This is a genomic window from Arsenicicoccus sp. UBA6765, assembly GCF_002453335.1.
GTDB classification, from domain to species: domain Bacteria; phylum Actinomycetota; class Actinomycetes; order Actinomycetales; family Dermatophilaceae; genus Arsenicicoccus; species Arsenicicoccus bolidensis.
The window spans coordinates 225,345-283,015 of sequence record NZ_DKGR01000017.1; the positions used below are offsets into that span (position 1 = coordinate 225,345).

At 71.7% G+C, this 57,671-nt stretch carries 46 protein-coding genes, 4 tRNA genes and 1 pseudogene (1 of these 51 only partly in view); 8 read left to right on the forward strand and 43 right to left on the reverse strand.

Annotated features, from left to right (window positions below):
- Positions 1-45: 45 nt before the first annotated feature.
- The 11 genes from B4K29_RS04055 to B4K29_RS04105 form a co-directional block, all read right to left on the reverse strand.
- The gene (locus B4K29_RS04055) at positions 46-3,930 is read right to left on the reverse strand and encodes a DNA-directed RNA polymerase subunit beta' (protein WP_286966449.1); all 3,885 of its coding nucleotides are present in this window, start codon (positions 3,928-3,930) and stop codon (positions 46-48) included.
- Between the two features lie 174 nt (positions 3,931-4,104).
- Complete coding sequence (gene rpoB, locus B4K29_RS04060) at positions 4,105-7,590, reverse strand: DNA-directed RNA polymerase subunit beta (protein ID WP_019286364.1); 3,486 nt, start codon at positions 7,588-7,590, stop codon at positions 4,105-4,107.
- Positions 7,591-8,033: 443 nt separating this feature from the next.
- Positions 8,034-8,426 (reverse strand): 50S ribosomal protein L7/L12, encoded by a 393-nt coding sequence (rplL, locus tag B4K29_RS04065; protein ID WP_019286365.1) that lies wholly within the window; start codon positions 8,424-8,426, stop codon positions 8,034-8,036.
- Positions 8,427-8,489: 63 nt separating this feature from the next.
- Positions 8,490-9,098 (reverse strand): 50S ribosomal protein L10, encoded by a 609-nt coding sequence (rplJ, locus tag B4K29_RS04070; protein WP_019286366.1) that lies wholly within the window; start codon positions 9,096-9,098, stop codon positions 8,490-8,492.
- Positions 9,099-9,338: 240 nt separating this feature from the next.
- A complete protein-coding gene (locus tag B4K29_RS04075; RefSeq protein ID WP_286966450.1) occupies positions 9,339-10,373 on the reverse strand; it encodes a hypothetical protein in 1,035 nt (344 codons plus the stop codon).
- Between the two features lie 109 nt (positions 10,374-10,482).
- Entirely contained in the window at positions 10,483-11,202 is a 720-nt protein-coding gene (gene rplA, locus B4K29_RS04080) for a 50S ribosomal protein L1 (RefSeq protein WP_286961524.1), read from the reverse strand.
- A 116-nt stretch (positions 11,203-11,318) separates the two neighbouring features.
- The gene (gene rplK, locus B4K29_RS04085) at positions 11,319-11,759 is read right to left on the reverse strand and encodes a 50S ribosomal protein L11 (RefSeq protein WP_029211252.1); all 441 of its coding nucleotides are present in this window, start codon (positions 11,757-11,759) and stop codon (positions 11,319-11,321) included.
- A 93-nt stretch (positions 11,760-11,852) separates the two neighbouring features.
- Positions 11,853-12,728, reverse strand: a complete 876-nt coding sequence (nusG, locus tag B4K29_RS04090; RefSeq protein WP_286966452.1) for a transcription termination/antitermination protein NusG — start codon at positions 12,726-12,728, stop codon at positions 11,853-11,855.
- A 78-nt stretch (positions 12,729-12,806) separates the two neighbouring features.
- Positions 12,807-13,055, reverse strand: coding sequence for a preprotein translocase subunit SecE (secE, locus tag B4K29_RS04095; protein WP_029211254.1), 249 nt, complete (start codon positions 13,053-13,055; stop codon positions 12,807-12,809).
- Positions 13,056-13,089: 34 nt separating this feature from the next.
- Positions 13,090-13,162, reverse strand: a tRNA-Trp gene (locus B4K29_RS04100).
- 146 nt (positions 13,163-13,308) lie between these two features.
- Positions 13,309-14,514 (reverse strand): CapA family protein, encoded by a 1,206-nt coding sequence (locus tag B4K29_RS04105; RefSeq protein ID WP_286966453.1) that lies wholly within the window; start codon positions 14,512-14,514, stop codon positions 13,309-13,311.
- 175 nt (positions 14,515-14,689) lie between these two features.
- On the opposite strand from B4K29_RS04105, the gene B4K29_RS04110 reads away from it, so the two are divergent.
- Positions 14,690-15,721, forward strand: coding sequence for an adenosine deaminase (locus B4K29_RS04110; RefSeq protein ID WP_037214661.1), 1,032 nt, complete (start codon positions 14,690-14,692; stop codon positions 15,719-15,721).
- 122 nt (positions 15,722-15,843) lie between these two features.
- On the opposite strand, the gene B4K29_RS04115 is transcribed toward B4K29_RS04110, so the two are convergent.
- The 6 genes from B4K29_RS04115 to B4K29_RS04140 form a co-directional block, all read right to left on the reverse strand.
- The gene (locus B4K29_RS04115) at positions 15,844-16,932 is read right to left on the reverse strand and encodes a UDP-N-acetylmuramate dehydrogenase (protein WP_286966454.1); all 1,089 of its coding nucleotides are present in this window, start codon (positions 16,930-16,932) and stop codon (positions 15,844-15,846) included.
- A gap of 115 nt (positions 16,933-17,047) precedes the next feature.
- Positions 17,048-17,497, reverse strand: a complete 450-nt coding sequence (locus B4K29_RS04120; protein WP_029211258.1) for a MaoC family dehydratase — start codon at positions 17,495-17,497, stop codon at positions 17,048-17,050.
- Position 17,498: 1 nt separating this feature from the next.
- A complete protein-coding gene (locus tag B4K29_RS04125; RefSeq protein ID WP_029211259.1) occupies positions 17,499-17,945 on the reverse strand; it encodes an FAS1-like dehydratase domain-containing protein in 447 nt (148 codons plus the stop codon).
- Positions 17,946-18,141: 196 nt separating this feature from the next.
- The gene (gene rpmG, locus B4K29_RS04130; RefSeq protein WP_029211260.1) at positions 18,142-18,312 is read right to left on the reverse strand and encodes a 50S ribosomal protein L33; all 171 of its coding nucleotides are present in this window, start codon (positions 18,310-18,312) and stop codon (positions 18,142-18,144) included.
- A 58-nt stretch (positions 18,313-18,370) separates the two neighbouring features.
- Positions 18,371-18,447: transfer RNA gene (locus tag B4K29_RS04135), tRNA-Met, on the reverse strand.
- A 38-nt stretch (positions 18,448-18,485) separates the two neighbouring features.
- Positions 18,486-18,558: transfer RNA gene (locus B4K29_RS04140), tRNA-Thr, on the reverse strand.
- 255 nt (positions 18,559-18,813) lie between these two features.
- Between B4K29_RS04140 and B4K29_RS04145 the strand changes: the two genes are divergently transcribed.
- The 3 genes from B4K29_RS04145 to B4K29_RS04155 all read left to right on the forward strand — a co-directional run bounded on the left by B4K29_RS04145 (position 18,814) and on the right by B4K29_RS04155 (position 23,887).
- Positions 18,814-20,724: a 2-oxoacid:acceptor oxidoreductase subunit alpha gene (locus B4K29_RS04145; protein ID WP_286966455.1), complete on the forward strand. Its 1,911-nt coding sequence runs from the start codon at positions 18,814-18,816 to the stop codon at positions 20,722-20,724.
- Positions 20,721-21,803, forward strand: a complete 1,083-nt coding sequence (locus B4K29_RS04150) for a 2-oxoacid:ferredoxin oxidoreductase subunit beta (protein ID WP_019286379.1) — start codon at positions 20,721-20,723, stop codon at positions 21,801-21,803. The genes B4K29_RS04145 and B4K29_RS04150 overlap by 4 nt, the downstream gene beginning before the upstream one ends.
- 122 nt (positions 21,804-21,925) lie before the next feature.
- Positions 21,926-23,887 (forward strand): glycoside hydrolase family 2 protein, encoded by a 1,962-nt coding sequence (locus B4K29_RS04155; RefSeq protein WP_286966477.1) that lies wholly within the window; start codon positions 21,926-21,928, stop codon positions 23,885-23,887.
- 60 nt (positions 23,888-23,947) lie between these two features.
- On the opposite strand, the gene B4K29_RS04160 is transcribed toward B4K29_RS04155, so the two are convergent.
- The 10 genes and pseudogenes from B4K29_RS04160 to B4K29_RS04205 form a co-directional block, all read right to left on the reverse strand.
- Positions 23,948-25,129: an aminotransferase class I/II-fold pyridoxal phosphate-dependent enzyme gene (locus B4K29_RS04160; protein ID WP_034252435.1), complete on the reverse strand. Its 1,182-nt coding sequence runs from the start codon at positions 25,127-25,129 to the stop codon at positions 23,948-23,950.
- Positions 25,130-25,149: 20 nt separating this feature from the next.
- Positions 25,150-26,154: pseudogene (locus B4K29_RS04165) on the reverse strand (NAD(P)/FAD-dependent oxidoreductase).
- A complete protein-coding gene (locus B4K29_RS04170) occupies positions 26,136-26,867 on the reverse strand; it encodes a hypothetical protein (protein WP_286966456.1) in 732 nt (243 codons plus the stop codon). Before B4K29_RS04170 ends, B4K29_RS04165 begins: the two are co-directional and overlap by 19 nt.
- 90 nt (positions 26,868-26,957) lie before the next feature.
- On the reverse strand, positions 26,958-27,698 hold the full coding sequence (locus tag B4K29_RS04175) for a hypothetical protein (protein ID WP_286966457.1): 741 nt from the start codon (positions 27,696-27,698) through the stop codon (positions 26,958-26,960).
- Positions 27,698-28,036, reverse strand: coding sequence for a PadR family transcriptional regulator (locus B4K29_RS04180; RefSeq protein ID WP_286966458.1), 339 nt, complete (start codon positions 28,034-28,036; stop codon positions 27,698-27,700). The genes B4K29_RS04175 and B4K29_RS04180 overlap by 1 nt, the downstream gene beginning before the upstream one ends.
- A 172-nt stretch (positions 28,037-28,208) precedes the next feature.
- Entirely contained in the window at positions 28,209-28,622 is a 414-nt protein-coding gene (locus B4K29_RS04185) for a hypothetical protein (RefSeq protein WP_286966459.1), read from the reverse strand.
- Positions 28,623-28,964: 342 nt separating this feature from the next.
- Positions 28,965-30,164: a pyrophosphate--fructose-6-phosphate 1-phosphotransferase gene (locus B4K29_RS04190; protein ID WP_286966460.1), complete on the reverse strand. Its 1,200-nt coding sequence runs from the start codon at positions 30,162-30,164 to the stop codon at positions 28,965-28,967.
- A gap of 114 nt (positions 30,165-30,278) precedes the next feature.
- Positions 30,279-30,878: an energy-coupling factor transporter transmembrane component T family protein gene (locus tag B4K29_RS04195; RefSeq protein WP_239264113.1), complete on the reverse strand. Its 600-nt coding sequence runs from the start codon at positions 30,876-30,878 to the stop codon at positions 30,279-30,281.
- 1 nt (position 30,879) lies between these two features.
- On the reverse strand, positions 30,880-31,566 hold the full coding sequence (locus tag B4K29_RS04200) for an energy-coupling factor ABC transporter ATP-binding protein (protein ID WP_019286389.1): 687 nt from the start codon (positions 31,564-31,566) through the stop codon (positions 30,880-30,882).
- A 40-nt stretch (positions 31,567-31,606) separates the two neighbouring features.
- The gene (locus tag B4K29_RS04205; protein ID WP_029211270.1) at positions 31,607-32,278 is read right to left on the reverse strand and encodes a biotin transporter BioY; all 672 of its coding nucleotides are present in this window, start codon (positions 32,276-32,278) and stop codon (positions 31,607-31,609) included.
- Positions 32,279-32,387: 109 nt separating this feature from the next.
- Here B4K29_RS04205 and B4K29_RS04210 point away from each other — a divergent pair, with 109 nt between their 5' ends.
- Positions 32,388-33,461, forward strand: coding sequence for an AbrB family transcriptional regulator (locus tag B4K29_RS04210; RefSeq protein WP_286966462.1), 1,074 nt, complete (start codon positions 32,388-32,390; stop codon positions 33,459-33,461).
- A gap of 37 nt (positions 33,462-33,498) precedes the next feature.
- Here B4K29_RS04210 and B4K29_RS04215 read toward each other — a convergent pair whose 3' ends face one another.
- Positions 33,499-34,134 carry a YigZ family protein gene (locus tag B4K29_RS04215; RefSeq protein ID WP_029211272.1) on the reverse strand — a complete coding sequence of 212 codons (636 nt, stop codon included), beginning with the start codon at positions 34,132-34,134 and terminating at the stop codon, positions 33,499-33,501.
- Between the two features lie 25 nt (positions 34,135-34,159).
- Here B4K29_RS04215 and B4K29_RS04220 point away from each other — a divergent pair, with 25 nt between their 5' ends.
- Positions 34,160-35,212 carry a Gfo/Idh/MocA family protein gene (locus B4K29_RS04220; protein WP_286966463.1) on the forward strand — a complete coding sequence of 351 codons (1,053 nt, stop codon included), beginning with the start codon at positions 34,160-34,162 and terminating at the stop codon, positions 35,210-35,212.
- A gap of 16 nt (positions 35,213-35,228) precedes the next feature.
- Here the strand turns inward: B4K29_RS04220 and B4K29_RS04225 are convergent, their stop codons facing one another.
- From B4K29_RS04225 to B4K29_RS04245, 5 genes are all read right to left on the reverse strand, one after another.
- Positions 35,229-36,620 carry an MFS transporter gene (locus tag B4K29_RS04225; RefSeq protein WP_286966465.1) on the reverse strand — a complete coding sequence of 464 codons (1,392 nt, stop codon included), beginning with the start codon at positions 36,618-36,620 and terminating at the stop codon, positions 35,229-35,231.
- 223 nt (positions 36,621-36,843) lie between these two features.
- Positions 36,844-38,559, reverse strand: a complete 1,716-nt coding sequence (locus tag B4K29_RS04230; RefSeq protein ID WP_029211275.1) for an NAD-dependent malic enzyme — start codon at positions 38,557-38,559, stop codon at positions 36,844-36,846.
- 29 nt (positions 38,560-38,588) lie between these two features.
- Positions 38,589-39,353 (reverse strand): helical backbone metal receptor, encoded by a 765-nt coding sequence (locus B4K29_RS04235; protein WP_019286397.1) that lies wholly within the window; start codon positions 39,351-39,353, stop codon positions 38,589-38,591.
- Entirely contained in the window at positions 39,350-40,225 is an 876-nt protein-coding gene (locus B4K29_RS04240; protein ID WP_286961539.1) for a CoA transferase, read from the reverse strand. The genes B4K29_RS04235 and B4K29_RS04240 overlap by 4 nt, the downstream gene beginning before the upstream one ends.
- 133 nt (positions 40,226-40,358) lie before the next feature.
- Positions 40,359-40,442, reverse strand: a tRNA-Tyr gene (locus B4K29_RS04245).
- 147 nt (positions 40,443-40,589) lie between these two features.
- Between B4K29_RS04245 and B4K29_RS04250 the strand changes: the two genes are divergently transcribed.
- Positions 40,590-41,087, forward strand: coding sequence for a YajQ family cyclic di-GMP-binding protein (locus B4K29_RS04250; protein ID WP_019286399.1), 498 nt, complete (start codon positions 40,590-40,592; stop codon positions 41,085-41,087).
- 54 nt (positions 41,088-41,141) lie between these two features.
- A complete protein-coding gene (locus B4K29_RS04255; protein ID WP_029211277.1) occupies positions 41,142-42,041 on the forward strand; it encodes an AEC family transporter in 900 nt (299 codons plus the stop codon).
- Positions 42,042-42,157: 116 nt separating this feature from the next.
- Here B4K29_RS04255 and pepN read toward each other — a convergent pair whose 3' ends face one another.
- The 10 genes from pepN to nuoL all read right to left on the reverse strand — a co-directional run.
- The gene (gene pepN / locus B4K29_RS04260) at positions 42,158-44,647 is read right to left on the reverse strand and encodes an aminopeptidase N (RefSeq protein WP_286966466.1); all 2,490 of its coding nucleotides are present in this window, start codon (positions 44,645-44,647) and stop codon (positions 42,158-42,160) included.
- 128 nt (positions 44,648-44,775) lie between these two features.
- A complete protein-coding gene (htpX, locus tag B4K29_RS04265; RefSeq protein ID WP_019286402.1) occupies positions 44,776-45,636 on the reverse strand; it encodes a zinc metalloprotease HtpX in 861 nt (286 codons plus the stop codon).
- A gap of 62 nt (positions 45,637-45,698) precedes the next feature.
- Positions 45,699-47,783: a GGDEF domain-containing protein gene (locus tag B4K29_RS04270; RefSeq protein WP_286966468.1), complete on the reverse strand. Its 2,085-nt coding sequence runs from the start codon at positions 47,781-47,783 to the stop codon at positions 45,699-45,701.
- Between the two features lie 94 nt (positions 47,784-47,877).
- Positions 47,878-49,701 (reverse strand): hypothetical protein, encoded by a 1,824-nt coding sequence (locus B4K29_RS04275; protein WP_286966469.1) that lies wholly within the window; start codon positions 49,699-49,701, stop codon positions 47,878-47,880.
- 96 nt (positions 49,702-49,797) lie between these two features.
- Entirely contained in the window at positions 49,798-50,685 is an 888-nt protein-coding gene (locus B4K29_RS04280; protein ID WP_019286403.1) for a D-arabinono-1,4-lactone oxidase, read from the reverse strand.
- Positions 50,682-52,286 (reverse strand): FAD-binding protein, encoded by a 1,605-nt coding sequence (locus tag B4K29_RS04285; RefSeq protein WP_313666821.1) that lies wholly within the window; start codon positions 52,284-52,286, stop codon positions 50,682-50,684. Before B4K29_RS04285 ends, B4K29_RS04280 begins: the two co-directional genes overlap by 4 nt.
- Before the next feature lie 70 nt (positions 52,287-52,356).
- Positions 52,357-53,382, reverse strand: coding sequence for a polyprenyl synthetase family protein (locus tag B4K29_RS04290; RefSeq protein ID WP_051274069.1), 1,026 nt, complete (start codon positions 53,380-53,382; stop codon positions 52,357-52,359).
- Positions 53,383-53,387: 5 nt separating this feature from the next.
- Entirely contained in the window at positions 53,388-54,956 is a 1,569-nt protein-coding gene (nuoN, locus tag B4K29_RS04295) for an NADH-quinone oxidoreductase subunit NuoN (RefSeq protein WP_286961488.1), read from the reverse strand.
- A 44-nt stretch (positions 54,957-55,000) separates the two neighbouring features.
- Positions 55,001-56,539 carry an NADH-quinone oxidoreductase subunit M gene (locus B4K29_RS04300; protein ID WP_019286407.1) on the reverse strand — a complete coding sequence of 513 codons (1,539 nt, stop codon included), beginning with the start codon at positions 56,537-56,539 and terminating at the stop codon, positions 55,001-55,003.
- Positions 56,539-57,671 carry the 3' portion of an NADH-quinone oxidoreductase subunit L gene (gene nuoL, locus B4K29_RS04305; RefSeq protein ID WP_029211284.1) on the reverse strand. The gene runs 811 nt beyond the window's last position, so only the last 1,133 of its 1,944 coding nucleotides appear in the window; its start codon lies off the right edge, out of view — the gene reads right to left on this strand; its stop codon occupies positions 56,539-56,541. The genes B4K29_RS04300 and nuoL overlap by 1 nt, the downstream gene beginning before the upstream one ends.

Sequence of the window (57,671 nt, forward strand, 5' to 3'; positions counted from 1 at the left end):
CGGCTCCCAGAAGGAGCCGGCCCGCGCCGTGGACGTCAGCGACGATCAGTGGGTGTCGAAGCCCAGCGTGATGTCGTCGAGACGGATCGCCTCGCCCGACCCCGGCCCGAAGGCCGTGTAGTCGAACTGGTCGTAGCCCGGCATGGAGTACATCGCCGCCTTGGCCTCCTCGGTGGGGTTGACCTTGACGTTGCGGTACCGCGGCAGGCCCGTCCCGGCGGGGATGAGCTTTCCGAGGATGACGTTCTCCTTGAGGCCCAGCAGCGGGTCGCTCTTGGCGTGCATCGCGGCCTCGGTGAGGACGCGCGTCGTCTCCTGGAAGGACGCCGCCGAGAGCCAGGACTCCGTGGCCAGCGAGGCCTTGGTGATGCCCATGAGCTCGGGACGACCGGAGGCGGGCTTGCCGCCCTCGGACACGACGCGACGGTTCTCGGACTCGAACCGGCCACGCTCGGCGAGCTCGCCCGGCAGCAGGTCGGCGTCGCCGGCCTCGATGATCGTCACGCGGCGCAGCATCTGCCGCACGATGACCTCGATGTGCTTGTCGTGGATCGACACACCCTGCTGGCGGTAGACCGCCTGGACCTGGTCCACGAGGTGCATCTGCACCGCGCGGGGCCCGAGGATGCGCAGCACCTGCTTGGGGTCGATGGCGCCCTGGACGAGCTGGGTGCCGACGGCCACGTGGTCGCCGTCGCCGACGAGCAGGCGCGAGCGCTTGCTGACCGGGTAGGCGTGCTCGTCGGTGCCGTCGTCGGGCACGAGCACCACGCGACGGGCCTTGTCGGTGTCCTCGATCTGCACGCGGCCGGTGGCCTCGGCGATCGGGGCGACACCGCGCGGGGTGCGAGCCTCGAAGAGCTCGACCACACGGGGCAGACCCTGGGTGATGTCGTCACCGGCCACACCACCGGTGTGGAAGGTACGCATCGTCAGCTGCGTGCCGGGCTCACCGATCGACTGGGCCGCGATGATGCCGACGGCCTCGCCGATGTCGACGAGCTTGCCGGTGGCCAGCGAGCGGCCGTAGCACTTGGCGCAGGTGCCGACGCGGGACTCGCAGGTGAGGACCGAGCGGACCCGGACCTCCTCCACGCCGGCCGCGACGAGCGCGTCGATGACCACGTCACCGAGGTCGATGCCGGCCTCGGCCAGCGTCTCGCCCTCGTGGACGACGTCCTCGGCCAGGGTGCGGGCGTAGACGCTGGACTCGACGTCCTCGTGCTCGCGCAGCGAGCCGTCGGCGCCACGGACGGCGATCGGCATCATCAGGCCGCGGTCGGTGCCGCAGTCGTCCTCACGGATGATGACGTCCTGCGACACGTCGACCAGACGACGGGTGAGGTAGCCCGAGTCCGCGGTACGCAGAGCGGTGTCGGCCAGACCCTTGCGGGCACCGTGGGTGGAGATGAAGAACTCCAGCACGGACAGACCCTCGCGGAAGTTCGACTTGATCGGCCGCGGGATGATCTCGCCCTTGGGGTTGGCCATCAGGCCACGCATGCCGGCGATCTGGCGGAGCTGGAACCAGTTACCACGAGCACCCGAGTTGACCATGCGGAAGATCGGGTTGTCCCGCGGGAAGTTGGCCTCCATCTCCTTGGAGACCTCGTTGGTCGCCTGCTGCCAGATCTCGATGAGCTCCTGGCGGCGCTCGTCGTCGGTCGTCAGACCGCGCTCGAACTGGAGCTGGACCTTGGCGGCCTTGGCCTCGTAGCCCTCGAGGATCGCCTCCTTGTTGGAGGGGGTGACCACGTCGGAGATGGCGACCGTCGTGCCCGAGCGCGTGGCCCAGTGGAAGCCGGTCTCCTTGAGCGCGTCCAGCGAGTTGGCGACGAGCACCTTGGGGTAACGCTCCGCGAGGTCGTTGACGATCGCGGACAGGCGCTTCTTGTCGACCGGCTCGTTGACGAAGGGGTAGTCCACGGGCAGCGTCAGGTTGAAGATCGCGCGACCCAGCGTCGTGTCGAGGACGAAGTCCCCACGACCCTCGGCGCCGAGCTCCACGCCCTCCGGCAGCTCCTGGCCCATCGGCGGGACGGTGTCCTGCAGCCGGACCTTGATGGGCGAGCCCAGCTCGATCTCGCCGGCGTCGAAGGCCATGCGGGCCTCGTCCGCCGTGCGGAAGGCACGGCCGGCACCCTTGCCGTTCTCGACCTCGGAGGTGAGGTGGAACAGCCCGATGATCATGTCCTGGGTGGGCATGGTCACGGGACGGCCGTCGGCCGGCTTCAGGATGTTGTTGGAGGACAGCATCAGGATGCGGGCCTCGGCCTGGGCCTCGGCCGACAGCGGCACGTGCACGGCCATCTGGTCACCGTCGAAGTCGGCGTTGAACGCGCCGCAGACGAGCGGGTGCAGCTGGATGGCCTTGCCCTCGACGAGCTGCGGCTCGAAGGCCTGGATGCCGAGGCGGTGCAGCGTGGGCGCACGGTTGAGCAGCACGGGGTGCTCGGTGATGACCTCTTCGAGGACGTCCCACACGACCGGGCGGGCGCGCTCGACCATGCGCTTGGCCGACTTGATGTTCTGCGCGTGGTCGAGGTCGACCAGACGCTTCATCACGAACGGCTTGAACAGCTCGAGCGCCATCTGCTTGGGCAGACCGCACTGGTGCAGCTTGAGCTGCGGGCCGACGACGATGACCGAACGGCCGGAGTAGTCGACGCGCTTGCCGAGGAGGTTCTGACGGAAGCGGCCCTGCTTGCCCTTGAGCATGTCGGACAGCGACTTCAGCGGACGGTTGCCAGGACCCGTGACCGGGCGACCACGGCGACCGTTGTCGAACAGCGCGTCCACGGCCTCCTGGAGCATGCGCTTCTCGTTGTTGACGATGATCTCGGGCGCACCGAGGTCGAGGAGGCGCTTCAGGCGGTTGTTGCGGTTGATGACGCGGCGGTAGAGGTCGTTGAGGTCCGACGTCGCGAAGCGGCCACCGTCGAGCTGCACCATCGGGCGCAGGTCCGGCGGGATGACCGGGACGCAGTCCAGCACCATGCCCGTGGGGCTGTTGCTGGTCGTCTGGAAGGCCGTGACGACCTTGAGGCGCTTGAGGGCGCGGGTCTTCTTCTGCCCCTTGCCGGTGGCGATGATCTCGCGCAGCAACTCGGACTCGGCGTCCAGGTCGAAGGTCTCCAGGCGCTTCTGGATCGCCGCGGCGCCCATGCCACCCTCGAAGTACAGACCGAAGCGGTCACGCATCTCGCGGTAGAGCATCTCGTCGCCCTCGAGGTCCTGGACCTTGAGGTTCTTGAAGCGGTCCCAGACCTGCTCGAGGCGCTCGATCTGCACGTCCGCACGCTTGCGGATGGCGTTCATCTCGCGCTCGGCGGAGTCCTTGAGCTTGCGCTTGACGTCGGACTTGGCACCCTCGGCCTCCAGGGCCGCGAGGTCGGTCTCGAGCTTCTTGGCGCGGGTCTCCACGTCGGCGTCACGACGGTTGACGTGCTCCTTCTTCTCGACCTCGATCTGCGCCTCGAGCGACGGCAGGTCGCGGTGACGCGACTCCTCGTCGACGGAGGTGATCATGTAGGCCGCGAAGTAGATGACCTTCTCGAGGTCCTTCGGAGCCAGGTCGAGCAGGTAGCCCAGGCGGCTCGGCACGCCCTTGAAGTACCAGATGTGGGTGACCGGGGCGGCGAGCTCGATGTGGCCCATCCGCTCGCGGCGCACCTTGGCGCGGGTCACCTCGACGCCGCAGCGCTCGCAGATGATGCCCTTGAAGCGCACGCGCTTGTACTTGCCGCAGTAGCACTCCCAGTCACGGGTGGGGCCGAAGATCTTCTCGCAGAAGAGCCCGTCCTTCTCCGGCTTCAGGGTGCGGTAGTTGATGGTCTCGGGCTTCTTGACCTCGCCGTGGGACCACTGGCGGATGGAGTCCGCCGTGGCGAGGCCGATACGCAGCTCGTCAAAGAAGTTGACGTCGAGCACGTGTGTCCTTCTCTCGTCTTGCGACTGATTCAAAGTCTGTGGGTCTGAACGGTGTTCGTGGCCGACCCCGGGTCGGGGCGGCGATCGATGTCGTGCGGGTCTCGGCCGTATGGCGGGCGCGGCTGCTCGGCCGTGCGGCTGGGCAGCCGCGCCTCGTCATACGTCACGAAACCGTCAGACCTCCTCGACGCTGCTCGGCTCGCGCCGGCTCAGGTCGATGCCGAGCTCCTCCGCCGCGCGGAAGACCTCCTCGTCGGCGTCGCGCATCTCGATGGTGTTGCCGTCGCTGGACAGGACCTCGACGTTGAGACACAGGGACTGCATCTCCTTGAGGAGGACCTTGAACGACTCCGGGATGCCCGAGTCGGGGATGTTCTCGCCCTTGACGATCGCCTCGTAGACCTTGACGCGGCCGGGGACGTCGTCGGACTTGATGGTGAGCAGCTCCTGCAGCGTGTAGGCGGCGCCGTAGGCCTCCAGGGCCCACACCTCCATCTCGCCGAAGCGCTGGCCACCGAACTGGGCCTTACCACCGAGCGGCTGCTGGGTGATCATCGAGTACGGGCCGGTCGAGCGGGCGTGGATCTTGTCGTCGACCAGGTGGTGGAGCTTGAGGATGTACATGTAGCCCACCGAGACCGGCTCGGGGAACGGCTCGCCGGAGCGGCCGTCGAACATGCGGGACTTGCCGGACTCGCCGACCAGGCGCTGCCCGTCGCGGGTCACGTTGGTCGACTCGAGCAGACCCTTGATCTCCTCCTCCTTGGCGCCGTCGAACACCGGCGTGGCCACGCGGGACCCGGCGGGGGCCTCGTGGGCGTCGGCCGGGATGCGGACGGCCCACTCGGCGCCCTCGGGGACGTTCCAGCCGCGGCTGGCCGCCCACCCGAGGTGGATCTCCAGGATCTGACCGACGTTCATGCGGCCCGGCACACCCAGGGGGTTTAGCACGACGTCGACCGGCGTGCCGTCCTCCAGGAAGGGCATGTCCTCGATCGGCAAGATCTTGGAGATGACGCCCTTGTTGCCGTGACGACCGGCGAGCTTGTCGCCGTCGGTGATCTTGCGCTTGTTGGCGACGTAGACGCGCACCAGCTGGTTGACGCCCGGGGGAAGCTCGTCGCCCTCCTCGCGGTCGAAGACCTTGACGCCGATGACCGTGCCGGTCTCGCCGTGCGGGACCTTCAGCGACGTGTCGCGGACCTCGCGGGCCTTCTCGCCGAAGATCGCGCGCAGCAGCCGCTCCTCCGGGGTCAGCTCGGTCTCACCCTTGGGCGTGACCTTGCCGACCAGCAGGTCGCCGTCGCGGACCTCGGCACCGATGCGGATGATCCCGCGCTCGTCCAGGTCCGCCAGGACCTCCTCGGAGACGTTGGGGATGTCCCGCGTGATCTCCTCGGCGCCCAGCTTGGTGTCGCGGGCGTCGACCTCGTGCTCCTCGATGTGGATCGAGGACAGGGTGTCGTCCTGCACCAGGCGCTGGGAGAGGATGATCGCGTCCTCATAGTTGTGGCCCTCCCACGGCATGAACGCCACGAGGAGGTTCTTGCCCAGGGCCATCTCGCCGCCGTCGGTCGCGGGACCGTCGGCGATCACCGAGCCGACCTCGAGCCGGTCGCCGGCGCTGACGATGACGCGCTGGTTGTAGCAGTTGCCCTGGTTGGACCGGGAGAACTTCATGATCCGGTAGGTCTGGTAGGACCCGTCGTCGTTGGCGACGCTGACCAGGTCGGCCGAGACCTCCTGGACCACGCCGGGCTTGGTCGCCAGGACCACGTCGCCGGAGTCGAGCGCCGTGCGGTGCTCCATGCCGGTCCCGACCAGTGGGGACTCCGAGCGCACCAGCGGCACGGCCTGACGCATCATGTTGGAGCCCATGAGCGCGCGGTTGGCGTCGTCGTGCTCCAGGAACGGGATCAGCGCCGTGGCGGCCGACACCATCTGGCGCGGGGACACGTCCATGTAGTCGACGTCCGCGGCCGGCACGAAGTCGACCTCGCCGCCCTTGGTGCGGACCAGGACGCGCTCCTCGGAGAAGCGACCGTCCGCCTCCATCGGGGCGTTGGCCTGCGCGATGACGAGCTCGTCCTCCTCGTCGGCCGACAGGTAGTGCACCTCGTCGGACACGACGCCCTCGTTGACCTTGCGGTAGGGGGACTCCACGAAGCCGAACGGGTTGATCCGCCCGTAGGACGCCAGCGAGCCGATCAGACCGATGTTGGGACCCTCAGGGGTCTCGATCGGGCACATGCGGCCGTAGTGCGACGGGTGGACGTCACGAACCTCCATGCCGGCACGGTCACGGGACAGACCACCCGGGCCCAGCGCGGACAGACGACGCTTGTGCGTCAGGCCGGACAGGGGGTTGTTCTGGTCCATGAACTGCGACAGCTGCGAGGTGCCGAAGAACTCCTTGATCGAGGCCACCACGGGGCGGATGTTGATCAGGGTCTGCGGGGTGATCGCTTCGACGTCCTGCGTGGTCATGCGCTCGCGGACGACGCGCTCCATGCGGGACAGGCCGGTGCGGACCTGGTTCTGGATGAGCTCGCCGACGTTGCGCAGACGGCGGTTGCCGAAGTGGTCGATGTCGTCGACCTCGACGCGCACGTCCACGGCCTCGCCGCCACGCGAGCCCGGCAGGGTCGCGTCACCGTTGTGCAGGGCCACGAGGTACTTGATCGTCGCGACGACGTCATCGATGCGCAGGACGGACTCGTCCAGACCCGCCTCGATGCCGAGCTTCTTGTCGATCTTGTAGCGACCGACCTTGGCCAGGTCGTAGCGCTTGGGGTTGAAGTAAAGGTTGTCCAAGAGAGCCTGGGCGGCCTCCTTGGTCGGCGGCTCGCCCGGGCGCAGCTTGCGGTAGATGTCCAGCAGCGCGTCGTCCTGGCCGGCCGTGTGGTCCTTCTCCAGGGTCTGGCGCATCGACTCGTACTCGCCGAACTCCTCGAGGATCTGCGCCTCGGTCCAGCCCAGCGCCTTGAGCAGCACCGTGACCGACTGCTTGCGCTTGCGGTCGACGCGCACGCCCACCATGTCGCGCTTGTCGATCTCGAACTCCAGCCACGCGCCACGGCTCGGGATCACCTTGGCGGAGTAGATGTCCTTGTCGGAGGTCTTGTCCGGGGTCCGCTCGAAGTAGACGCCCGGGGAACGCACCAGCTGGGACACCACGACACGCTCGGTGCCGTTGATGATGAACGTGCCGCGCTCGGTCATGAGCGGGAAGTCACCCATGAACACCGTCTGGGACTTGATCTCACCGGTGTTGGTGTTCATGAACTCCGCCGTCACGAACAACGGGGCGGAGTAGGTCATGTCCCGCTCCTTGCACTCCTCGATCGAGTGCTTCTCCTCCTCGAACCGGTGGTTGCGGAACGAGAGGGACATGGAGCCGGAGAAGTCCTCGATCGGAGAGATCTCCTCGAAGATCTCCTCCAGACCGGAACGGTTGGGGACGTCGTTGCGACCGGCGTCCTTCGCGGCGGCCACACGGGCCTGCCAGCGCTCGTTGCCGAGCAGCCAGTCGAAGCTCTCCGTCTGGAGCGCCAGGAGGTCCGGGACCTCCAGCGGCTCCTTGATCTTTGCGAAGGACAGACGACCGGAAGCCGTCTGAGCAGTGGACACAGTCTGGGTCGCGGGTCGCGAGGCAGCCAAGGATGGTCCTTCCACGGGCCTGGAGCTATGGAGTCGAAGCGAGCACGTGCCGCACGTCCACCAGGACGCGGGGCTATGAGGCAGCGCAAAGCGACAGCATAGTACAAGACGCCACCCTGCGTCCAGCCCGACTCCCCCGGGCCCAGGACCACGGACCTCACCGCCGGGGACACGGGCCTCACCGCCGGGGAGGCGGATGCCCCATCACTATGGGCGTGGCCTGGGACGGCGTCAAGGGCAACGCCCCGCGACGCGCCGATCGTTACCCCGATCGCCGCAGGCTGGCACACCCCGTGGGGATGGCGGACCGCCCGCGTGCGTGGCCGCCGTGAGCAGCGGCAGCACCGCCACCGCGCGCGCACCACGACGAGGCGGGTCGCATCCCGGGGGATGCGACCCGCCTCGTGAGGTGGATCAGTGGCCGGACGTCATCCGGCCCGAGATCACTTGAGCTCGACGGAAGCGCCGGCGCCCTCGAGGGCAGCCTTGGCCTTCTCCGCGGTCTCCTTGTTGACACCCTCGACGACCGGCTTCGGGGCGCCGTCGACCAGGTCCTTGGCCTCCTTGAGACCGAGGGACGTGAGCGCGCGCACCTCCTTGATGACCTGGATCTTCTTGTCACCGGCGGCGGTGAGGATGACGTCGAACTCGTCCTTCTCCTCCGCAGCGGCGGCGTCGCCGGCACCGCCGGCGGGGGCGCCGGCGGCCGCGACGGCAACCGGGGCGGCAGCGGTGACACCGAAGGTGTCCTCGAACTGCTTGACGAACTCGGAGAGCTCGATCAGGGTCATCTCCTTGAAGGCCTCAAGGAGCTCGTCGTTGCTGAGCTTAGCCATGGTGGCTTCCTTCCTGTCTGTGCCGTGAGTGGCGCGTGCTGGGTACGAGCGGATCCGAACGGATCAGCTCTCGTCGCCACCCGCGGCGACGTCGTCGGTAGCCTCGGCCGTGGCCTCGGCGGTGTCGTCGGCAGCCGGAGCAGCCTCGACGGGGCCCTCCGCCTCGACCTTTGCGCGCAGGGCGTCGACCACGCGGGCCGTCTGCGACAGAGGAGCGGCGAAGAGGTAAACAGCCTTGCTGAGCGAGGCGTTCATGGCGCCCGCCAGCTTGGAGAGGAGCACCTCGCGGGACTCGAGGTCCGCGAGCTTGGTGATGTCCTCGGGGCTCAACGGCTTGCCGTCGAGCACACCGGCCTTGATCACAAGGGCCGGGTTGGCCTTGGCGAAGTCACGCAGGCCCTTGGCCGTCTCCACCGCGTCACCGGTGATGAAGACGATGGCGCTCGGACCACTCAGGTGCCCGTCGAAGGCCGTGATACCGGCCTCCTCGGCGGCACGCTGGGTCAGCGTGTTCTTGACCACGGCGTAGGTTGCGTGCTCACGGATCGAGCCGCGCAGCTCCGAGAGCTGCTTCACGGTCAGACCGCGGTACTCCGTCAGCACGGCCGCACCCGAGTTGCGGAACTTGTCCGCGATCTCGGCGATGGCAGCGTGCTTCTCAGCGGTTGCCATGTGGCCTCCTTCCGTAGCGTGAAGCCGGTGGCCACATGAAAAAGAGCCCCGGCGCAGGCGCACGGAGCTCGAGGTCTCGCCAGGGGCGAGCACGATCGTCGTAGCCTGCGCTGGACGCCCCGTCACGGGACCTTCGTGCCGCTATCGGACCCGAGCAGGACTCGGGGTGATCACGGCAGACCGGCGGTCATTGGTCTCGCCCAGCGTACGGGGCGCCCGGCCCACCACCAAATCGGCTGGTCAGCGCGCTGCGCTGGCGCTGGCGCTGGCGCTGGCGCTGCCGCTGGCGCTGGCGCTGGCGCTGGCGCTGGCGCTGGGCGAGGATGTCGCCGCCGTGCGCTGGGAACCCGGCGCCGGAGCCACGTCGTCGGCAGCCGGCGCCTCGATCGACACCGGCGCGCCCCAGCGGGAGTACTCCGTGCGGTCCACGAGGTCGGACTTCTTGGTGGGGATGGTCGCCGTCACCGACGTGGGCGCACCGGACGCGTCGAGCACCACCACGAGCTTGACCGGCTTGGTGACGGCACCGCGCAGGGCTGCGGGCGCCGACACGGCGTCGAGGTACTGGGTGGCGGGCACCGTGAACGCCACCTGCGCCCCGTCCCCGCGCGGGGTCCGGTCCCCCAGCAGGCCGCCCAGCATGGCGGTGAAGCGAGCGGGGTCGAGGGTCTCGGCCACCCGCGCCTGAGTGCCGAGCTTCTGGCTGATGGCGTCGGTGCCGCTCGGGTCGAGGAGCAGCCACCGACGGACGTCCTGCTTGGGCCTGGCGCCGGGCGTCGCCGCGGGCACGGGGACCTGGACGGTGCCCGCCCCCTTGACCCAGGTGCGGTCGCCGAGGTGGACCAGGGTGACGACGCGTCCGGACGCGTCGACCTCGACCCGCATGGCCTTGGTCCGGGTGTCGACCTGGGCCTTGGCGGCGCCCGCCGGGGTGGTCATCGCCATGCGGACCGAACCCTTGGCTGCGATCAGGTCCTTCATCGTCTGCGCGAACTGGTCACCGGGCACCCCCTCGCCGGACGGCACCGGCTGGGCGTTGGGATCCGGTGTCGTGCCTGCGAGGGACGCGCCGTCGCTGGGGAGGGTGGCCGTGGCGGTCGTCGTCGGCGCCGAGGTCGCCGCCCCCAGCGTGGAGGTCGTCGTGTGGGAGCCCGCGACGCACCCCGACAGCAGCAGCGCCGTGCCGAGAGCAAGGACACCGCCACCGGCGCCCCGCGAGACCCGGACGGGGCCCGCAGGAGGCGTCGGCCGGAGGTCGGGACGGGCAGCGCGCATGATCACCGATCCTAGAGGCCGGGCGGACGGCATACCGGAAGGCTCACCCGGGAAGCGCGAAGCCCGGGCCGACGAGGTCGGTCCGGGCATCGCGGGCTGGAGGTCAGGCTCAGGCCTGGACCTCCTCCTCGGAGGTGAGGTTGCGGGTGCGGTTGGCGTCCAGGGGGATGCCGGGGCCCGTCGTCGTCGCCATGGTCGCCTTGGTGATGTAGCGACCCTTGGAGGCGGACGGCTTGAGGCGCAGGATCTCCTCGAGCGCCGCCGCGTAGTTCTCCACCAGGTTCTTCTCGTCGAAGGAGACCTTGCCGATGATGAAGTGGAGGTTGGCGTGCTTGTCGACGCGGAACTCGATCTTGCCGCCCTTGATGTCGTTGACGGCCTTGGTCACGTCCATCGTCACGGTGCCGGTCTTGGGGTTGGGCATGAGGCCACGGGGGCCCAGCACCTTGCCCAGACGACCGACCTTGCCCATGAGGTCCGGGGTCGCGACGACGGCGTCGAAGTCGAGCCAGCCGCCCTGGACCTTCTCGAGCAGGTCGTCGGAACCGACGAAGTCGGCGCCGGCGGCGCGGGCGGCCTCGGCCTTGTCGCCGTTGGCGAAGACCAGGACGCGAGCGGTCTTGCCCGTGCCGTGCGGCAGGTTGACGGTGCCGCGCACCATCTGGTCCGCCTTGCGCGGGTCGACGCCGAGGCGGAAGGCCACCTCGACGGTCGCGTCGTACGTGTTGGACGCCGTCTCCTTGGCGAGACGGACGGCCTCCAGCGGGGCGTAGAGCTTGGCGTCGTCGATCCTGTCGGCGGCGGCGCGGTAGGCCTTGCTGCGCTTCATGTGCTTCTCCTTCGGGGATGTCGGGTGGCCCGGAGGCTCACCCTGCGGGAGTCGTGGTCGATCGGACCAGCGCTGGTCCTGCCACAGCGGACCCGGTGGGCCCGCAGGTCACGAGCTCAGGACTCGTAGCCGGGGGTGTTGATGCCCATCGAGCGGGCGGTGCCGGCGATGATGCGGGCGGCCATCTCGATGTCGTTGGCGTTGAGGTCGTCCATCTTCTGCTGGGCGATCTCGCGGACCTGGTCGGCGGACAGCGTCGCGACCTTGGTCTTGTTGGGGACGCCGGAGCCCTTGGGGACGCCCGCGGCCTTCTTGATCAGCTCGGCGGCCGGCGGGGTCTTGGTGATGAAGGTGAACGAGCGGTCCTCGTAGACCGTGATCTCGACCGGGATGACGTTGCCACGCTGGGCCTCCGTCGCGGCGTTGTAGGCCTTGACGAACTCCATGATGTTGACACCGTGCTGACCCAGGGCGGGACCGACGGGCGGGGCCGGCGTCGCGGCACCGGCCTGGATCTGCAGCTTGATGAAGCCGGAGACCTTCTTCTTGGGAGGCATGTAGAACTTCCTTGCTGTGTGATGGGCCGACGCCGTGGGCGATGACCCGGTTGCAGGACCGCCGCGGGGTGCCGCGGGGCCGGAGGGCTGCGATCAGATCTTGGCGACCTGGTTGAAGCCCAGCTCGACCGGGGTCTCCCGGCCGAAGATCGACACCAGAACCTTGAGCTTCTGGGTCTCGACGTTGATCTCGGAGACCGTGGCGTCGAGGGTCTCGAAGGGGCCCTCCATGACCGTGACCGACTCGCCGACCTCGAACTCCACGTCCACCGTGGGGCGCGGGGAGGCCGCCTGGCCGGAGCCGGTCTGACCGGCGGTGCCGGACGCGGCCGGGGCCGCGGGCTCCTCGAACTTGGGGGCCAGCATGGTGACGACCTCGTCGAGGCTCAGCGGCACCGGCTGGTGGGTGTGACCCACGAAGCCCGTCACGCCGGGGGTGTGCCGCACGGCTCCCCAGCTCTCGTCGGTGAGGTCCATGCGCACCAGGACGTACCCGGGCATCCGCACGCGGCGGACGACCTTGCGCTGGCCGTTCTTGATCTCGGTGACCTCCTCCATAGGGACCTCCACCTGGAAGATGTAAGGCTCCATGTTGAGGCTGGTCACGCGGGTCTCGAGGTTGGTCTTGACGCGGTTCTCGTAGCCCGCGTAGGAGTGCACGACGTACCAGTCGCCCTCGAGCATGCGCAGGTCGCGCTTGAACTCCTCAAGGGGGTTGACCGCGGGGGCGTCCGGTACGGAGGGCTGCTCCTCCGTGTCGATCGGCTCGACAGGCTCGGCGTCGTCGGCCTCGGCGCCGGCGTCCACGGGGGGCGCGTCCACGTCGGCGGCCTCGACGTCGAGGGCCTCGGTCTCGGTGGGTGCGTTGACGTCGGCCTCGTCCGTCAGGACCTCGGTCGTCTCGACGGGAGCGTCGACGTCGGCCTCGTCGCGGGTGGCGAACGGGTCGTTCGAGGGCTGGTCGGACACGGTGCGGGCCTACTTCCTTGCTGGTGATCGGGCGGGTGCCGCCACGGGGCGATGCTGACCGGAGGGCCGGTCGGGCCGTCAGCTGCCGGCGAACGCCCAGAAGACGAGCTTGCCGATCCCGTAGTCGAGGGCCGCGACGAACAGCATGACCGCGATCACGAAGACCATGACGACCGTGGTGTAGGTGATCAGCTCCTCGCGGGTGGGACGGACGACCTTGCGGAGCTCGTCCAGCACCTGGGCGACGAACAACGCGATGCGCCCGAAGAAGCCACGACGGGACGCGGTGTCGTGCCCAGCACCACCACGGGTGTTGACCTCGCTCACGGCCCCTCGTTTCGTCAGACAATCACGTGATCCGCAGGGCAGGAGGGACTCGAACCCCCAACCGCCGGTTTTGGAGACCGGTGCTCTACCAATTGAGCTACTACCCTTCAGGACGGTTCGAGCCGGCCGGCGCAGCACAGCGACGATCGACGCGGGATCCATCCAAGAGACGAGCATACGTCAGAGGGACGGCCCGAGGCGAACCGACGCGTGAGCCGGCGACCGGCTGTGACGCCGGGCGGACGGCATACGGTCAGGAGCAGCCCTCGCCGCGCGCCCGCCAGGTCTGGAGCGCCCGCTCGCGCTCGGCCCCCTCGAGCAGGACGGGCAGGCCCTGGGTCACCCGGGCGGGGTCGAAGGCCATGGTCGGAGCGCCGGCGTCGCCCGGGACGGTCACCGTCAGGACGCCGGACGCGCGGGTCTCGGCGCTGCTGCCGCTGCCGAAGACGAAGTTGCCGATGCCGTAGGCCACCGCCGTGTCCCCGACGGTCGTCGTCGTCTGCAGCACGTGCGCGTGCGCCCCTACCACGACGGTCGCGCCCGCCTCGGCGAGCGCGGAGTCCGTGAGGACCTGACGAGGCGTCGGGCAGCGCTGCTTCTCGATCCCGGAGTGAAGGTAGACGACGATGACGTCGGTCGGACCGGCGGCGCGGGCCCGACGGACGCCGTCCAGCAGCTTGTCGAAGCCCTCCTTGTCCTTGACCTTGGCCAGACCGGGCTTGCCGGGCCCGGCCTTCCAGTCCAGGTGCGAGTCGAGGACGTCCGTCGCCCCGAACACCACCACCCTGCGACCCTTGACGTCCGTCGACCAGGGCGCCCAGGCCTCGGTGTCGTCCTTGCCCAGCCCCACCATCGGCACCGGGGAGGACGCCTTGGCAGCGAGCATCTGCGTCATGCCGCGGTCGCCGAAGTCCATCGTGTGGTTGTTGGCCGCCGTGACCACGTCGACGCCCTCCTTGCGCAGCGCGCCCAGGATCGAGGGGCCGGTGACGAAGGTGAACGGCTTGGGCTGAGGTCGCAGCCCCGTGCGGTCGGCAGCGACGACCGTCTCGAGGTTGACCATGGCCAGGTCGGCGCGGGCGAGCAGCCGACCGGTGGCGCCGAGGCCCTCGTCGACGATGCGGCCGGCGGACCCGTGGGCCTGGGTGTCGCCCCCGAACGCGAGGGTGATGGGCTGGGCCCCCGGCACGCCCTGGCGCCTGGCACCGGTCGTCGGCGAGGCAGTGGGGGTCGGCGCGACGGTCGAGCCGGCTCCGCCCGCGGCCGAGGTGGCGATGGCGGACGACCGGGCCGCGGGGGTGGCGCCTTCGCGCGCGAGCGTGGCCGGCGTGGGGTCGGGCGGGCCGAAGGCGTCCACGACGGCGAGCCCACCTGCGGTGACGGCGGTCGCGACCACGGCCAGCAGCCCGACCTTGGTGCTGCGGCGGGCACGGCTGAGCAGGGGGTCTGGGCTGGGCATCGGTGACCTCGGTGAGCTCGACGACGGGCGGCGACAGGGTGTGCTGCGCGGCTGGGTGTGGCGGACGCTCCGGGTGGAGCGACCCCACCGTAGGCACAGCCCCCTGCGTCGGCGGCCGCGGCGCGCGGGCGGCCACCGTGGCCGAGCGTTCGCCACCGTCTGTGAGGATGACGACATGCCCCGCCCCCTCGACCAGCTCCCCAAGGCGCACCTGCACCTGCACTTCACCGGGTCGATGCGGCTGTCCACGCTCGCCGAGCTCGCGGCCACCGAGGGCCTGCGGCTCCCCCACGCCCTCGTCGACGAGTGGCCGCCGCGGCTCACCTCGGTCGAGTCGCGCGGGTGGTTCCGGTTCCAGCGGTTGTACGACGCCGCCCGGGCCTGCGTCCGGTCGCCGGAGGCCATGCGCCGGATCGTGCGGGAGGCGGCGCTCGACGACGCCAGCGAGGGGTCGCGGTGGCTCGAGATCCAGGTGGACCCGACGTCCTACGCGCCCTTCTGCGGGGGGCTGACACCAGCGCTCGAGCTGGTCCTGGAGTCGGCGACCGCCGCGGCGGCGGAGTCCGGCATCGGGGTGGGCGTGGTGGTGGCCGCCAGCCGGATCCGCCACCCCATGGATGCCCGGACGCTGGCCCGCCTGGCGGCGCGGTACGCCGGCGAGGGCACGGGTGCGGTGGTGGGCTTCGGGCTGTCGAACGACGAGCACCGAGGCGCGGTCGAGGACTTCGCGCCGGCGTTCGGGATCGCCCGCGGTGCGGGTCTGGCCCTCGTGCCCCACGGCGGCGAGCTGGTGGGGCCGGAGGCCGTCATACGGACCCTCGACGCGCTCCTGCCCGACCGGATCGGCCACGGGGTGCGCGCCGCCGAGGACCCCCGGGTGTTGGAGCGGCTGGCCCGCGAGGGGGTCGCGCTGGAGGTGTGCCCCGGGAGCAACGTCGCCCTCGGGGTGTATGACGCCGCGCCCGCCGTGCCGCTGCGGACCCTGCTGGGCGCGGGGATCCAGGTGGCGCTGGGCGCGGACGACCCGCTGCTGTTCGGGACGCGGCTGGTGGACCAGTATCGCGCGGCGAGAGAGGTGCACGGGCTCGACGACGAGGCGCTGGCGGGGCTGGCGCGCATGTCGCTGCGGGCGTCGACAGCACCGCGCGACGTCGTGGCGCGGGCCGAGGAGGACATCGACGTGTGGCTGGCCCAGCCCGACGGCTGACTCGGTGCTGGTCGGTGCTGGTCGGTGCTGGTCGGTGCGGCGCTGCGTCTGGACGGGGCCTCGCGCGCGGATCTACCTGAGGTAGTCACATCCGCCTGGCGTGCGAAGGCGGGCCGATGTGACTACCTGAGGTAGGTCGGGAGGGAGAGGTTGACGAGGACCGGCTCGTTGACCAGCGTCACGCCGAATGCCTCGTGGACGCCGTCGCGGACCGTGCCGGCCAGGGCCAGGACGTCCTCGGCCGTGGCCCCGCCCCGGTTGGTGACGGCGAGGGTGTGCTTGGTGGACAGCGAGGCCTCGCCCGGCAGCCCGAAGCCCTTGGTGAAGCCCGCCTTGTCGATGAGCCAGGCGGCGCTGGTCTTGACCATGCCCTCCCCCGCGTCGAAGCGCGGCGGCTCCGGGCCGTCCGCCCCGAGGTGGGCGCGAGCCCGCTCCTGCAGGTCCGCGAACTCGCGCGCGAGCAGGATCGGGTTGGTGAAGAAGGAGCCGCAGGACCACGTGTCGTGGTCGTCCGCGTCGAGCACCATCCCCCGCCGGCGCCGCTGCACCAGCACGGCCTCGCGGGCGTCCTGCAGCGGCACGCGCGTGCCCAGCGGCACGTCCAGACCGGCCGCGAGGGCGGCATACGCCACCGGGCGGGAGAGGTCGGCGGCCTCGAGCTGGAAGGCGACGTCGAGGACGACATAGCGGTCGGCGCCCTTGAACACGCTGTGGCGGTAGGTGAAGGCGCAGTCGTCGGGGAAGAACGTGCGGACGCGCTGCTCACGCCGGTCGTAGACGCGGACCTGCGCGATGGTCTGGGCGACCTCCTGGCCGTAGGCGCCGACGTTCTGCACCGGGGTGGCGCCGGTGAGGCCCGGGATCCCGGACATGGCCTCGATGCCCGCCCAGCCCTCGGTCACGGCCCGCTCGACCAGGCCGTCCCAGGACTCCCCCGCCGCCACCCGGACGAACGCGCCGCCGCAGTAGTCCTGCGACTGCACGTCGACGCCCTGCGTGGCGACCCGGACGACCGTGCCCTCGAAGCCCTCGTCGCTGATCACGAGGTTGGACCCGCCCGACACGAGCAGCAGCGGCTCGTCGGCGTCGTCGACCTCGCGCACCGCGTCGACGAGCTCGTCGGTCGTCTCCACGGTCACCAGCCGGGCGGCGGGGCCGCCGACGCGCATCGTGGTGAGCGGTGCGAGGGGCGCGTCGTGCTCGACCTGCATGGATGTCCTTCGGGGGATCGGAGGTATGACGGGTCCACCGGCGCTGAGGCCTGGTGACCCTGAGGCCTGGTAACGCTGAGGCCCAGTGACGCTGAGGCCAGGTGGCGCGGCGCCGTCAGAGGCGGACGACCGCGAGCGCGCGCCCGAGGACCTTCTTGCCCTCGCACGTGGCGCTGATCTCGACCGTAGCCCGTCCGTCCTCGACCTTCTTGACGACACCACCGAGGACGACCTCAGCTCCGGTGTCGTGAGGGACGACGACGGGGGCCACGAACTTGGTGGAGTACTCCACGACGCGGCCCGCGTCACCGCACCAGTCGACGACGACCTGGACGGCCGAGCCCATCGTGAGCATCCCGTGGGCGATGACGTCGGGCAGGCCCACGCCCGTGGCGAAGCGCTCGTCCCAGTGGATCGGGTTGCGGTCCAGGCTCGCGCCGGCATAGGCCACCAGCATCGCGCGGGTGATGGGCAGGGTCCGCTCGGGCAGGGTCTGGCCCACCTCGACCGCACCGAGATCGGTGCTGCTGGCGCTGCCGGTGCTGCTGGTGCTGCTGGTGGTCATGTCAGTCCTCTCCCCGGATGACGAGGGTGCTCGTCGCCGTGCAGCGGGCCTCGCCGCCGACGGTCGCGAGCTCGCTGCGGGTGGTCACCATCGCGTGGCCGCCGACGAGGCGGACGGTGTCGACGGTCATCGTCGCCACGACCTCGTCCCCGGCGGTCAGGGGGTGGTGGTGCACGAACTTCTGCTCGCCGTGGACGACGCGGCTGAAGTCGACGCCCGCCTCCGGGTCCTCCATCAGCTGTCGGTCGGCCTGCTGGGCGATCAGCACGGCGAAGGTCGGCGGGGCGATGACGTCGGCGTAGCCGCGGGCGCGGGCGACCTCGACGTCGGTGTGGACCTCGTCGACGGCTCCGACGGCCCCGGCGAACTCCGCGATCTTGGCCCGGCCCACCTGGTAGGGCGCCGTCGGCGGGTAGGTCCGCCCGGCGAACTGCTCGTTGACTGGCATGGGCGTCACCCTAACGGCGTCGCGCGGTTACCCGCCGGTCGTGGGCGGCCCGTCTAGAACTGACCAGTCGACGAAGACGGCGCGTCGGGAGCTGACCGGTCGACGAGGGGGGGGCGGTGCGGCATACGAGCCGGTATGACGCACGAGCGCCGCCCCTCCGGGTGGAGGGACGGCGCTCGGGATGCGCAGGACGCGCTCAGCGGGTCTCGCGGTGCGCGGTGTGCTTCTTGCAGCGAGGGCAGTACTTCGCCAGCTCGAGCCGGTCGGGGTGGTTCCGACGGTTCTTCTTGGTGATGTAGTTGCGCTCCTTGCAGTCAGTGCACGCCATGGTGATCTTGGGGCGAACGTCTGCGGACTTGCTAGCCACGGGGCAACCTGCTCTCGGAGTGGGTGCCGGAGGATCCGGCCTTGCGAAACGATGAACTTGGTAGCGGGAGCGGGGCTCGATCCCGCGACCTCACGATTATGAGTCGTGCGCTCTAACCAGCTGAGCTACCCCGCCTTGGGACAAGCCCCACCGCGGTGGACGGGGCTTGCGAGAGCCCCCTGTCGGAATCGAACCGACGACCTTTTCCTTACCATGGAAACGCTCTGCCGACTGAGCTAAGGGGGCCCGAGTGCCTAGGCGCTCGGAAGTGCACTCGTTGGGAGTGCGTCGACCAAAATACACGGGTTGGGCCGAGAGATGAAATCGGGGTGACGCCCCCAGGGCCTGCTCCGGCGCCAGCCCCCGCCGCCGCAGCACGTCGGCGCCCAGCATGTGAGCCCTACCATGGACGAAGGTGCCCGACGGCGCCAGCCATGCATAACATGGCGTTTGGTTGATCCAAAGATGTCGTGTCGATGAAAGCGAAGTGAGTTCGCCCTTATGGCCACCAAGGCAGTCCACCGGCTCGAGCGTGTCGTCATCCGGTTCGCAGGAGACTCCGGTGACGGCATGCAGCTGACCGGCGACCGGTTCACCTCGCAGACCGCCGTGCTCGGCAACGACCTGTCGACCCTGCCGAACTTCCCGGCCGAGATCCGGGCACCGCAGGGCACCCTCCCCGGCGTCTCGAGCTTCCAGCTGCACTTCGCCGACCACGACGTGCTCACGCCGGGCGACAACCCCGACGTCCTCGTGGCGATGAACCCGGCGGCGCTCAAGGCCAACCTGCCGGACGTGCCCCGCGGCGCCACCGTCATCGCCGACCAGGACGAGTTCACCAAGCGCAACCTCGGCAAGGTCGGCTACGACAGCAACCCGCTCGAGGACGGCTCGCTAGACAGCTATCACCTGCACGCCCTGCCGCTGACCTCGATCACCGTCGAGGCCCTGGCCGACTTCCCGCTGTCCCGCAAGGACAAGGAGCGGGCCAAGAACATGTTCGCCCTCGGGCTGCTGTCCTGGCTCTACACCCGGCCGCTGGACTCGACCGAGAGCTTCCTGTCCGCCAAGTTCGGCAGCAAGCCGGACATCCTCGCCGCCAACGTCGCCGCGCTGCACGCCGGCCACGCCTACGGCGAGACCACCGAGGACTTCGCGGTGGCCTACGAGATCGGCCCCGCGCCGATGCGGCCCGGGCTCTACCGCAACATCACCGGCAACACCGCCCTCGCCTACGGCCTCGCGACCGCCGCGTACAAGGCCGGCCTGCCGCTCGTGCTCGGCGCCTACCCGATCACCCCGGCCAGCGACATCCTGCACGCCCTGTCCGGCTTCAAGAGGTACGGCGTCACCACGATCCAGGCGGAGGACGAGATCGCGGGCATCGGCGCGGCGCTCGGCGCATCCTTCGGCGGCGCCCTCGGCGTCACGACCACCTCGGGCCCCGGCCTCGCCCTCAAGACCGAGACCATCGGCCTCGCCGTCTCGCTCGAGCTGCCACTCGTGATTGTCGACGTCCAGCGCGGCGGCCCCTCCACCGGCCTGCCCACCAAGACCGAGCAGGCCGACCTGCTGCAGGCGATGTACGGCCGCAACGGCGAGGCACCGGTCCCGATCGTCGCCGCGCAGTCCCCCAGCGACTGCTTCGACGCGGCGCTGGAGGCCGTGCGCATCGCGGTGACCTACCGCACGCCGGTGTTCCTGCTCTCGGACGGCTACCTCGCCAACGGGTCCGAGCCGTGGCAGGTCCCCTCCGTGTCCGAGATCGCCTCGATCGACCCGGGCATCGCGACCGAGCCCAACGCCACCGCCGCCGACGGCACCCCCGTCTTCCACCCCTACCTGCGGGACCCCGACACCCTGGCCCGCCCGTGGGCGATCCCCGGGACGCCCGGCCTCGAGCACCGCGTCGGCGGGATCGAGAAGAAGGACGTCACCGGCGAGATCTCCTACGACCCCGACAACCACGACCGGATGACCCGGCTGCGGGCGGCCAAGGTCGCGGGCGTGGCCGGCATACCCGACGTCGAGGTCGACGACCCCACCGGCGAGGCCAAGGTGCTCATGCTCGGGTGGGGCTCGACCTACGGTCCGATCAGCGCGGGCGTGCGCTACGCCCGCTCCACCGGCGCCGAGGTGGCGCAGGCCCACATCCGGCACCTCAACCCCTTCCCCGCCAACCTCGGCGAGGTCCTGCGCGCCTACGACCGCGTGATCGTCCCGGAGATGAACATGGGCCAGCTCACCACGATGCTGCGCGCGGAATACCTGGTGGACGTGCGGGCGCTCACCCAGGTGCGGGGCCTGCCGTTCACGGCGAGCACGCTGTCCGACGCCATCCACGAGGCGCTGCACGAGCTGGACCCCCGTCATACCCCCGCTCCCGCGACCCCCAAGGAGGAGCGCGCATGACCACCATCGACCTCGGCATCCCCACCCACGGGCTCAGCGGCGTGCCGCGCCTCGCAGAGGGCGACGCCCCTCAGAACAAGAAGGACTTCACCTCCGACCAGGAGGTGCGCTGGTGCCCCGGCTGCGGCGACTACGCCGTGCTGGCCGCCGTGCAGTCCTTCCTGCCCGACCTGGGCCTCAAGCGGGAGAACATCGCCTTCGTCTCGGGCATCGGCTGCTCGAGCCGGTTCCCGTACTACCTCGACACCTACGGCATGCACTCGATCCACGGCCGTGCCCCGGCCATCGCGACCGGTCTGGTGACGGCGCGTCCCGACCTGTCGGTCTGGGTCGTCACCGGTGACGGCGACGGCCTGTCGATCGGCGGCAACCACCTCATCCACGCGATGCGGCGCAACGTCAACATGACGATCCTGCTGTTCAACAACCAGATCTACGGCCTGACCAAGGGGCAGTACTCCCCCACGTCCGAGGTCGGCAAGGTCACCAAGTCGACCCCGGCCGGCTCGGTGGACCACCCGTTCAACCCGCTCTCGCTGGCGCTCGGCGCGGAGGCGACCTTCGTCGCCCGCACCATGGACTCCAACCGCAAGCACCTGCTCGAGGTGCTGCGCGCGGCGGCGGAGCACCGCGGCACGGCCTTCGTCGAGATCTACCAGAACTGCCCGATCTTCAACGACGGCGCGTTCCAGCTGCTCAAGGACCGCGGCGAGGCGGCGGCCCGGCTCGTGCACCTCGAGGACGGACAGCCGGTCCGCGCGGGTGCCGACCACGTCGTCGTGCGGTCCGACTCCGGCTCGCTCGACGTCGTCCACGAGGGCTCGGTGACGGACGAGAGCCGGATCGTCGTCCACGACGCCGGCGCCGACGACCCCGCCCAGGCCTTCGCGCTGTCGCGGCTCGACTCCGGCGATCACCTGCACGTGCCCATGGGCATCTTCCGGTCCGTCTCCCGACCGACCTACGACGACCTCGTGCGCGGCCAGATCGCCGGTGCGGTTACCTCCGCCGGGGGCCCCGCGGGCGACGCCGACCTCGACGCCCTGCTGCGCGGCAAGGACACGTGGACCATCGGGTGAGGGTCGCCGGGCGGGCGGCCCGCCTCGCGTGGCGGGCCCAGCAGGCCGTCTGGCGCCGACGCCCCTCCCTGCGGCCGGCTGCCCAGCCGGTGCTGGGAGCGGCGCCGGACCTGTCCGTCGGGGTGGGGTCGGGCGTCCCGCGCCCCGAGCACCCGCGTCCGCAGCTGGTGCGGACGCGGTGGCTGAACCTCAACGGCGAGTGGGAGTTCGAGACCGACCGCGGCGACAGCGGCTACGAGCGGGGGCTGGTGTCCCGCCCGCTGTCGGGCCGGATCCTCGTGCCGTTCTGCCCGGAGTCGACGGCGTCCGGCATCGGGGACGAAGACTTCCACGAGGCGGTCTGGTATCGCCGGACGGTGGTCGTGCCGGCGTCCTGGGCCGGGGCCGACGCGTGGCTGCACCTGGGCGCCGTCGACCACGACGCGACCGTGTGGGCCAACGGCGTCGAGATCGCCCGCCACCGCGGCGGGTTCACGCCGGTGTCCGCGCCCCTGTCCCGCGCCGGGGTGGGCCCGGGCGACACCGTCGAGATCGTCGTGCGGGCGCGTGACCCGCGCCGCGGGCCGCAGGCGCGGGGCAAGCAGGCGACGAGCTATGCCCGGTCGGGCTGCTTCTACACCCGCACCACCGGCATCTGGCAGACCGTCTGGCTCGAGGCCGTCCCACCGGTGCACGTGCGACGGCTGCACGTCTCGCCCGACCTCGCGGGCGGGGCGCTGGACGTGTCGATCCCGTTGAGCGGCAACCTGCCCGGTGGCCGGGTCGTCGTGGAGGTCACGCGCGACGCAGGGCTGGGCGACGCCGGTGCTGGGCCGGGGGACGACGGTGGCGGGTCGGGTGACGTCACGGACCGCACCGACGACGCCGACGCCGGGGCCGCCGTCGTGATCGCCTCCGCCACGACGCGATCCGACCTCGACCTCGCGCCACGGGTGCGAATCACGCTGCCGGAGGCAGAGATTCGTCCCTGGTCACCCGGCGACCCACACCTCTACGGCCTCGTCGTGCGGCTGGTCGACCGCGACGGGGAGGTCGTCGACGAGCTGACGTCATACGCCGGGTTGCGCTCGATCTCGGTGCACGGCAACGAGATCCGCCTCAACGGCGAGCGACTGTTCCAGCGGCTCGTCCTGGACCAGGGCTACTGGCCCGGGACGCTGATGACGGCCCTGTCGGACGCCGCGCTCGAGCTCGACATCCGGCTGGGCCTGGCGGCGGGATTCGACGGAGCCCGCCTGCACCAGAAGGTCTTCGAGGAGCGCTACCTCTACCACGCCGACCGGCTGGGCTACCTCGTGTGGGGCGAGTTCGGCGACTGGGGCGCCAAGGTGCGCGAGGGGCACGGCGAGATCCAGTCCCCGACAGCATCCTTCGTCACCCAGTGGGTCGAGGTGCTGCAGCGGGACGTCAACCACCCGTCGATCATCGGGTGGTGCCCGCTCAACGAGACCGAGCAGGACCTCGCCGACGACATCACCGTCCTGGACGACGTGACGCGGGCGATGTTCCTGGCCACCAAGGCGATCGACCCGACGCGACCGGTCATCGACGCGTCCGGGTGGTCGCACCGCGTGCCCGAGACCGACGTCTACGACGCCCACTGCTACGAGCAGCGACCGTGGAGGTTCCGGGTCCTCATGGAGGGGCTGGCCGCGGGTGAGCCTCTCGTCGACCTGCCCGGCCAGGACTGGTCCGTGCCGTACGCCGGACAGCCCTATCTCGTGTCGGAGTACGGCGGGATCTGGTGGGCGCCAGCGGGATCGGGTGACGCGTCCGGCGGAGCCGAGGGGCAGGACGGGACTCGCACCGACGGGGCTCACGCCGACGGGACCGACCAGGACAGCTCGTGGGGCTACGGGCAGCGGGTGCGGGACCTGGACGAGCTGTACTCGCGCTACGAGGGGCTCACGCGCGTGCTGCTCGACGACCCCGGCGTGGCGGGCTACTGCTACACCCAGCTCACCGACGTCTTCCAGGAGCAGAACGGCATCTACGCCTTCGACCGCTCCCCCAAGCTCGACGCCTCGCGGATCGCCGCGATCCAGCGGCGGCCGGCGGCATACGAGCAGGTCGACGACCGCTGAGCCCCCCACCTCATCCCCGACATCGGGGAGCGGGGAGCGGGGAGGTGAAGGGCGGAGTGGTCAGCCGGTGACGAACCGGGCCAGGCGGTCGAAGCCCTCGGTGACGTCGGCCGGGCTGCCGGCGTAGGAGATGCGCACGAAGTGGCTGCCGTCCAGCGCCGGGTCGCCACCCGGCCGTGAGGGGGCGAAGTCCACGCCGGGGGTGAGGGCCACGCCCGTGCGCTCCATGACCTCGGTGCACCACGCGACCGAGTCGCTCGTGAGGTGCGCGACGTCGCACCACGCGTAGAACGCGCCGGACGGCGGCACCTGGTCGTGCACGCCGATCTCCGGCAGCCGCTGCAGCACGAGGTCACGGTTGTGGGCGTATCGCTCGACGTGCGAGCGCAGCTCGTCCTGCGCGTCCGGCGTGAGGGCGCCGAGCGCGGCCGCCTGGCTGACGGCGGGCGGGCACAGGTTGAGGTTGCCGAGGAGCAGCTCCACCGGCCGCAGCAGGTGGTCCGGCAGGAGCATCCAGCCGAGCCGCCAGCCCGTCATCGAGAAGTACTTCGAGAAGCTGCCGACGACGGCGGCCGCGCGGGAGGTGCTCCGCGCCGTGGTGGGCTGCGCGCCGGCATACGAGATCCCGTGGTAGATCTCGTCGCTGACGAGCAGGACGTCGTTCGCCTCGCACCAGCGCGCGACGGCCGCGAGCTCGTCCGGCGGGACGACGGTGCCCGTGGGGTTGGCGGGGCTGGCGAGGATCAGGCCGGCTGGTGGGGTCGCGAGCGCCTCGAGCATCGCGATCGTGGGCTGGTAGGCCGTCTCCGGCCCGCAGTCGAGGTCGACGACGCGGCACCCGAGGGCCTCGAGGGTGTTGCGGTAGGCGGGGTAGCCCGGCCGGGTCACCACGACCTCGTCGCCGGCCTCGAAGGCCGCGAGGAACAGCGCCGTGAACCCTCCGCTGCTCCCCGTCGTGAGGATCACCTGCCCCGGGTGGACGTCGAGGTCGTATGTCGCGGCGTAGTGCTCGCAGATCGCCTCCCGCAGAACGAGGTCCCCCACCGCCTCGGTGTAGCCGAGCACCTGACCGTCGATCGCGGCGATGGCGGCGTCCCGCGCTGCCCGGGGTGCGCCCGTGCTGGGCTGACCGACGTGCAGGCCGATCACGTCCCCGTGCGTGATCCGCCGCCGCGCAGCGGACTTCATGACCTCCATGACGTGGAACGGCGGGACCTGGCCCCTCAGCGACATTCGGCTCATGCCCACCACCGTAGGCGCCGTCACCCGGCGGCGTCGCTCGCCCCCGGCTCGTCGAGGTAGGCGTGCACGAGGGCGGCGCCCTCGCCGGAGGCCGAGGCGACGCGCTTCATGGAGCCGGCGCGGACGTCGCCCACGGCGAAGACGCCCGGCAGGTTGGTGGCGAACGACGCCGGCGGGCGGCCGTCGGACCAGCAGGTCTCGTCCGTGTCGGGTCCCGTGCGCACGAACCCGCGCTGGTCCAGGGACACCTTGGGCGGCAGCCACGCGCAGTGGGGCTGGGCGCCGAGGAGGAGGTAGAGGCCGGCCGCGTCGACCCGTCGCTCGTCGCCGGCGGTGTCCCGCAGCGTGAGCCAGGCGAGGCGCGGGTCGCCGCCGCCGTCGACGACCTGGGTGCGGGGCAGGACGGTGATCCGACGGTTGCCGTCGAGCTCGCGGATCAGATAGTCGCTCATGGTCGCTCGCAGGTCGTCGCGCCGGATGACGATCGTCACCGACCGGGCGAACCGGCTGAGGTGCAGGGCCGCCTGCCCCGCGGAGTTGCCGCCCCCGACGACGTAGACGTCCTGGCCGGCGACCTCGCGGGCCGAGGAGGCGGCGGCGCCGTAGTGCACGCCGCGTCCCACGAGGGCCTCCAGCGGCTCCACGCCGAGCCGGCGCTAGGTCACGCCCGTCGCGATGACCACGGCGCGGGCCTCGAGGGCTGCTCCGTCCGCGACGGTGATGCGGTGCAGCCCGCCGGGCCGCAGCTCGGCGCCGTGCACCCGCCCGGGCTCGAGCGCCTCGACGGGGGTGCCTGCGAAGAAGCGCGCCCCGAACCTGATGGCCTGCATGCGGGCTCGCTGCGCCAGCCGCATCCCCGAGATGCCGCGCGGGAAGCCGAGGTAGTTGCGGATCATCGAGCTGCTCCCGGCCTGCCCGCCGATGGCGTCGGCCTCGACGACGACGGTGGTGAGGCCCTCGCTGGCGCCATACACGGCCGCCGCCAGGCCCGCCGGACCGGCACCGATCACGGCCAGGTCCGCCACGAATCCCTCGCCAGGGCGTCGAACCCGCCGTAGAGCGCCCGCCCCACGTCCGCGATGGTCGCATCGACGATGGTCTCGCGCCCGTGCGCGACGATGACCGGGAGGACGGGGGTCTCCTGGCCCTCCCGAGCCAGGCCGTCGAGGATCGCCCGGCCCTCCTCGGAGCTGTCGACGACCGAGCGGCAGGGCATGCCCATCCGGTCGAGGAAGTCCCGGATCCCTGCGGTGCGAGGGCAGTTCGTCTCGCACACGATGGTGAGCATCGGCACCTCGGGGGCCGCGACCGTGGCGCCCCAGTCGGAGAGCAGGTCGGTGACGGCCGCGTGGAACTCCTCGTCGCGCGGCCCCCGCGGCAGCATGAGATAGGTGTCGATGGCGCCGCGCTGCTGCGCCTCGCGCATGGCCGGGAAGTGCTGCGTGGCGTCCGGACCGACGAGGAGCACGAGGCGCTTGGCCGTCGGCAGGGCCTGGTGCAGGACCCGCAGGGCCAGGAGCGCCGTGCTGTCGGGCAGATCCACCTCGGCCGCGACCAGGGCCACGAGACGCTGGCGCGCCGCGAATCCCTGGGCCACGTCGAGGGCCTCGTCCAGCCCGGTGGTGAGGACGAGGTCGTAGTCGGTGCCGTAGCGCGCTGCCAGCTCCCGCTCGATGTCGGGGCCGTGCGCACCGCTGACGACCAGGATGGCGGGGCGGTTGCGGTCCTCGGCAGGCATGGCGGTCAGTCTGCCGTATGACGAGGCGGGGTGCGCCTCCCCCTGACGCGCACCCCGCCCCGAGCTCCTACAGCACCGCGCGGTGCCGTGTCAGCCGGCCGTGAACCAGGTGAGGGCGCCGAGCGCCACCGCGGCCAGCACGTAGACCCAGCCGCTGGCGGCCGCGAAGGCTTGCGCTGCCGCGCTGCCCCGACCGTCGGCGGTGTCAGATCGGCTGTAGCGGTCGCGACCGTCCCGCGGGTCGCGGACCGGGTCGGTCGGACGGCCGGCCAGACGCCGGTTGCCGACCACGGACAACGCCAGGAGCAGTGCCGCCACGAGGCCCATGACCAACGGATCCGCGGAGAACGCCGTCTGCTGGAGCACGACCGAAAGGGCGGTCGCGCCCACGAGCCCGGCGCCCAGGAAGAGGGACCCGGCCACCACGTGACGCAGCAACGCGGCCAGGACCCGCGCGGTCAGGAGCACGAACACGGCCAGGAAGGCGAACGAGGCCAGCTGACCGACAGAGATCTCGACCTCCTGCCCCAGGCGCACGGCCCGGATCGTGGCGGTGGCTGCCGTCAGACCCATCAGGCCCGCCACGACCGGCCCCAGGAGGCCCAGCCAATCCCTGGCCGTGGCGGTGATCAACAGGTCGTTCGGGAAGTCCAGGCTGGCGGCGTACTCCCGCGGGTCGCCGAAGGCTTCCTGAGCAGTCTCCCCGCTCTCCGCGCAGTGGGACTCGACGGCCGCGGCGGCATCGCCGATCGCGTCCCCGCGCACGTCTCGCAGCCGCAGTGCGATGACGAGCTCCTCGATCCACTTCCGATCCTGTGCCGTCATGGTCATCACTGCTCCTCCTCGGAGATGAAACGTGTGGTGTGGTGGGCGAACTCGCGCCACTGGGTGGACTGCCGCCCCAGTGCCTCTCGGCCGTCGACGGTGAGCTGGAAGTACTTGCGGCCGGGGCCGCCGTCGCCCTGGCGCCACTCGGTGGTGACCTGGCCGGCCGTCTCCAGGCGGCTGAGCAACGGATAGAGCGTCCCGCCCTTGATCGCGCCGAACCCGTTGTCCTCGAGGGTCGTCGCGATGGCGTAGCCATAGGTGGGGCCGTCCGCCAGGACCCGGAGGACCGCCAGGGTGAGGAGTCCTCGGAGCCATTCGCTCGGCCACGGTTGCTGGGGCATGGCTAGACAGTATCTCTACTTAATCAGCCTGTCTACCTAGAGCGTCTGACTAGTTTGCTCGGATCCGTAGCAGATCTTCGGGTTGGAAGCCGAAGATCTGCCACGGAGGCGAATGCAGGCTGGACGAGGAGGCGAGTGCGGACGAGGGGGCGGGCTCGGGCAGGAGGGCAACTCAGATGCGGCCGGCTCGGCGACGGGCCGGCCCGTGGCGGCGACGGGCGCGCACCCGCGCCCTCTCGACCCGCTCCAGCAGGAGCGCGGGGGTGTCGAGCATCTCCTTGCTCACCCGCACGACCTCCACCCCGAGGTCGCGGACGTCGTCCTCGCGGACCTTCTCGCGCAGCAGGGCGTCGTTGCGCGTCGTGTCCTGCGGGCCGGCGACGTACTTGACCTCCCCGTCGTGCTCGAGGGCCACCCACTCCCCCTCGAGCATCGCGTCCAGCCTCCGGGGCCCGCGCCGGGTCATGACCGGCACCTGGGGCTCCAGGCGGTAGCCCAGGCCGTGCGCCACCCACGTCATACGAGACTCGCCGGGGGACTCGTGCCTCACGTCCACGAGGTGCAGGACCGCGGCGAGGCGCGCCACGCTCCGACGGCCAGCGCACCGACCTCGCCGTCCACCACCCGCGCCGCACGGACGAGATCCGCCCCTCTTGCCGGGCCGAGGCGAGGTCCGCCGACGTGACACCACAGGCACGAGCCTCCGCCGTCGAGAAGACGGGGCGGGCGATCAGCTCTGGGGGGAGGTCCATGCCGCCAGGGTGGCCGGGCCGGCGCCTCCGCGAACGACCTGGCGACGGACCTGTGGACGGCGGCGCGGCAATCCGCGCGCCTCGATCGCCCTGTGGACGAGGCGGCGCTCACGGTCCTCGCAGACCTCCGGGTTGCCACCCGAAGATCTGCGAGGGAGACGAGTGGGGAGGGGCGGTCAGGCCTGGCCGACCTGGCGCAGCAGGTCCTGGAACCAGTCCTGCGAGGCGTCGAAGGCCTTGTGCCCCGCGATGCGCGGGAACTCGATGACGCGCAGCTCGTCGCCGCGCTCCTCGTCGTTGCCGACGACGCCGGGCGTGCTGGCCTGGGCCGCGTCGACCGCCACGTCGCACATCTGCTTGATCAGCGCGAGGTCGGTGTCGTTGGCGGCGGCGGAGCGGGAGAAGTAGCCGGACTTCTGGACCATCGTCTTCTCGGCCTCGATCTTGGCGCCGAACTCCTTGGCGAAGTAGCTGCCCGGGTTGATCGTGTCGAGCTTGACGTGCCCGAAGGGGTCGCGGGCGACCTCCTGGCCGGACGCCTCGAGCTGCTTGACGATGTCGTCGACGCCGGCGCCCTCGGACAGGAAGATGTTGACGCAGCCGATCTCGTCCATGACCTTCTTGAGCCGCGCGGCCTCCGCGTCGAGGTCGATCTGCACCTCGGGGACGTAGACGCCGTGGATCGCCCAGCGCTCCGGGGTGAGGCCGGCCTGCGGCAGCCAGGTCTGCTGGCCGTGCCAGGTCATGTAGTCGCGGGCCGCCGCCGCCGTCAGCCAGCCGCAGTTGCGGCCCATCACCTCGTGGACGATGAGCATGCGCGGGTTGGAGCCGTGCTCGGCGATGATGTTGCGGGCGAAGATCGCCGCCTGCTCGGCCGCCGTCTGGGCGCCGAGGGACTGGCGGATCGGGACGATGTCGTTGTCGATCGTCTTGGGCAGGCCCACCACGGTCAGCTCGTAGCCCTGCTCGTGCAGGTAGGCCGCGAGGTCCGCCGCCGTGGTGTTGGTGTCGTCGCCGCCGATGGTGTGCAGGACGTCGACGCCGTCCTCCTTGAGGCGGTTGGCCGCGACCTCGAGGGGGTTCTCGCCCTCCTTGACCAGGCCGCGCTCGACGAGGTTCTTGGCGTTGGTGAGCTTGACGCGGGAGTTGCCGATCGGGCTGCCGCCGAAGTTGCGCAGCACCCCCGCGTTGCGGCGGGTCTCCTCGTCGAAGACCGTGTAGCTGCCGGTCAGCACGCCGTGGTAGCCGTGGCGGTAACCGATGAGCTCCACGTCGGGCAGCATCTCGGTGTAGCGCTCGATGAGGTCGCCGACGGCGGCGGACAGGCAGGGGGCGTAGCCGCCGGCGGTCAGCATGGCAACGCGCTTGATGGTCATCGGGAGGGTCCTCCTGCGATAGCGGATGAGGGGGTATGACGGTCGCGACTCTGCGACCTCCACCCTATCGAGGGCGCCCCGGGTGGGCAGACCCCCCCGGGGTGGCTGCGGCGATCAGTCGTCGACGCCCCGGGCCGCGAGGGCGTCACCGACGCGTTCGGCGTGCCGGACCGTGCGGATGACGAGGGGCGTGGCCACCGCCCGCACGGACCGGTCCAGGCCGCGGGCCCGCCTCGCGTCCAGGGTCTGCTGCAAGAGCTGCCCCACGACGGGGATGCTGCGCAGCGTCAGGCTGACGGTCAGGGCCACGCGCTCCGGCGAGACGCCGACGTGCCGCAGCGGCTGGGCGAGGCGCTGCACCCCGTCGAGCATCTCGGACACGCGCGTGGTGAGGGTGACGAGCCCGGCCGCCGCCACCGCGACCACCATGCCGCCGAGGGTGACCACGACGGCCTCCCACCCGCCGCTCCACCACTGGAACGGCGCCATCACCAGCAGGAACCACCGCAGCGGCCGCACCTCGCCCCACGCCAGGCGCAGCGAGATCCGGCACAGGGCGTAGACGCCGAGGACGACCAGCGCCGAGGCCGCCGTCATCCAGGGCCGCTGCACGAGCGACACCGGCACGAGGAACACCGCGAGCGCCAGCAGCTTCCAGGGCACCGGGAGGCGGTGCAGGAGCGAGCGGCCCTCGGCATACGCGCCGGTCAGCACGTCAGGCCCCCATCAGCCGGCGGTAGAAGGGGACCACCTCGCCGGCCGGCCCGTCGGCCGCCACCCGACCCTCGTCGATGCACACGACCCGCTCCCACCCCTCGAGCAGCCACAGGTGGTGGGTGACGAGCACGACCTGCTGGTCGAGGGCGTCGAGCAGCCGCGAGACCTGGTGCGAGTGGCGCAGGTCGAGCAGGGTGGTGGGTTCGTCGCAGACCAGCACGTCGGGCCGAGTGACGAGGATGGCGGCGATGGCGAGGAGCTGCTTCTGGCCCGAGGAGAGCTGGTGCGCGGGGTGATCCGCGTGATCGGCCAGCGAGTAGCGCTCGAGCACCTCGTCGACCAGCCGCCGCTTGTCGTCGTCGCTGAGGTCACGGCGGCGCCGCAGCGAGAACTCCACGTCCTCGCGCACCGTCGGCATCACGATCTGCGCCTCGGGGTCGGGGAAGACGAAGCCGACCTTGCGCCGCACCGCCGCCCCGTCGCGCGCCGCGTCCAGGCCGTCGACCAGCACCCGCCCCTCCGTCGGCTCCACCAGGCCGTTGAGCATGCGCGCGAGCGTGGACTTGCCCGAGCCGTTGGCGCCCACGATGCCGACGCGCGGCTCCGTGAGCGTCAGGTCGACGTGCTCGAGGACGCGGCGATCGCCATAGGCGTGGGCGACGCCCTCGATGCGGATGGTGGGCATGGGTCGTATGGCGGACGCCTGCTGCGAGCCGTGGTCGGCGTCAGCGGCGGCGGGCCGGCACGAGGTCCGGCAGCGCCTTGTGGACGGCGGTGGCGACGACGCCCGCGACGACGGCCTTGACGAGGTCGCCGGGCAGGAAGGTCGCCGAGAAGGTCGCCGCGCCGGCGAGGTCGAGCTTGGCCGAGCGCCAGGCCATCCCGGGGATCCCGAGGGCGTAGGACACGACGATGCCGCCGACCAGGCAGGCGCCGACCGCCGCCATGACGTGCAGGCGCGGGAGGAAGCGCTGGACGAGCAGGCCGATGACGAGCGCGACCACGGGGTAGCCGACGACGAAGCCGACCGTGGGGCCGGTGAAGATGGCGAGCCCGCGCACGCCGCTGGCGAGCACAGGGAGGCCGGCGACCGCGAGGACCACGAACAGCAGCACGGCCAGGAACCCGCGGCGCGCCCCGAGCACGGCGCCGGCGAGCATGATGCCGAGGTTCTGCAGGACGATGGGGGCGGCGCCGCCGACCGGGACCTTGACGGGGACCAGCGCGACGATGAGGGCGCAGAAGGCGGCGACCAGGGCCAGGTCGCGGGCGGTGAGGCCGCGTCGGGTGGCGGGCCGGGTGGTGGGTCGGGTGTGGTCGCCCCCGTCGCTGCTGCTGCTGGTGCTGCTGGCGCTGGGGTCGCTGCTGGTGGAGGTGCGGCGGGCGGCGGTGGACATGGGGCGAAGCGTACCTGAACGGCGTTCAGGAGGTGGCGGTCGGGCCGGGTGATGGTCGACACCTGAGCCGGAGGGGCGCGTGCCGACGAGGCCCACCTAGGGTGCTGGGGTGATCGCCCCTCCCGCCCGCGTGCTCGTCACCGGGGTCGCCGTGGGCGCCGTCGTGTGGGCGGGCCTCGCGCTGCTGGCCCTGCCGTCGCCATCGCTGTTCGGGGGGCTGGCGGCCGGGGCGGTGCTGGCGTTCGGGTCGCCGCGGGCGCCCCAGCTGCCGCGCTGGAGCGTGGTGCTGGCGCAGGCCTTCGTCGGGGTGACCATCGGCGAGACGGTGACGCTGTCGGCGCTGCGCCAGATCGCCGCCGACTGGCCGTCCGTCCTGATCGTCACCGTGGTGACGCTGCTGCTGAGCCTGCTCGCGGGCGTCATACTGGCGCGTCTGCACCCGATCTCGCTGGCCACCGGACTGTTCTCGATGGCCGCCGGCGGGGCGTCGGGCATCACGTCGATAGCCGACGAGCTGGGGGCGGACGCGCGGGTCGTGTCGATCCTGCAGTACCTCCGGGTGCTGCTCGTCCTGGTGACCCTGCCGCTCGTCGTGGGTCTGGTGTTCCACCCGCAGACGGGGCAGGGCGGGGACGCCGCTGCCGGCGGGGCCGGTGACGGCTGGGTCGCGTCCGCGGTCTTCGTCGCCCTGTCGGTCGGGGTGGGGCTCGGGCTGGCCCGGCTGGTGCCGGTGTCGACGTTCACGCTGATCGGGCCGCTGGCCGTGGCCGGAGGGCTGACGCTGTGGGGCGGGCTCGGCGCCGCGCAGACACCCGGCCTGCTCGTGTCCTTGGCGATGCTGGCGATCGGCCTGCAGGTCGGGGTGAAGTTCACGCGCGACAGCGTGCGGGCGATCGGGCGGCTGCTGCCTGCCGGGCTCGTGCTGATCGCGGCTCTGCTGATCCTGTGCGGGGTGCTCGGCTGGGTGCTGTCGCAGGTCACGGGCGTCGACCCGCTGACGACCTATCTGGCGACGACGCCGGGCGGGCTGTTCGCGGTGCTGGCGACGGCGACCGCCAGCGGCGCCGAACCGACCTATGTCTTTGCCGTGCAGCTCGCTCGGCTCCTCGCGATCCTGGCGCTGGCGCCGCTGCTCGCGCGCTGGCTGCGGACCCGCCAGGGAGCGTGGACCCGCCGGGGGTAGAGGCATCAGCCTGGGGAACGAAGGCCGGTTGATGCCTCTACCGGGGGTGGGTGCGGTAGTCGGTGGGGCCGTCGACCAGGACGCCCGCTCCCCCGGTCAGCTCGGCGACCAGCGCCGCGAGCTCGTCGCGCTCCTGCGGCTCCGCGTCGAGCCTCAGCGTCGCCCGCTCCGCGTAGTCGGTGCCGTCGACGTGCACCCCGCGCGAGCGCAGCGCCGCCTCCACGCGCCCCGCGTCCGCGTGCACGACCTCCAGCGAGAACCGTTGCGCCAGACGGCGCTCCAGCACCTGGGCGGCATCGCACGCGGCGCGCACGCTGTCGCCATACGCCCGGATCAGCCCACCGGTCCCGAGCAGCGTCCCCCCGAACCACCGCGTGACCACGCACACCACGTCGCTCAGCCCGCGGCCGCGCAGGACCTCGAGCATCGGCGCCCCCGCCGTCCCCGCCGGCTCGCCGTCGTCGGACGACCGCTCCGTCATCGCCTCCGGCCCCAGCACGAACGCCGAGCAGTGGTGCCGGGCGTCCCAGTGCGCCCTGCGGGCCGCCTCCACCACGGCCCGGGCCGCCGCCTCGTCCTCGACCCGCTCCAGCCGCGCCAGGAACCGCGAGCGCCGCACCTCGATCTCGACGTCGACGGGCGACGCGACGGTCAGGTAGGACTGGGGCACCAGGCCATCCTCCCCTAGGCTCGACGGGGTGAGCGACCTCCCTGTCCCCCTGCCCACCACGCTGCCCGACAGCCGCGTCCCCGACCCCCGTGAGGCTCCCCCGCTGCGGTGGGGCGTGATCGGGCCCGGCGGCATCGCGCGGGCGTTCGCCGACGGGCTGCACACGCACACGCGCAGCCGCGTCGTCGCCGTCGGGTCGCGGTCCCTTGACCGCGCCGAGGCCTTCGCGCGCGAGGTGGGGGGCGCGACGGCATACGGCTCGTATGCCGAGCTCGTCGCGGACCCCCAGGTCGACGCGGTCTATGTGGCCTCGCCGCACAGCGAGCACCGCGAGCACGCGCTGCTGGCCGTCGCGGCGGGACGCCACGTGCTGGTGGAGAAGGCCTTCACGCGCACGGCGGCCGAGGCGCAGGAGGTCGTCGACGCCGCCCGCGCCGCCGACGTGACGTGCATGGAGGCGATGTGGACGCGCTACCTGCCGCAGAGCGACGTGATCCGACAGCTCGTCGCCGACGGGGTGCTGGGCGAGCTCGAGACGGTGCTCGCCGACCACGGGCAGTGGTTCGCCGAGGACCGGTCGTTCCGGCTGTTCGCGCCGGAGCTGGCGGGCGGGTCCCTGCTCGACCTGGGCATCTATCCCGTGTCCTTCGCCTGCGGCGTGCTCGGTATGCCGCAGCGGGTCACCGCCGTCGGCACGACGGCCTTCACCGGGGTGGAGGCGCAGGCCTCGATGATCCTGTCGGACTTCGCGGCGGCGCCCAGGGCGCACGCGGTGCTGACGACGACGCTGGCCGCCAAGACCCCCACCACCGCCTCCATCTCGGGGTCGCTGGCGCGCGTCGAGCTGGACGGCGACTTCTACCAGCCCGGTCGGGTGCGGCTGGTGTCGCGCTCCGGCGAGGTGGTCGAGGGCCCGGAGCCGGTCGTGCACGGGCACCGGGGGCTGTGCTACGAGGCGGCCTACCTGGCGCGGCTGGTCGCGGAGGGGCGACGCGAGTCGGAGCTGCTGCCCCTGGACGAGACGGTCGCGATCATGGGGCTGCTCGACGAGGCGCGGCGGCAGATCGGCGTGCCTCTGTGAGATCAGCTGAGGTAGGTCAGAGCTCCTCGAGCTCCTTGCCGCGCAGCTCGGGCAGGCCGAGGGCCGAGAACGCCGCGATCGCGAACGCCACCGCGAAGGTCGTGAACACCAGGCCCGTCCCCCCGGCCGCCTTGAGCGGCGGCACGGCCAGCGGCGCCAGGATCGAGGCGATGCGCCCGAACCCCGCCGACGCCCCGGACCCGGTCCCCCGCATGACGGTGGGGTAGATCTCGGGGGTGACGGCATACAGCGCACCCCAGGCACCGAGGTTGAAGAAGCTGAGCGCGCACCCAGCGGCGAGGATCGCCGGCACCGACGAGGCCATCCCGAACGCCCCGGCGGCGCAGGCCGACCCGATCAGGAAGGTCGTGAGCGTCGCGCGGCGCCCCCACGCCTCGATCAGCCAGGCCGAGACGGCATAGCCGGGGAGCTGGGCGAGGGTGATCCACAGGGTGTACTCGAAGGACTTGACCATGTCGAAGCCCTGGGCGAACAGGAGCGAGGGCAGCCAGATGAACGCGCCGTAGTAGGAGAAGTTGACGCAGAACCACACGACCCACAGCGACGCCGTGCGGAGCCGGTAGCGCGAGCTCCACAGCCCGGGCACCGGCCCGGTCGGCGGGACGGGGGCGTCGATGGCGGCGTCCGGCGCGTGGTCGGGGGCGGGCACCCCCGCCGGCTCCTCGAAGCTGCGGACCGCGGACTCCGCCTCGGCATACCGGCCCTTGGACTCCAGGAAGCGCACCGACTCCGGCAGGGTGGCGCGCACGACCAGGGCATAGAGCGCCGGCACGACGCCCAGCGCCATCGCCCACCGCCACCCGTCGGCGCTGCCGGGGATGACGAAGTAGCCGATGAGCGCCGCCAGGATCCACCCGATCGCCCAGAAGGACTCGAGGCCGACGACGACGCGGCCGCGGATGTGCGCCGGGGAGTACTCGCTGATCAGGGTGGACGCGACGGGAAGCTCAGACCCGAGGCCCAGCCCGACGACGAACCGCAGCGCCATCAGGACCGCCACGCTGCCGGCCAGCGCCGACGCGCCCGTGGCGAGGCCGTAGACGAGCAGGGTCAGCGCGAACACCTGGCGCCGCCCGATCCGGTCGGCCAGCAGGCCACCGAGGGTCGCCCCCACCGCCATGCCGAGCGAGCCGATCGAGGCGATCCAGGACACCTCGGTCGGCGTGAGCTGCCACTGGCGGGCCAGCGCGGTCAGGACGAACGAGATGAGGCCGACGTCCATCGCGTCGAGCGCCCAGCCGACGCCGGAGCCCGCGAGCAGACGGCGGTGCTTGCTCGTGAACGGCAGGCGGTCGAGCCGCTCGGTGCGGGTGAGGTGGCGGTCGAGGCCGGTGGCGGGACCGGTCGGGCCGGTCGATCCGAGGGGACCGGTCGAGGTGGCGGGCATGGCTGGCTCCTGCGGGGGCGAGACAGGGTGGAGCGGGCGGGTCGAGCGGGTCGGACGACGGATCAGGCCGTATGACGGACGCCGCACCCGGGACGCGGGGGCAGGCGAGGCGCCTGTTGTGCTCACTATAAGCATTAATGGCGCGGCGTGATTCCCCGACCCCGCAGGTTCACCCGGACGTGCTCAGGAGCCGCGCACGTCCGGGCGTCAGGACGGGCGCCGGTCAGACCACCTCGAGGTCCGGATAGACCGGGTGCCACATGCGCTGGTAGACCGCCTGGACGGGCTCGTCGACCTCGACCGTCGCGAGCCCCTCCTCCTGGGCCGCCTTGACGACCGCGAGCGCGACCGTCGCGGAGACGTAGCGCAGCTGCGTGATCGAGGGCAGCAACGACATCTCGGGACGCGTGACCTGGCTGATCCCGGCGATGGCCTCCGAGGCCGCCGCGATCATGCCGTCCGAGACCCGCGAGGCCCCGCACACCGCGACGCCGAGCCCGAGGCCGGGGAACACGAGCGCGTTGTTGGCCTGCGCGATCTCGTAGGTGCGCTGGTGGAAGGTGACGGGGGCGAACGGCGACCCGGTCGCGATCATCGCCTTGCCGTGCGTCCAGTCGACGATGCGCTCCGGGATGCCCTCGGACAGGCTCGTCGGGTTGGACAGCGGCATGATGATCGGGTTGCGGGTGTGCGCGGCCATGTCCCGGACGATCGCCTCGGTGAAGGTGCCTGGCTGGCCGGACGTGCCGATGAGGATCGTGGGGTGGGTGTTGCGGACGACGTCGGCCAGCCCGATCCGGCCCGCGACGTCGAGCCGCCAGCCCTGCACGTCGGCGTCGGTGCGGGCGTAGGGCTTCTGGAACGGCCGGACCCGGTCGCCGAGCGCCTCGGTGATCAGGCCCCGCGACCCCAGGCACCAGAACCGCGCGTTGGCCTCCTCCGGCGACGCCCCCTCGCGGATCATGATGTCGCGCAGCAGGTTGGCGATGCCGACGCCGGCGGTGCCGGCGCCGTGCACGACGATGCGCTGGTCGCTCATCCGCTCGCCCGTGGCCTTGACCCCGGCGAGGGCCGCGGCGGCCACGACGGCGGCCGTGCCCTGCACGTCGTCGTTGAAGGTGCAGATGTCGTGGCGGTACTTCTCGAGGATACGGTGCGCGTTGCTCGCGCCGAAGTCCTCCCAGTGCAGCATGGCCTTGGGGTAGAGCCGGGTCGTGACCTCGACGAACTTGTCGATGAACGCGTCGTAGCGCTCGCCGCGCACCCGAGCGTGCCGCACGCCGAGGTAGAGCTCGTCGTTGAGCAGGGCGAGGTTGTCGGTGCCGACGTCGAGCACGACCGGGATGGCCCGGCGCGGGTGGATGCCGGCGGCCGCGGTGTAGACGGAGAGCTTGCCGATGGCGATCTGCACGCCACCCACGCCCTGGTCACCGATGCCGAGGATGCCCTCGGAGTCCGTGGCGACGACGAGGTCGACGTCCTCCGGCTCGAGGCCGTAGTTGAGGAAGGCGTTCTCGATGCCGTCCGGGTCGTCGATCGATAGGAAGACGCCGCGCGGGCGGGAGTACCAGTGCGAGTAGCGCTGGATCGCCTCGCCGATCGTCGGCGTGTAGACGATCGGCAGCATCTCCTCGAGGTGCTCGGCCAGCAGGCGGTAGAAGAGCACCTCGTTGCGGTCGCGCATGGCCGACAGGTAGACGTTCTTGGACAGCGCGTCCGGCTGCTCGCGGAACTGCTGGTAGACCCGCGAGATCTGCCCCTCGATGGGCACGATGCCGCTCGGCATGAGGCCGTTGAGCCGCAGCGAGTCCCGCTCGGCCTTGGTGAACGCGGTGCCGCGGTTGATCAGGGGGATGGCCAGGACGTCGTTGCCCCGCACGCGGACACGGACCGTGGTGCCGGTGGGGGTGGACTCGAACTCGAAGGGGCGACTCGACATGGCCCCCAGCCTAGAGCCGATGGGCCTGGTCACCGCCCTCGGAGCTGGCGCACGAGCCGCTCGGGCGCGCCGATCATGGCCGGGCCGTACCACGTGAGCGAGCGGCCGTCGACGAGCGCGCTCGGGAGGGGGTCGAAGGCCTCCGGGCCGTCGTCGTCGGTGAACCGGTAGGGCTCGTCCGGCAGGATCGCCAGGTCCGCGCCGGGCAGCTCGTCCAGCGGCACCGCGGGATAGCGCTCGTCGTGCCCCCGCAGCACGTTGTCCACGCCGAGCCGGCGCAGCACGTCCCCGGCATAGGTGTCCTGGCCGACGAACATCCACGGACGACGCCAGATCGGTATGACGGCGCGCACCCTCCTCGCGGGGTCGACGCGCGTCGGCGCGGCCCAGGCGTCGTGCGCGTCGTCCAGCCAGCTGGGCGGCGGCACCTCGAGGGCGTCTATCAGGCGCGCCATGGAGCGCAGCGCCCCGTCGACCGTGCGGATCTGCGTGGTCCACACCGGGATCCCCGCGTCGCGCAGCGCGGCGAGGTCCGCGGGGCGGTTCTCCTCGTCCTCGGCGACGACCAGGTCGGGGCGCAGCGCGACGATCGCGTCGAGGTCGGGGTTCTTGGTGCCCCGCACCCGCGTGACGTCGAGGTCGGCGGGGTGCGTGCACCAGTCGGTGGCGCCGACGAGCGCGTCGGGGGCGCTCCAGGCGACGGCCTCGGTCAGGGACGGCACGAGGCTGACGACGCGCCGCGGCGTCCCGTCGATGACGACGGACAGGCCGAGGTCGTCGAGGTAGCGCGTCATGCCGTCACCTCGTGCTCGTCCTCGTGCTCGGCTACGGGATCCCGCTCGGGCTCCCGCACGGCCGCCAGCGGCACGTCGTGCTCCTCGCCCCAGGCCTCCCACTCGTCCGGCGTGCGCCCGGCGAGCGTCGCGGCGATCTGCCCGTGGTCCGCCCCGAGCAGCTCCTGGGCCCTCGCCCAGAAGTGCGGCTCCAGGGCGGCCAGCGCGACGTGGCCCCCGCGAGCGGCATACAGGCCGTATCCCGCGAAGCCGCCCCCCAGCAGGGAGCCGGGCGTGGTCATCCCGCGGCGCACCGGCGCCCCGAGGTCGTCGGCGCAATCACCCAGCCCCACCTCGCGCAGCGTCCCCTCCCCCGTCCGCTCCCGCAGCAGCAGCCCGGCGAGGGTCTCGCTGACGGCCCGCTCCGCGCCCGCGAGGTCGGCGGCCAGCGTGCGCGGGGCGGCCGGAGGGGTGAGGATCCCGGCGGCGGCCTGGTAGGTCAGGTCGTGACCGGGGACGTCGGCGCGCTCCCCGGCCCGTCCCACGATCGAGGTGTGGACCAGCCGAGGGAGGGCCTCGTGCAGGTGCGACCAGTCGAGCCCGAGCCGAGCCAGGGCCGCCGGCCGGGTGGCCGTGACCAGCACGTCGGCGCCGGCGAGCAGCAGGTCCAGCTCGCGCCGCTGAGCCGGGTCCTTGAGGTCGAGCCGCCGCACCTCGAGACGGCGGCTCAGGTCGGCATACCACCCCGGCGCGTAGCGCTCGAGGGGGTCACCGTCGGGAGGCTGCACCACGATCCCCCGCGCGCCCAGGTCGACCAGGCGCGCCACGGCGACCGGGCCGGGCACGTTGACGGCCAGGGAGACGACGACGACCCCCGACAGCGGTTGGGACATGACCCCATCTCACCTGGTCAGGGGGCGGACCGCCACCGGTGACCGGACGTGCACCACCGGATCCCCCGACCGGACGACGCAGAACGGCCCAGGACGTGGAGATCCTGGGCCGTTCCTGTGCAGCGTGACGCTGTGGTGGCGGGTGAAGGATTCGAACCTTCGTAGCTTTCGCGATGGATTTACAGTCCACTCCCATTGGCCGCTCGGGCAACCCGCCATGGTGCGTCGGAAAGCATAGCAACGACGAGCAGGTATGCCGAATCCGCGATCCGCGCGGTGGCGAGCGGGAGGCGGCGGTCCGCCATACGGCCCGATGTTTGGGAGACTGGGCGTCAGCACCCACCGGACACCCGAGGAGGACTCCATGGCGGACAGCTCGTTCGACATCGTCAGCAAGGTCGACAAGCAGGAGGTCGACAACGCGCTCAACCAGGCGTCCAAGGAGGTGTCGCAGCGCTACGACTTCAAGGGCGTGGGCGCGTCCATCGAGTGGAGCGGCGACAACGTCCTGATCAAGGCCAACACCCCCGAGCGCTGCGCCGCCGTCCTCGACGTCTTCGAGACCAAGCTGGTGCGCCGCGGCGTCTCGCTCAAGTCCTTCGACTTCGGCGAGGACAAGGAGGCCAAGCCGTCGGGCAAGGAGTACCGCCTCGAGGGGGCCATGCGCGACGGCATCACGCAGGACAACGCCAAGAAGATCTCCAAGCTCATCCGCGACGAAGGCCCCAAGTCGGTCAAGGCGCAGATCCAGGGCGACGAGCTGCGGGTCTCGTCCAAGTCCCGCGACGACCTGCAGGCCGTCCAGCAGCTGGTGAGGGAGGCCGACCTCGACTTCGCGGTGCAGTTCACCAACCGCCGCTGAGCCGAGCACCGAGACGCACGCCCGCACCCCGGCAGCGCTGGATAGCCTGCCGGGGTGCTTGCTGCCCTCGTCCAGGTCGTGCTGCCCGTCGTGCTCGTGGCGGCGGTCGGCTACGTGCTGGCGCGGTCGTTCGCCCTGGACCGGCAGACCCTCAACAAGGTGGGGATGCACGGGCTGACGCCGGCGCTGGCCTTCACCTCGATCGTCAAGACCGAGGTGTCCCCCGGCCAGGGCGTGTGGCTGGTCGCGGGCTATGTCGCGGCCAACGTCCTGGCGGGGCTCGTCGCCTGGGCGGTCGGCGGTCGCTGGCCCGGGCGCACCCGCCGCGGCGTGGTGGCCTGCACCGTCATCGGCAACAACGGCAACTTCGGCCTGCCCGTGGCGCTGCTCGCCCTCGGCCAGCCGGGGCTCGACCAGGCCCTGGTCCTGTTCATCGTGTCGGTGGTCGTGATGTTCACGATCGGGCCCGTGCTCTACGGCTCGCACGACGGGCTGGGAGCAGGGCTGCGGTCGCTCGTCCGCCTGCCCGTGCTGTGGGCTCTCGTGGCCGCCACCGTGGTGCGCCTGACCGGTATGACGGTCCCCATCGGCGTCATGCGGGGCATCGAGCTGCTCTCGGCCGCCGCCATACCCCTGGTGCTGCTGCAGCTCGGGGTGCAGCTGGGGCAGTCACGACGCATCCACCTGACCGCCCCGGTGCTGGTGAGCGTGGGGCTGCGGTCGGTGCTGCTGCCGCTGCTCGGGCTCGCCGTGGCGGTGCTGCTGCCGCTGCCCACGCTGTCGGCCCAGTCGCTGGTGCTGGCGCTGGCGATGCCGACGGCGGTCAACGCGTTCCTGCTCGCCGAGGAGTTCCGGGGGGACTCGGAGATGGTGGCGAGCGTGGTCGCGGTGACCACCGTCGTGGCGGTGCCGGTGGTGGCGCTGGTGGTCAGCCTGCTGCCCCTGATCCGCTGACCCGCCGGGGGTAGAGGCATCAGCCTGGCGTGCGAACCCAGGCTGATGTTCCTACCTGAGGTAGGTCTGTTCGCCTGGCGTGCTAACCCAGGCGGACGTGACTACCTGAGGTAGGTCTAGAAGGTGTCGCGGGAGAGAAGGACCTGGCGCAGCACCGACTCCTGGTCGACGATCCCGCGCCGCACCGCCGCGGTCAGGTCCGAGCGGCCCTGCGCGTCCTGCGACCGCTGCAGCGCCTCCGGCTCGGCGAGCTGCACGGGATAGGCCAGCTTGGCCACCCGGGCCATCGCGTCGTCGCCCACCCACGCGCACATCGCCGGCACGTCCTCGAAGTAGCGCTCGACGTAGGGCCGCAGCACCGCCGTGTCGCCGCTGCGCCAGAAGGACCCGGCAAGGGCGTTCATCTCGTGGTTGGAGCGACCGCGCTGCTCGGTCAGCTCCGCCCAGGCCCAGGCCTTGTCCTCGCCGTGGGGTCGCGCGGCTCGTGCACCGAGCCAGGCGAGCGTGCCCGTCACCGTGGCGTCGGCCGCGTGCGCCTCCTCCAGCTCCTCGACCGAGAGGGCGCCGTCACCGGCGAGGGTCGTGGCGACGAGCCAGCGGAAGTCGGCGTCGCCCTCGAGACCCGCCGGCAGGTCGCTCCCGGCATACCACCGGCGCAGGAGCTCCTCGTCGCGCGACGTGGAGGCGACCACCCGCGCGGCCGCGAGCGCCCGGGTGGAGCCGGGCTCCGCGGCCTCGAGGGCGGCGGCACCGGCCTCGGCGACCCGGACCCGGGCCTCGGCTCGCTCGTCGGCGGGGAGGTAGACGGCCACGACCACCTCGGGGACGTAGCGCCCGGCCGCCGAGAGCACCGAGTCGTCCGACTCCAGCGGCCAGGCGGCGCAGAACACGTCGACGACGAGCCGCGGGTCGACCGTCGCGAGGGCGACGCCGTCGCGCAGGGCGTTCCAGAGCACGACGCGGGCGGCCAGGTCGTCGACCTGGGCGAGCTGCTCGGGCAGGCGCCGGAGCGTGTCCTCGTCCAGGACCACCGTCGCCCAGGTCAGGTCGGAGGCGTTGGGCACGAGGATCGCCGGGCGCGGCCGGTCGAGCAGCTCGTGCACCACGCGGCGGTCCTCGTCGAGGGTGAGCCGTGCCCGCACCTGCTCGACCCCGTCGGTCCAGCCGGCGACGTCCAGGGCGTGCGAGCGCCGCGCCGGGTGCGCCTCGGGAGCGACCTTGACCAGCTCGGCGCGCCGCACGAGGTCGGACTCGTCGGCGCAGTCCACGTCGAGACGGATCGCGTCGAGCCCCGCCGTGCGCAGCCAGGCGTCGGTCCAGTCGGTCAGCGAGGCGCCGTGCGCCCGCTCCATCGCCGCGAAGAAGTCGCTCATCTCGGCGTTGCCGTACGCGTGCCGCTGCAGGTAGTCCCGCACGCCGGCCACGAACGCCTCGTCGCCGATGTAGGCGATCAGCTGCCGCAGCACCGCGGACCCCTTGGCGTAGGAGATGCCGTCAAAGTTCTGCAGGGCGGCGAGGGCGTCCTCGGAGCCGTTGCCCGCCACCGGGTGCGTCGACGGCGAGCGCTCGGCGGAGTAGCCCCAGGCCTTGCGGACGATCCCCTGGTCGGACCAGGCGTCGGGGTAGAGCCCGCTCTCGACGACGCACCGGCTGGCCATGTACTCCGCGAACGACTCGTTGAGCCACAGGTCGTCCCACCAGGCCAGCGTCACCAGGTCGCCGAACCACATGTGCGCCATCTCGTGGCTGACGGTGTTGTCCCGCGACAGCAGCTCGGCGCCGGTCACGCGGGAGCGGAAGAGGTACTCGTCGCGCAGGACCACGCAGCCGGGGTTCTCCATCGCGCCGGCGTTGAACTCCGGCACCCACACCTGGTCGTACTTGCCGAAGGGATAACGGATCCCGAACAGCTCGTGGAAGTAGTCGAAGCTGCGGCGGGTCACCTCCAGGACCCGCGGTGCGTTGGCCTCGAGCTGGGCCCGGATCGAACGGCGGGCGTAGAGGCCCAGCGGGATCCCGTCGTGCTCCTCGGTGACGCTCACGTAGGGGCCGGCGCAGATCGACACGAAGTAGGTCGCGATCGGCGCCGTCTCGGCCAGGTGCCACACGTCGCCCTCGCGGGTCGCGGCGCCGTTGCCGATCACCACCCAGTCGCTCGGCGCGGTCACGGTGAACGTGCAGGGTGCCTTGAGGTCCGGCTGGTCGAAGCAGGCGAACACCCGCGGCGCCGCGTCCATGAACGAGTGGCCGTAGACGTAGTGCTCGCCGTCGGCCGGGTCGACCGCCCGGTGCAGGCCGGAGCCGTCCTTGCTGTAGCTCATCGTCGCGCGGACGATGAGCTCGTTGTCGGCCGCCAGACCGGTCAGCCGCAGCCGACCGTCGGCCAGGGCGTCGGACGGCACCGGCTCACCGTTGAGCGTCGCCTCCTGCAGCTCGGTCGCCTTGAGGTCGACGAAGGTGCTCTCGCCCGGGGTGGCGGCGAAGGTGAGGACGGTGCGGCTGCCGAAGGTCGTCTCGCCCTGGGTGAGGTCGAGCTCGACGGCATAGCGGGGGTGCTTCACGGTCGTGGCGCGCCCTCGCGCCTCCGTGCGGGTCAGGCTGGTCATGGGCCCACCGTTTCACACCCCGGGTCGTGCCGGTGGGTCGGCGACAGGCAGCAGTGCCGTATGCCGCGGGCCGGCGGCATACGGCGCTGCGTCACGAGGCCCGAACGGGCGCGGTCAGACGGCCGCGGTCAGCGCCCGTGGTAGCCGGCCATCTGCTCGAGCCGGGAGATCCGGTCGGCAGTGGCGGGGTGGGTGCTGAAGAGCTTGCTGACGTCCTGCGCGCGGAAGGGGTTGGCGATCATCATGTGGCTCGCGTTCACGACGTCGGGCTGGGGCGCCAGGGGCGCCCGGGCCACGCCGAGCTCGAGCTTCTTGAGGGCCGAGGCCAGGGCGAGCGGGTCGCCGGTGAGGGAGGAGCCGTCCTCGTCGGCGTCGAACTCGCGGGTGCGGGAGATCGCCATCTGGATCAGGCTCGCGGCCAGCGGGGCCAGCAGCGCCATGAGGATCATGACCACCGGGTTGGGGCGGTCCTCGTCGTTGCCGCCGCCGAAGAACATGGCCATCTGCGCGACGCTCGTGATGACCCCGGCGATCGCGGCCGCCACCGAGCTCGTGAGGATGTCTCGGTTGTAGACGTGCATCAGCTCGTGGCCGAGGACGCCCCGCAGCTCACGCTCGTCGAGCAGGCGCAGGATGCCCTCGGTGCAGCACACCGCCGCGTGCTGGGGGTTGCGTCCCGTGGCGAACGCGTTGGGCGCCTCCGTCGGGGAGATCCACAGCGTGGGCATCGGCTGACCCGCCTTGGCGGACAGCTCCTCGACGATGCGGTACATCGCCGGAGCCTGCTCCCGCGTGACCGGGTAGGCCTGCATGGCCTTGAGCGCCAGCTTGTCGGAGTTCCAGTAGGAGTAGAAGGTCATGCCGAGGCCGACCAGGGCGAACAGCCAGATGTAGCGGCCGTTGCCGATGAGGGCGCCGAGGCCGAGGAGCAGCGCCCAGATGACGCCGAAGAGCGCAGCGGTCTTGAGACCGTTGAAGTGCCGATGCATGCCAGGAACAACGCCGGTGCGCCCGCGAACGTTCCGGGTGGGTTCGTGGGCGGCGCCGACGGTCAGGGCGTCACGTCGGCGGGCACGAGGTGGGAGGGCCCGGCGTCGCCGTGGCTCTGGCGCCGGACGGCCTCGTCGGCCTCGTTGACGGCCTGCCACAGCCCACCCTCGGTGTGGTCGTCGGTGTAGGCCAGCCCCACCAGGACCTCCACCTCGGAGGACCGCTCCCCCAGGTCCTGCTGGAGGCGACGCCGCAGCAGCGCCAGGCGGTCCGCGCCGGGCACGACGAGCACCAGGTCGCGTCCGCTGACCCGGCCCACGACGCCCCTCCCCCGCGCCAGCTCGTGCAGGCTCGTCGCCACGAGGGCGAGGTCGGCCTCCAGGGCGGTGCCCTGCCCCTCGCCCCCGCGGGGCAGCACCGAGGTCAGCAGGATCCCCGTCCGGCGGGCGGGCGGCAGGTCGAGGAACTCCCGGGCGAGGCCCGCCCGGGTCAGCACCCCCGTGGTCGGGTCGGTGAGGGTGAGCACGTGCAGCCGGTTGAGCGAGGTGAGGCGGCGGCGGCGCACCATGGCCGCCAGCAGCGCCGTCACCGCGACCAGCCCGACCGCGAGGATGGTGATGCTAAGGGCGTGCGGCAGCGCGGTGGGACCCACCGCCGTGGCCAGGACGAAGCTCACCGGCAGGAGCACGACCATCCACTGCGCCCACACCCGGTCCAGGAGCACGCCCGCGATGGTCGCGGGGTAGGCCGCGAGCACCACCACGAGGTAGCGCGCCTCGACCGTGGGCACGTTCATCACCACCATGACGGTGACAGGGAGCGTCAGCGTCACCAGGAGGCGCCCCACCCGTGGGTGACCCGTGTCGCTCTGCGCGACCCACATCCCCCCGCAGGCGAGCGCCAGGCAGGCGGCGTAGACGAGCAGGTCGACGGGGCTCGACTGATCGGGGCGCCGCGGCACCGCGCTCAGCAGGATGCCGGTGCCGGCCAGCCACCACCCGAGCACCCGGGCATCGCTGCCCGGGAGGTCGGGCTTGTCGGGCTCCTCCTGCCGGGGAGGCGCCGCCGGCACCGGCTGGGGCACCGGGACCGGGACATAGGTCTCGGGCTCGAACTGCTGGGCGTCGATCCCCCCGGTGGACAGCTGCGCGGCGGTGACCCGCTGGCGGGCGCGCTCGACCATCGGGACGAGCTGCCCCTCGGCCAGCAGGTCCAGGGGGATGCCCCAGACGACGCCGGCACTGGCGGTGACCGGGCGCTGCGGGCTGGCCACCCGCACCGCGCGCAGCAGGGACGGCACGAGCAGGTCGGGGTCGATGTCGCTGACCACGATGAACTCGTGGTCGACGAACCGGCTGACGAGGTGGCTGCGGTGGTAGGCGCGCTCCAGGGCCACGGCGACCCTGGCCATCACATGGTCGGCAGCGGCTCCGCCCCACGCCGAGGCGGCCTCGTCGAAGGAGTCCAGGTGGATGGACACCAGGCACACCGGCTCGGCTCCCCGCCCCCGCTCCGACCACTCGCTCAGCTCGTGCTCGAGACCTCGCCGGTTGAGCACCCCCGTGACCGGGTCCAACCGGGTCTGCTCGAGCACCGACCGCTCCCGGCGCCGCACCCGTCCGAGGACCAGCGCGGCCACCACACCGGGCATCACGATCGCCGCCGCTCCCGCCACCACCTCGTGCGCGTAGCGGGCCACGTCGACGTCGCTCAGCGCCAGGAAGATCCAGCCGCAGCCCAGGCACCCGACGGTGACCAGGGCGGCGTGGGCGGGTCGGCACAGGTAGGCCGCCAGCACGACCACGGGCTCCAGCAGCCAGAACCACACGATGGGAGGCCGCGGATCCACCAGGAAGGTCGTGAAGAGCGGGGACGACAGCGCCGACGTCGTCAGGATGACGGGCGCCCACCACGTGTCGGTCCATCCCGGCCGTCCGAGCGTCACCGCCAGCTGTGCCGTGTAGAAGGCCGCCACCAGAGCGAAGCCCAGCGCCATACCGAGGTCGGCGAAGCCGGAGGAGGTGGCCAGGTCCACCGCGCCCACGAGGAGCCCGCCCGCGGGAGCGCACGCCAGCAGCAGGGACGCCTCGCGCAGGCCGAGCCAGGACGCCAACCCCACCGACGTGGGTCGCGAGGCAGGTGTCATCGGCAGGTCGTCCTTCGTGGGGTGGTGTGCCCCTCCAGGCTAGTCCCGGGCGCCGACGCCGACGGGGCATCGGGTCGCCGCTCCCCCTGATGCATCAGGTGCCGACGCGACGCAGGACGACCAGCCCCGCCTCGCTGCGGAACTGCCCCGGGCTGAAGTAGCCGATGCCGGCGACGATCCGGTGGGTGCCGGCGAAGGTCGCGAGGATGGGGTCGCGCTGGGCCATGGCCTCGATCCCGTCGCCGTGGATGCCGTCGGTGGAGACGAGCACCACGTCCGGCACCCGACCGGTCCGGCGCATCCAGTCGGTGGTGTAGCGGCCCTGCTCGCCGAAGTCCTCGAGCCACACGATGTTGGTGTCCGCCCGCGCGCCCGACGTGAGGAAGGCGCCGGTGACCGCGCCGTAGACGAGCAGGCTCTCGCCCGGCCGCACCCAGGTGTCGGTCGTGTCCTGCACGATCCGCAGGTGCGCGAGCTCGCGCCCGCCGCTGTAGAGCCCGCCGTAGGCCCCGGCCGGAGCCGGTGTCCGGGCCGCCCAGGGCGAGCTGCCGTAGAAGTTCGTCGCGAACTGCGACGCGAGGATCGCGAGCACCGAGACGAGGGCGTAGCGCTTGAGCGCGCTCACGTCGCTCGGGCCACTGATCCGCTCCACCACCCGGCCGGCGCCGACCGTCGTCGCGATGGCCAGCGCCACGGAGGCGGGCGGGAACTCGCCGTACCACGGGCCCGCGAAGGTCGTGGCGGCGACCATCGGGTGGCCGACGAGGGCGGTGGGGGCGGCGAGGAGCAGCAGGGTCGCGACCTCGCGGTCACCTCGGGACCGCACCCACCACAGGCAGACCGGGAGCATGACCAGGGCGGTGTAGAGCTGGACGGACCCGACGTAGCGCATCAGGTTGACGTCGTGCACGAGCAGCGCGAGCAGGCTGGTGGCGCCCAGCACCACGGGGAACCAGGTGACGGCCCCACGCCGCCACCGTGCGGAGAGCATGGGGACGGCCGCGCTGAGCCCCAGCAGCACGGCGGGGAGGCGCACCGGCGTCACCAGCTCCTTGAGCCAGGAGGTCGAGGTGAATGCCAGCCGCTCGAGCGGGCCGGACCGTGGTCGTTGGTACTGCACCGTGTAGTCGAGGGTGTCGCTGATCGCCGACCAGCCGACGACGCCGAGGAGGTAGACCGCGACCGGCAGGGTGACCAGCGCGGCGGTCCCGACGAGCCAGAGCACGGCGTCGCGGCGCCCACCCCGCCACAGGAGCACGACGAGCACGAGCAGGCTGAGCCCCACGGCGGGGAGCAGGGACTGCAGGCTCACCGCGCCGAGCGGGGCGGTCAGCCCCACGGGCACCACCCAGCGTCGGGCGCTCGCTGCCGGGCCCAGCACCGCCGCGAGGCCGCAGCAGGTGAGGACGACCATGGCCAGGGTGGGGACGGTGTTGTAGGACAGCCCGACCACGTGGTAGCTCGTCACCATCAACGATGCCGCCACGGCGGGGAACGCGACGAGCGGGCGCAGCCGCGTGCGCAGCGCGCGGTAGCACAGCACGCCGACCAGGACGGCCACCGCGACGTAGCAGTAGCGGTAGGCAAGGACGAGGTAGGCCTGGCCGAACAGGTGGGTCCACACCCACACGAACGGCGCCCCGGCGGCGGAGCCGACGGCCTGGGCGTTCATCTCGTCGGCGAACAACCGGTCGCCCTGGGCGATGCGCTGCGCGAGGGCGACGACGTGCGAGCCGTCGTAGAGGTCGGCCCCCGACCGCACCCGCACCAGGAACCACAGCACGAGACCCAGCGAGGCGAGTCCCACGCCCCGCTCCTCGCGGGTGGCCCGGGACCACGTGGCACGAACGCCCCGACGGGCGCGACCGCCGCCGTGGCCGTGGGGTGCGGCGGGGTGCGCCACCTCGACGGTCGACATGCGTGCGGGGTCCTCCAGCGGTCCGGGACGGGACGGCCCCGCCGCGCCCAGACTACCCGCGTGCGCCCGGCGCCCCGTGGCGCCACCCTGCTGGCGTCACCTGCCGAGGACCTGGGTGAGGTAGTCGTTGCCGAGCAGCCGGTCGGGATCGAGCTCGTCGCGCAGCCGCAGGAAGTCCGGGAGCCGGGGGTAGAGCTCGAGCAGCCGGTCGACGCCGAGCGTGTGCATCTTGCCCCAGTGCGGGCGACCGTCGTGGGCGGCGACGACCTGCTCGAAGGCCGCGAAGTAGCGGCGGGGGTCGACCGAGCGGTGGTGGTGGACGGCGACGTAGGCGTTGGCCCGCTCGTAGCCCGTCGAGAGCCACGCGTCGTCGGCGGCGGCGAACCGGATCTCCACCGGGAAGGCCACGTGCTCGCGCGAGCGCTCGATGAACCGGTCCAGGTCCCGCAGCACCTCCGGGAGGGCGGCACGCGGCACGGCATACTCGCTCTCGGTGAAGCGGACCGTCCGCGGGCTGGCGAACACCCGGTAGGAGGAGTCCGTGTAGGTGCGGGCCGACAGGGCCCGGCTCGCGACGGCGTTGATGGGCCGCGTGGTGGCGGGCACGCGCGCCGACAGCCGGCAGGTCAGGTCGAAGACACCGTTGGACAGCAGCTGGTCGTCCAGCAGGTAGCGCCAGCGCGGAAGGGCCTTGCCGGAGGTGTCGTCGGGGGCCAGGCGCCGGTTGTGCTTGGCGAGGACCCGGTCGGTGTGCGGGAACCAGAACATCTCGAAGTGGTCGTGCCCGTCGACGTGCTCGTCCAGCTGCGCGAGCACGGCGCTCAGGCCGGCCGGCTCCTCCCGCGCCTCGATGCGGAAGGCCGGTACGCACGCGAGCGTCACCTCGGTGACGATGCCGAGGGCGCCCAGCCCGACGCGCGCCGCGTGGAACAGGTCCGGGTCACGCTGCCGGTCGCACCGGCGCACGCGCCCGTCCGGGGTCACGATCTCCAGCGCCTCCACGAGGCCGGCCAGCCCGGGCAGGGTGGCCTGGTGCCGTGGGTGCCGGTCGACAGCGCGCCCGCGACGGACTGCCGGTCGATGTCGCCGAGGTTGGCCATGGCCAGCCCCTGCGCCTCCAGGAGCGCGTTGAGGTCGCACAGGCGCGTCCCGGCACGCACCCGCACCCGGCCGTAGTCCCGGTCGACGGCGACCAGCCCGGTGTGCGCGTCGAGGCTGACCTGGACGCCGTCGGTGAGGCCGATGGCGGTGAACGAGTGCCCGGCCCCGATCGGCTTGACCCGCAGCCCGTCTCGAGCGGCGTCGGCCATGACCTGCGCCACCTCGTCCACCCCCACGGGGGTGAGGACCCGCGCGGGTCGGCAGCTCTGGTTGCCGCTCCAGTTGGTCCACGTGCTCATCCGAAGGCCCTCCCCTTGCCGCGATAGGTCGGCACCTCGTCGACCACCTCTGTCCCGCTGACCAGCAGCAGCCGGTCCACGCGCTCGCACAGCTCGCCGGCCTTGGCGTGCCGGAACCACACGTGGTCGCCGATCCGCAGGTCCTCGGCGGCTCGTCCGGTCACGCGCGTCTGGACCTCCCCGGCGCCCTCGGCCCCGAGCAGCGGGAGGCCGTATGGCGACACCGGGCTCGGCAGCCGGTCGCGTCCCGCCGCGCCGCTGGCGGCATAGCCCCCGGAGAAGCACGTCGCCACGCGCCTCGCGGGTCGCCGCACCACCGGGAGCACGAACCACGCCGCGGGCCGGTGGCGGAAGGCGTCGTAGCCGTCGAATAGGCGCGGTGACATCAGTCCTGAGCCGGCCGCCAGCTCGGTGGTGGCCGGGTCCGTCGGCGAAGAGGTGCAGGCTGCCCGTGCCGCCGCCGTTGACCAGCTCGAGGGGGTGACCCAGCACGTCCTCGACGGCGGTCACCACCGCCGCACGACGTCCCAGGAGCTCGCGGACCGACGCCGCCTTGACGAGCCGGACCGCGGGCGAGCTGTCCTGGAGCCCGGCGACCTGGGCGTCGTAGGACATGACGCCGACCAGGCGCAGCTCGGGGCGGGCGAGGACCGCCCGCGCGGCGGCCGCGGCGGCCTCGGGGGTCCGCAGGCAGGAGCGTCGCACCCCCAGGTGCACGGGGCCGATCCTCAGCGATGCGTCGAGGTCCAGGCACACGCGGATCGGGCCGGCCGAGGCCTCTCGCACCACCGCGGCGAGACGCGTGACGTGATCGGGGTGGTCGATCATCACGGTCACCGTGTCGCGACGGGGGTGCGTGGCGAGGCGCGAGAGCGAGTCGAGACCGACCGGCGGGTAGGCCACGAGCAGGTCGTCGACCCCCTGGTCGGCGAGCCACAGTGCCTCGTCGAGGCTGTAGGTCAGGACGCCGCTGAATCCCTGGGAGAGGGCCCGCTCCACCAGGGCACGACATCGCACCGACTTCGTCGCGAGCCGGACGGGCAGCCGCCCGGCCCGTCGCAGCAGGTCCTGGGCGTTGGCGTCCCACGCATCGAGGTCGACGACGGCGAACGGCGCCTCCCGTCCGGCGAGGGCGAGACGCAGCTCGTCGGCGCGCAGGTCCCGGGCCGGGGCGGAGGCGGTCATGAGCGCACTCTAGGGCGCGGCCGCCCCTCCTGGGGCGTGATTGTCCTCACCGGCCTACCGACAGGTAGGGCTAGACCTCGCGGTCCACCACGCTGGCCGCGAGAGCACGGAGGGCCCGGACCGCCTCGCCGTCGCCCAGCGGGTCCAGGACTCGCTGGGCCTCCTCGGCGACCTGACGGGTGTAGGCCTGGGCGCGATCCAGCGCCGGGTGGGTGCGCAGCAGCCCCAGGGCCTCGGCGTGCGCCTGGGCGTCGGTGCGCAGGTCCGAGGACAGCAGCTCCTGCAGACGGGCGTCGGCGGGGTCGGTGGACGCCTTGACGTAGAGCACCGGCAGGGTGTCGACACCCTCGCGCAGGTCGGTGCCGGGCTCCTTGCCGGAGTCGTCAGAGGTGATGTCCAGCAGGTCGTCGGCCAGCTGGAAGGCGACACCGAGCTTCTCGCCGTAGGCCTCGAGGATGCGCTCGGCCTCCTCCCCCGCCCCGGAGAACATGGCGCCGTAGCGCGCCGCGGTGGCGATGAGCACCCCGGTCTTGTCCTCGAGCACGCCGAGGTAGTAGTCGACCGGGTCCGTCCCCTCGGGGCAGGCGCGGTCGTCACGGATCTGGCCCGAGCACAGGCGCACGAAGGTCTCGGCCTGGATGCGGACCCCGAGGGGCCCGAGCTCGGCGATCATCTTGGACGCGGTCCCGAAGAGGAGATCCCCCACGAGGATCGCCGTGGAGTTGCCGTAGGCGGCGTTGGCGGACACCACCGCGCGGCGCATCTCGGCCTCGTCCATGACGTCGTCGTGGTAGAGGCTCGCCAGGTGGGTCAGCTCCACGGCCGCGGCGGCGGTCTCGACGTCGCGGCTGAAGCCGCCGCCCAGCTCGGCGGCGAGCAGCGTGAGGATGGGACGGAACCGCTTGCCCGCCGACAGCAGGTGCGCGGAGGCCCCGGCGATGAAGGGGTCCTCGTGGTCGACCTCGGCCCGGATCCGGGCCTCGACGGACTGCAGCCCCGAGGTGAGCCGGTCCATGAGCTCGGGGCTCGCCCCCGGCATCGTGGCCAGGGCGACGGTCGGGGCGCCCTCGGCGGGCGCCCCGACGGGAAGCGGCATGCCCGTCATGGGAGGAACGTGGCCGCACGTCCGGCCAGGTCCAGCAGCGGGGTCGGGAAGACTCCGAGGACCAGGGTGACCGTCACGCCGAGGGCGATGGCGATGGTGCTCCCCACGGACGGCATGACGACCTCGGCCGTGAAGCCGTCGCGGTCGCCGTGCCAGAGCGCACCCACCACCCGCAGGTAGGCGAACGCGGTGACGAGCGAGCACAGGACGCCGACGACGGCGAGGACGGTGCCCATGCCCCCACCGTGGGCGACGGCGGGGTAGAACGCGGCGAACTTCGCGGTGAAGCCCGACGTCAGCGGGATGCCCGCGAAGGCCAGCATGAGGAAGCTGAACACCGCGGCCGTCACCGGGTGCCTGCGTCCGAGCCCGGACCACTGCGAGATCGTGGTCGCCTCGGACCCGCCACGGCGGACCAGGGAGACGATGGCGAACGCCGCGATGGTCATGAAGCCGTAGGCCACGAGGTAGAAGATCGTGCCGATCACGCCGCTGCGGTCGAACGACAGCACCCCGACCAGGATGAAGCCGGCGTGGGCGATGGAGGAGTAGGCGAGCAGCCGCTTCATGTCGGTCTGCGTGACCGTCAGGACGGCACCGACCACCATCGTCAGGATCGCGACGACCCACAGGCCCGGCAGGTAGGACCACCGGTCGCCGGCGAGGCCGACGTAGAGCAGGCGCAGCAGGGCGCCGAACGCCGCCAGCTTGGTGCAGGCGGCCATGAAGCCCGTGACCGGCGTCGGGGCGCCCTGGTAGACGTCCGGCGTCCACGAGTGGAACGGCACGGCGCCGACCTTGAAGAGCAGACCCACCATGAGGAAGAAGGCACCCGGCAGCAGGAGCCCCTCCATGCCGATCGTCGTGCCGATGGCGCGGGAGATGCCCGCCAGCCGCACGGTGCCCGAGTAGCCGTAGAGCAGGGCGGCGCCGAACAGGAAGAACCCGGACGAGAACGCACCCAGCAGGAAGTACTTCAGCGCGGCCTCCTGCGACAGCAGGCGGCGGCGGCGGGCCAGCCCGGCGAGGACGTACAGCGGGAGCGAGAGGACCTCCAGCGCCACGAACATCACGACCAGGTCACCGGCTGCCGGGAAGAGCAGCATGCCGACCATGGACAGCATCGTGAGGGGGAAGACCTCGGTGGTGGTGGCGCCGAGACGCAGGGCCATCGACTCCCCGTGCGAGCCGGGGGCGGACGACGCGGACTGCGTGAACGCGTCCGGCGCGGACGAGTCGAACCGCTCGGCCATCGTCAGGACGCTCATCACACCGAGGATCAGCAGCGCACCCTGGATCAGGAGCGTCGGCCCGTCGACCACGACGGCACCCGCGGCGGTCGAGACCCAGCCGTCGTTGGCGCACGTCACGAGGGCGGCGAAGGCGCCGAGCAGACCCAGCAGCGCCACGACGACCTGCACGCGGTAGCGCAGCTCGCGCTTGACGAAGGCCTCCACGAGCACACCGACCAGCGCGGCGATCGCCACGACGAGGACGGGCGACACGGCCGCGTAGTCGATGGACGTCACCTGGAAGTCCGCGGCAGGCAGGACGGCCTGCGGCATACCGGACAGTCCGGTCACAGCCACCAGGCTGCTGACCAACGCACTCACTTGGCACTCCCCTCGGAGGTGGCCTGCGCGCCGGTCGACGGCGCGGGGTCGGCGATGCCGACCGTCTGCAGGGTCTTGGTGATGGCCGGGTTGACGACGTCCAGCGCGGGCTTCGGCCACAGGCCGAGCACGAGGAAGCTCGCGATCAGCGGCACGATGACGACCTTCTCGCGGCCGGTCAGGTCACGGACCCGGTCGACACCCTCGGGCCGGGGGCCGGTGAACACGCGCTGGTACATCAGCAGGATGTAGAGCGCCGCGAGGATGACCGCGACCGCGGCGATGCCGCCGATCACGTGGTGCCGCTGGTAGGTCCCGACGAGGACGAGGTACTCGGACACGAAGGCTCCGAGGGGCGGCAGGGCCAGACCGGAGAGACCCGCGACCAGGAAGCACCCGGCCAGGGCCGGGGTGACCCGCTGCCAGCCGCCGTAGGCCGGGATCTTGGCGCTGCCACCACGGCGGATCAGCATGCCCACGATCAGGAAGAGCGCCGCGGTGGTGAAGCCGTGGTTGACCATGTAGAGCGCCGAGCCGTTGCCGCCGGTGATCGTGAAGGCGAAGATCCCCAGCACGATGAAGCCGAAGTGGCTGATCGAGGTGTAGGAGATCAGCCGCAGCATGTCCTTGCTGCCGATCGCGAGGAAGGCGCCGTAGAAGATCGAGATCAGGGCCAGCACCAGGATCGCCGGGGCGGCCCAGCGGGACGCGTCCGGGAAGAAGGGGAGGCAGAAGCGCAGCATCCCGAAGGTGCCGATCTTGTCCAGGACACCGACGAGCAGCGTGGAGGTGGCCGGGGTGGCCTCCTCGGCCGTGTCGGGCAGCCAGGTGTGCAGCGGCCACATCGGGGCCTTGATCGCGAAGGCGATGAAGAAGCCCACGAACATCAGGCGCTCGGCCATCGGGCTCATCTCGAGCCCGACCAGGCGGGTGATCATGAAGCCGTCGGCGCCACCGGGGCCGTGGACGTACAGCGCGATCAGGGCCACGAGCATGACCAGGCCGCCGGCCAGCGAGAACAGCAGGAACTTCAGCGCGGCCTGGCGGCGGCGGGCTCCGCCGTAGCCGGCCACGAGGAAGTAGACCGGGACCAGCATGGCCTCGAAGAACACGTAGAACAGGAAGACGTCGGTCGCGGCGAAGACGCCCACCATGAACGGCACCAGCGACAGCAGCAGCGCGAAGTAGGTCTTCTCCCTGCTGCCGCCCTCGGGCGCGTCGTGCCAGGCGGCCAGGATGCACACCGGGGCGAGGACGAGGGACATGAGGATCAGGCTCAGCGAGATGCCGTCGACCCCCACGGCGTAGGACACGCCGAAGGACGGGATCCACTGGTGCTGCTCGGTGAGCTGCAGCGCGCTCGAGTCGGTGTCGAAGCGCAGCGCCGCGACGATCCCGACCACCAGGGTCACGAGCGAGAAGCCCAGCGCGACCTGCTTGGCCTTGCTCGCGAGAGAGGACGGGAGGCAGGCCACGACCAGCGATCCCACGAGGGGAATCACCAGCATCGCGGTCAACCAGGGGACGTTGGACATCACTGCACCACCCACAGAGCAAGGAGGATCGCGACGACGCCGGCCAGCATCGTCAGGGCGTAGGAGCGAACGAAGCCGTTCTGCAGCTTGCGGACGCCGTTGGACGTGGCCTCGACGACCTCGCCGAGCCCCAGCACCCCGCCGTCGACGCCGTTCTTGTCCGCCGAGCGCAGGCCGCTGATGAGGCCGTTGCCGGGCCGGACGAACAGGCCGTCGTTGACGTCGTCCTGGTAGAAGTCGCGACGCGCAGCGCGGGTGAGGACCGAGCCGCGGGGTGCCACGACGGGCACCTCGTCGCGCCAGTACTTCATCCAGGCGACGGCCACGCCGATCACCATGAGCAGCTGGGTCAGGAGGGTGATCGCGAGGACCGGGAGGACCGGGTGCTCCTCGCCGTGCCCGCCGACGACCGGCTCGAGCCAGTGGGTGAAGCCGAAGAAGTTGAGGACGAAGCCGAGCGCGACCGAGCCGATGGCGAGGATGATCATCGGCACCGTCATGGTGGCCGGGGACTCGTGCGGGTGGTCCTGCGCCAGCCAGCGGCGGCGGCCCTGGAAGGTCATGAAGAACAGGCGGGACATGTAGAACGCGGTCAGCCCCGCGACGAGCATGGTGACCGAGCCGAAGACCCAGGGTCGCCAGCCCTCGCCGATGAACGCGGCCTCGATGATCTTGTCCTTGGACCAGAAGCCCGACAGGAACGGGAAGCCGATGATGGCCAGCCAGCCGGCACCGAAGGTGAGCCAGGTGGTCGGCATCTTGCCGGACAGGTTGCCGAAGGTGCGCATGTCGACCCGGTCCCCCATGCCGTGCATGACCGAGCCGGCCCCGAGGAACATCCCGGCCTTGAAGAAGCCGTGCGTCAGCAGGTGGAAGATCGCGAAGGCGTAGCCCACCGGGCCCAGGCCCGCGGCGAGCATCATGTAGCCGATCTGGGACATCGTCGATGCGGCCAGGGCCTTCTTGATGTCGTCCTTGGCGCAGCCGATGATCGCGCCGAGCGTCAGCGTGATGGCTCCGACGATCGTGACGGCGAGCTGGGCGTTCGGCGCCGCGTTGAAGATCGCGTGCGACCGGACCACCAGGTAGACGCCGGCGGTGACCATCGTCGCCGCGTGGATCAGGGCGGACA

Excerpts from the sequence above, each read along its gene's own strand:
- B4K29_RS04290 (WP_051274069.1), bottom strand. The coding sequence starts at position 53,382 with ATGCCGCTTCCCGTCGGGGCGCCCGCCGAGGGCGCCCCGACCGTCGCC.
- B4K29_RS04105 (WP_286966453.1), bottom strand. The coding sequence starts at position 14,514 with ATGCCCAGCCCAGACCCCCTGCTCAGCCGTGCCCGCCGCAGCACCAAG.
- B4K29_RS04240 (WP_286961539.1), bottom strand. The coding sequence starts at position 40,225 with ATGTCCCAACCGCTGTCGGGGGTCGTCGTCGTCTCCCTGGCCGTCAAC.
- B4K29_RS04300 (WP_019286407.1), bottom strand. The coding sequence starts at position 56,539 with ATGTCCAACGTCCCCTGGTTGACCGCGATGCTGGTGATTCCCCTCGTG.
- B4K29_RS04275 (WP_286966469.1), bottom strand. The coding sequence starts at position 49,701 with ATGTCGACCGTCGAGGTGGCGCACCCCGCCGCACCCCACGGCCACGGC.
- rplK (WP_029211252.1), bottom strand. The coding sequence starts at position 11,759 with ATGCCTCCCAAGAAGAAGGTCTCCGGCTTCATCAAGCTGCAGATCCAG.
- B4K29_RS04150 (WP_019286379.1), top strand. The coding sequence starts at position 20,721 with ATGACCACCATCGACCTCGGCATCCCCACCCACGGGCTCAGCGGCGTG.
- B4K29_RS04170 (WP_286966456.1), bottom strand. The coding sequence starts at position 26,867 with ATGCCTGCCGAGGACCGCAACCGCCCCGCCATCCTGGTCGTCAGCGGT.
- B4K29_RS04125 (WP_029211259.1), bottom strand. The coding sequence starts at position 17,945 with ATGCCAGTCAACGAGCAGTTCGCCGGGCGGACCTACCCGCCGACGGCG.
- B4K29_RS04230 (WP_029211275.1), bottom strand. The coding sequence starts at position 38,559 with ATGTCGAGTCGCCCCTTCGAGTTCGAGTCCACCCCCACCGGCACCACG.
- B4K29_RS04205 (WP_029211270.1), bottom strand. The coding sequence starts at position 32,278 with ATGTCCACCGCCGCCCGCCGCACCTCCACCAGCAGCGACCCCAGCGCC.
- pepN (WP_286966466.1), bottom strand. The coding sequence starts at position 44,647 with ATGACCAGCCTGACCCGCACGGAGGCGCGAGGGCGCGCCACGACCGTG.
- B4K29_RS04250 (WP_019286399.1), top strand. The coding sequence starts at position 40,590 with ATGGCGGACAGCTCGTTCGACATCGTCAGCAAGGTCGACAAGCAGGAG.
- B4K29_RS04145 (WP_286966455.1), top strand. The coding sequence starts at position 18,814 with ATGGCCACCAAGGCAGTCCACCGGCTCGAGCGTGTCGTCATCCGGTTC.
- B4K29_RS04225 (WP_286966465.1), bottom strand. The coding sequence starts at position 36,620 with ATGCCCGCCACCTCGACCGGTCCCCTCGGATCGACCGGCCCGACCGGT.
- nuoN (WP_286961488.1), bottom strand. The coding sequence starts at position 54,956 with ATGCCGCAGGCCGTCCTGCCTGCCGCGGACTTCCAGGTGACGTCCATC.
- B4K29_RS04120 (WP_029211258.1), bottom strand. The coding sequence starts at position 17,497 with ATGACCACCAGCAGCACCAGCAGCACCGGCAGCGCCAGCAGCACCGAT.
- B4K29_RS04110 (WP_037214661.1), top strand. The coding sequence starts at position 14,690 with ATGCCCCGCCCCCTCGACCAGCTCCCCAAGGCGCACCTGCACCTGCAC.
- rplL (WP_019286365.1), bottom strand. The coding sequence starts at position 8,426 with ATGGCTAAGCTCAGCAACGACGAGCTCCTTGAGGCCTTCAAGGAGATG.
- B4K29_RS04075 (WP_286966450.1), bottom strand. The coding sequence starts at position 10,373 with ATGCGCGCTGCCCGTCCCGACCTCCGGCCGACGCCTCCTGCGGGCCCC.
- rplA (WP_286961524.1), bottom strand. The coding sequence starts at position 11,202 with ATGAAGCGCAGCAAGGCCTACCGCGCCGCCGCCGACAGGATCGACGAC.
- B4K29_RS04190 (WP_286966460.1), bottom strand. The coding sequence starts at position 30,164 with ATGACCATCAAGCGCGTTGCCATGCTGACCGCCGGCGGCTACGCCCCC.
- B4K29_RS04115 (WP_286966454.1), bottom strand. The coding sequence starts at position 16,932 with ATGCAGGTCGAGCACGACGCGCCCCTCGCACCGCTCACCACGATGCGC.
- B4K29_RS04175 (WP_286966457.1), bottom strand. The coding sequence starts at position 27,698 with ATGACCATGACGGCACAGGATCGGAAGTGGATCGAGGAGCTCGTCATC.
- B4K29_RS04180 (WP_286966458.1), bottom strand. The coding sequence starts at position 28,036 with ATGCCCCAGCAACCGTGGCCGAGCGAATGGCTCCGAGGACTCCTCACC.
- htpX (WP_019286402.1), bottom strand. The coding sequence starts at position 45,636 with ATGCATCGGCACTTCAACGGTCTCAAGACCGCTGCGCTCTTCGGCGTC.
- B4K29_RS04200 (WP_019286389.1), bottom strand. The coding sequence starts at position 31,566 with ATGCCCACCATCCGCATCGAGGGCGTCGCCCACGCCTATGGCGATCGC.
- rplJ (WP_019286366.1), bottom strand. The coding sequence starts at position 9,098 with ATGGCAACCGCTGAGAAGCACGCTGCCATCGCCGAGATCGCGGACAAG.
- B4K29_RS04270 (WP_286966468.1), bottom strand. The coding sequence starts at position 47,783 with ATGACACCTGCCTCGCGACCCACGTCGGTGGGGTTGGCGTCCTGGCTC.
- B4K29_RS04285 (WP_313666821.1), bottom strand. The coding sequence starts at position 52,286 with ATGACCGCCTCCGCCCCGGCCCGGGACCTGCGCGCCGACGAGCTGCGT.
- B4K29_RS04235 (WP_019286397.1), bottom strand. The coding sequence starts at position 39,353 with ATGACGCGCTACCTCGACGACCTCGGCCTGTCCGTCGTCATCGACGGG.
- B4K29_RS04160 (WP_034252435.1), bottom strand. The coding sequence starts at position 25,129 with ATGAGCCGAATGTCGCTGAGGGGCCAGGTCCCGCCGTTCCACGTCATG.